Source organism: Streptomyces sp. F001, assembly GCF_004187715.1.
Taxonomy (GTDB): Bacteria; Actinomycetota; Actinomycetes; order Streptomycetales; family Streptomycetaceae; genus Streptomyces; species Streptomyces flavusporus.
In genome coordinates this window covers 57,672-106,568 of the sequence record NZ_QZWF01000020.1, presented here as the reverse complement: position 1 = coordinate 106,568, position 48,897 = coordinate 57,672, and the positions used below count along the sequence as shown (strand labels likewise).

At 71.3% G+C, this 48,897-nt stretch carries 41 protein-coding genes (1 of these 41 cut by a window edge); 21 read left to right on the top strand and 20 right to left on the bottom strand.

Annotated features, from left to right (window positions below; translation table 11 throughout):
• The 5 genes from StrepF001_RS36960 to StrepF001_RS36945 all read right to left on the bottom strand — a co-directional run.
• A partial coding sequence (locus tag StrepF001_RS36960) for a hypothetical protein (protein WP_129802544.1) occupies positions 1 to 262 on the bottom strand: 262 nt, incomplete at its 3' end.
• Positions 263 to 758: 496 nt separating this feature from the next.
• A complete protein-coding gene (locus StrepF001_RS36955; RefSeq protein ID WP_129802543.1) occupies positions 759 to 1,625 on the bottom strand; it encodes a tyrosinase family protein in 867 nt (288 codons plus the stop codon).
• Positions 1,609 to 2,112 (bottom strand): tyrosinase family oxidase copper chaperone, encoded by a 504-nt coding sequence (locus StrepF001_RS36950; protein ID WP_129802542.1) that lies wholly within the window; start codon positions 2,110 to 2,112, stop codon positions 1,609 to 1,611. The genes StrepF001_RS36955 and StrepF001_RS36950 overlap by 17 nt, the downstream gene beginning before the upstream one ends.
• A gap of 196 nt (positions 2,113 to 2,308) precedes the next feature.
• On the bottom strand, positions 2,309 to 2,431 hold the full coding sequence (locus StrepF001_RS49740) for a hypothetical protein (RefSeq protein ID WP_276322868.1): 123 nt from the start codon (positions 2,429 to 2,431) through the stop codon (positions 2,309 to 2,311).
• An 846-nt stretch (positions 2,432 to 3,277) separates the two neighbouring features.
• Entirely contained in the window at positions 3,278 to 4,003 is a 726-nt protein-coding gene (locus tag StrepF001_RS36945; RefSeq protein ID WP_129802541.1) for a hypothetical protein, read from the bottom strand.
• 319 nt (positions 4,004 to 4,322) lie between these two features.
• Between StrepF001_RS36945 and StrepF001_RS36940 the strand changes: the two genes are divergently transcribed.
• The 8 genes from StrepF001_RS36940 to StrepF001_RS36905 are packed head-to-tail and all read left to right on the top strand — an operon-like array spanning position 4,323 to position 13,718.
• Positions 4,323 to 5,387 (top strand): DUF3344 domain-containing protein, encoded by a 1,065-nt coding sequence (locus StrepF001_RS36940; RefSeq protein ID WP_129802540.1) that lies wholly within the window; start codon positions 4,323 to 4,325, stop codon positions 5,385 to 5,387.
• A 50-nt stretch (positions 5,388 to 5,437) separates the two neighbouring features.
• The gene (locus tag StrepF001_RS36935; RefSeq protein WP_129802539.1) at positions 5,438 to 6,727 is read left to right on the top strand and encodes a glycosyltransferase family 4 protein; all 1,290 of its coding nucleotides are present in this window, start codon (positions 5,438 to 5,440) and stop codon (positions 6,725 to 6,727) included.
• Positions 6,724 to 8,151 (top strand): exopolysaccharide biosynthesis polyprenyl glycosylphosphotransferase, encoded by a 1,428-nt coding sequence (locus tag StrepF001_RS36930; RefSeq protein ID WP_129802538.1) that lies wholly within the window; start codon positions 6,724 to 6,726, stop codon positions 8,149 to 8,151. Before StrepF001_RS36935 ends, StrepF001_RS36930 begins: the two co-directional genes overlap by 4 nt.
• Before the next feature lie 5 nt (positions 8,152 to 8,156).
• The gene (locus StrepF001_RS36925) at positions 8,157 to 9,500 is read left to right on the top strand and encodes an O-antigen ligase family protein (RefSeq protein WP_129802537.1); all 1,344 of its coding nucleotides are present in this window, start codon (positions 8,157 to 8,159) and stop codon (positions 9,498 to 9,500) included.
• A complete protein-coding gene (locus StrepF001_RS36920; RefSeq protein WP_129802536.1) occupies positions 9,497 to 11,167 on the top strand; it encodes a lipid II flippase MurJ in 1,671 nt (556 codons plus the stop codon). The genes StrepF001_RS36925 and StrepF001_RS36920 overlap by 4 nt, the downstream gene beginning before the upstream one ends.
• Positions 11,151 to 11,915 (top strand): polysaccharide deacetylase family protein, encoded by a 765-nt coding sequence (locus StrepF001_RS36915; RefSeq protein ID WP_129802535.1) that lies wholly within the window; start codon positions 11,151 to 11,153, stop codon positions 11,913 to 11,915. The genes StrepF001_RS36920 and StrepF001_RS36915 overlap by 17 nt, the downstream gene beginning before the upstream one ends.
• Before the next feature lies 1 nt (position 11,916).
• Positions 11,917 to 13,068, top strand: coding sequence for a glycosyltransferase (locus StrepF001_RS36910; protein ID WP_129802534.1), 1,152 nt, complete (start codon positions 11,917 to 11,919; stop codon positions 13,066 to 13,068).
• Positions 13,065 to 13,718: a lipopolysaccharide biosynthesis protein gene (locus tag StrepF001_RS36905; protein ID WP_129802533.1), complete on the top strand. Its 654-nt coding sequence runs from the start codon at positions 13,065 to 13,067 to the stop codon at positions 13,716 to 13,718. The genes StrepF001_RS36910 and StrepF001_RS36905 overlap by 4 nt, the downstream gene beginning before the upstream one ends.
• Before the next feature lie 35 nt (positions 13,719 to 13,753).
• Here the strand turns inward: StrepF001_RS36905 and StrepF001_RS36900 are convergent, their stop codons facing one another.
• The gene (locus StrepF001_RS36900) at positions 13,754 to 14,953 is read right to left on the bottom strand and encodes a glycosyl hydrolase (protein WP_129802532.1); all 1,200 of its coding nucleotides are present in this window, start codon (positions 14,951 to 14,953) and stop codon (positions 13,754 to 13,756) included.
• Between the two features lie 167 nt (positions 14,954 to 15,120).
• Between StrepF001_RS36900 and StrepF001_RS36895 the strand changes: the two genes are divergently transcribed.
• The gene (locus StrepF001_RS36895) at positions 15,121 to 16,374 is read left to right on the top strand and encodes an ATP-grasp domain-containing protein (RefSeq protein WP_129802531.1); all 1,254 of its coding nucleotides are present in this window, start codon (positions 15,121 to 15,123) and stop codon (positions 16,372 to 16,374) included.
• A gap of 2 nt (positions 16,375 to 16,376) precedes the next feature.
• The gene (locus StrepF001_RS36890; RefSeq protein WP_129802550.1) at positions 16,377 to 17,642 is read left to right on the top strand and encodes an NAD(P)-binding domain-containing protein; all 1,266 of its coding nucleotides are present in this window, start codon (positions 16,377 to 16,379) and stop codon (positions 17,640 to 17,642) included.
• An 83-nt stretch (positions 17,643 to 17,725) separates the two neighbouring features.
• Here StrepF001_RS36890 and StrepF001_RS36885 read toward each other — a convergent pair whose 3' ends face one another.
• From StrepF001_RS36885 to StrepF001_RS36875, 3 genes are all read right to left on the bottom strand, one after another.
• Positions 17,726 to 18,457, bottom strand: coding sequence for a chaplin (locus tag StrepF001_RS36885; RefSeq protein WP_129802530.1), 732 nt, complete (start codon positions 18,455 to 18,457; stop codon positions 17,726 to 17,728).
• Positions 18,458 to 18,771: 314 nt separating this feature from the next.
• Complete coding sequence (locus tag StrepF001_RS36880) at positions 18,772 to 19,635, bottom strand: ABC transporter permease (protein WP_129802529.1); 864 nt, start codon at positions 19,633 to 19,635, stop codon at positions 18,772 to 18,774.
• Positions 19,632 to 22,280 (bottom strand): CocE/NonD family hydrolase, encoded by a 2,649-nt coding sequence (locus StrepF001_RS36875; protein ID WP_165396482.1) that lies wholly within the window; start codon positions 22,278 to 22,280, stop codon positions 19,632 to 19,634. Before StrepF001_RS36875 ends, StrepF001_RS36880 begins: the two co-directional genes overlap by 4 nt.
• Before the next feature lie 259 nt (positions 22,281 to 22,539).
• Here StrepF001_RS36875 and StrepF001_RS36870 point away from each other — a divergent pair, with 259 nt between their 5' ends.
• Positions 22,540 to 23,958, top strand: coding sequence for a condensation domain-containing protein (locus StrepF001_RS36870; RefSeq protein ID WP_129802528.1), 1,419 nt, complete (start codon positions 22,540 to 22,542; stop codon positions 23,956 to 23,958).
• Between the two features lie 73 nt (positions 23,959 to 24,031).
• On the opposite strand, the gene mmsA is transcribed toward StrepF001_RS36870, so the two are convergent.
• From mmsA to iolC, 5 genes are read right to left on the bottom strand one after another with little or no spacing between them, the layout of a single operon-like run.
• Entirely contained in the window at positions 24,032 to 25,534 is a 1,503-nt protein-coding gene (gene mmsA, locus StrepF001_RS36865; RefSeq protein WP_129802527.1) for a CoA-acylating methylmalonate-semialdehyde dehydrogenase, read from the bottom strand.
• Positions 25,535 to 25,548: 14 nt separating this feature from the next.
• Positions 25,549 to 27,426 carry a 3D-(3,5/4)-trihydroxycyclohexane-1,2-dione acylhydrolase (decyclizing) gene (gene iolD / locus StrepF001_RS36860; RefSeq protein WP_129802526.1) on the bottom strand — a complete coding sequence of 626 codons (1,878 nt, stop codon included), beginning with the start codon at positions 27,424 to 27,426 and terminating at the stop codon, positions 25,549 to 25,551.
• Positions 27,423 to 28,244, bottom strand: a complete 822-nt coding sequence (gene iolB / locus StrepF001_RS36855; protein ID WP_129802525.1) for a 5-deoxy-glucuronate isomerase — start codon at positions 28,242 to 28,244, stop codon at positions 27,423 to 27,425. The genes iolD and iolB overlap by 4 nt, the downstream gene beginning before the upstream one ends.
• Positions 28,245 to 28,251: 7 nt before the next feature.
• Positions 28,252 to 29,133, bottom strand: coding sequence for a deoxyribose-phosphate aldolase (locus tag StrepF001_RS36850; protein ID WP_129802524.1), 882 nt, complete (start codon positions 29,131 to 29,133; stop codon positions 28,252 to 28,254).
• Entirely contained in the window at positions 29,130 to 30,098 is a 969-nt protein-coding gene (iolC, locus tag StrepF001_RS36845; protein WP_129802523.1) for a 5-dehydro-2-deoxygluconokinase, read from the bottom strand. The genes StrepF001_RS36850 and iolC overlap by 4 nt, the downstream gene beginning before the upstream one ends.
• Before the next feature lie 333 nt (positions 30,099 to 30,431).
• On the opposite strand from iolC, the gene StrepF001_RS36840 reads away from it, so the two are divergent.
• A complete protein-coding gene (locus tag StrepF001_RS36840) occupies positions 30,432 to 30,632 on the top strand; it encodes a MerR family transcriptional regulator (protein ID WP_053763086.1) in 201 nt (66 codons plus the stop codon).
• 19 nt (positions 30,633 to 30,651) lie between these two features.
• Here the strand turns inward: StrepF001_RS36840 and StrepF001_RS36835 are convergent, their stop codons facing one another.
• Positions 30,652 to 31,695, bottom strand: a complete 1,044-nt coding sequence (locus StrepF001_RS36835) for a zinc-dependent alcohol dehydrogenase family protein (RefSeq protein ID WP_129802522.1) — start codon at positions 31,693 to 31,695, stop codon at positions 30,652 to 30,654.
• Positions 31,696 to 31,845: 150 nt separating this feature from the next.
• On the opposite strand from StrepF001_RS36835, the gene StrepF001_RS36830 reads away from it, so the two are divergent.
• The gene (locus StrepF001_RS36830; protein ID WP_129802521.1) at positions 31,846 to 32,085 is read left to right on the top strand and encodes a heavy-metal-associated domain-containing protein; all 240 of its coding nucleotides are present in this window, start codon (positions 31,846 to 31,848) and stop codon (positions 32,083 to 32,085) included.
• A gap of 113 nt (positions 32,086 to 32,198) precedes the next feature.
• Positions 32,199 to 34,499: a heavy metal translocating P-type ATPase gene (locus StrepF001_RS36825; RefSeq protein WP_129802520.1), complete on the top strand. Its 2,301-nt coding sequence runs from the start codon at positions 32,199 to 32,201 to the stop codon at positions 34,497 to 34,499.
• A 626-nt stretch (positions 34,500 to 35,125) separates the two neighbouring features.
• Here StrepF001_RS36825 and StrepF001_RS36820 read toward each other — a convergent pair.
• Positions 35,126 to 36,415, bottom strand: coding sequence for a citrate synthase (locus tag StrepF001_RS36820; RefSeq protein ID WP_129802519.1), 1,290 nt, complete (start codon positions 36,413 to 36,415; stop codon positions 35,126 to 35,128).
• A 197-nt stretch (positions 36,416 to 36,612) separates the two neighbouring features.
• Positions 36,613 to 38,871: an ATP-dependent RecD-like DNA helicase gene (locus tag StrepF001_RS36815; RefSeq protein ID WP_129802518.1), complete on the bottom strand. Its 2,259-nt coding sequence runs from the start codon at positions 38,869 to 38,871 to the stop codon at positions 36,613 to 36,615.
• A gap of 178 nt (positions 38,872 to 39,049) precedes the next feature.
• Here StrepF001_RS36815 and StrepF001_RS36810 point away from each other — a divergent pair, with 178 nt between their 5' ends.
• The 6 genes from StrepF001_RS36810 to StrepF001_RS36785 all read left to right on the top strand — a co-directional run bounded on the left by StrepF001_RS36810 (position 39,050) and on the right by StrepF001_RS36785 (position 45,936).
• Positions 39,050 to 40,084: a LacI family DNA-binding transcriptional regulator gene (locus StrepF001_RS36810; protein WP_129802517.1), complete on the top strand. Its 1,035-nt coding sequence runs from the start codon at positions 39,050 to 39,052 to the stop codon at positions 40,082 to 40,084.
• Positions 40,081 to 41,601: a sugar ABC transporter ATP-binding protein gene (locus StrepF001_RS36805; protein ID WP_129802516.1), complete on the top strand. Its 1,521-nt coding sequence runs from the start codon at positions 40,081 to 40,083 to the stop codon at positions 41,599 to 41,601. Before StrepF001_RS36810 ends, StrepF001_RS36805 begins: the two co-directional genes overlap by 4 nt.
• On the top strand, positions 41,591 to 43,540 hold the full coding sequence (locus StrepF001_RS36800) for a substrate-binding domain-containing protein (RefSeq protein ID WP_129802515.1): 1,950 nt from the start codon (positions 41,591 to 41,593) through the stop codon (positions 43,538 to 43,540). Before StrepF001_RS36805 ends, StrepF001_RS36800 begins: the two co-directional genes overlap by 11 nt.
• Positions 43,541 to 43,609: 69 nt before the next feature.
• Positions 43,610 to 44,512, top strand: a complete 903-nt coding sequence (locus StrepF001_RS36795) for a ribokinase (RefSeq protein ID WP_129802514.1) — start codon at positions 43,610 to 43,612, stop codon at positions 44,510 to 44,512.
• Positions 44,509 to 44,898 carry a D-ribose pyranase gene (rbsD, locus tag StrepF001_RS36790; protein ID WP_129802513.1) on the top strand — a complete coding sequence of 130 codons (390 nt, stop codon included), beginning with the start codon at positions 44,509 to 44,511 and terminating at the stop codon, positions 44,896 to 44,898. The genes StrepF001_RS36795 and rbsD overlap by 4 nt, the downstream gene beginning before the upstream one ends.
• Positions 44,899 to 44,958: 60 nt before the next feature.
• Entirely contained in the window at positions 44,959 to 45,936 is a 978-nt protein-coding gene (locus StrepF001_RS36785; RefSeq protein ID WP_129802512.1) for a helix-turn-helix domain-containing protein, read from the top strand.
• A 197-nt stretch (positions 45,937 to 46,133) separates the two neighbouring features.
• Here StrepF001_RS36785 and StrepF001_RS36780 read toward each other — a convergent pair whose 3' ends face one another.
• On the bottom strand, positions 46,134 to 46,574 hold the full coding sequence (locus StrepF001_RS36780; protein ID WP_129802511.1) for a GNAT family N-acetyltransferase: 441 nt from the start codon (positions 46,572 to 46,574) through the stop codon (positions 46,134 to 46,136).
• A 65-nt stretch (positions 46,575 to 46,639) separates the two neighbouring features.
• Here StrepF001_RS36780 and StrepF001_RS36775 point away from each other — a divergent pair, with 65 nt between their 5' ends.
• Entirely contained in the window at positions 46,640 to 47,233 is a 594-nt protein-coding gene (locus StrepF001_RS36775) for a DinB family protein (protein WP_129802510.1), read from the top strand.
• A 60-nt stretch (positions 47,234 to 47,293) separates the two neighbouring features.
• On the opposite strand, the gene StrepF001_RS36770 is transcribed toward StrepF001_RS36775, so the two are convergent.
• Together StrepF001_RS36770 and StrepF001_RS36765 are read right to left on the bottom strand one after the other, a co-directional pair.
• Positions 47,294 to 48,091, bottom strand: coding sequence for a sugar phosphate isomerase/epimerase family protein (locus tag StrepF001_RS36770; protein WP_129802548.1), 798 nt, complete (start codon positions 48,089 to 48,091; stop codon positions 47,294 to 47,296).
• Positions 48,092 to 48,123: 32 nt separating this feature from the next.
• Positions 48,124 to 48,897, bottom strand: partial view of a dihydrodipicolinate synthase family protein gene (locus StrepF001_RS36765; protein ID WP_129802509.1) — the 3' portion only. It continues 396 nt past the right edge of the window; only the last 774 of its 1,170 coding nucleotides appear in the window; its start codon lies off the right edge, out of view; its stop codon occupies positions 48,124 to 48,126.

Genomic DNA, 48,897 nt, shown 5'->3' with positions numbered 1-48,897 from the left:
ATGTGAAGAGCTGAGCGCAGTTCACCGACGTGTCCGAGCTGCTGTCGATGAACTGGAGACCACCAGCGTTGGTGTTGGTGTTCACGTCGTCCGCCACCTGGGTGCCCGTGATCTTGACCTCGTCCGCCGAGCACTCCTGGACCTGCTTGTTGTCGAGCTTGACCTTCGGGTCCCCGTTCGCCGTGTGGCCGACGCCAGCACCCAGGAAGCTGACACTGCCGAGCATGGCCACGACGACTGCGGCCTTCTGGTACTTGCGCATTACTTCTCCAATTTCTCGCGTCGACACAGTCCGTGGTGGGCTGGTCACTGACAGGCTTCAACGTAGGGGACGATTCTCTCTTTTTCTACGCGAAACGCCCAAATATGTTCGCCTCCCGAGAAGTGCAAGTCGTGCCTACACCGGGTGGTCGAATCCGGTGGTCACGCCCAGTCAACTGCCGTTCGGACAGTCGCTGTCCGAATCGAGCATCGACCTCCTCTTTGGGCACCGACTGGCTCCTTCACGTGGCGCCACCGCACCTGGCCGAGACCCGAGCCACGGCGGGCGACCGCCCGACAGGAGACTCGGGCCGGTCCCTATGGCCCCCAACAACGCCTGGTTCGGGGGCGCGCAGCTCTGCCGGACGGCTGCGGTGACAGGAGGAGAAGACCGTCAGCGGGGCCGCTCTCGCGGCGGCGGCCACCAGCGCATCCGAGAGTCCCGGAACCTCCGCGCGCCGGCACTCTCCTCATGCTTTCGCTGAACCCGCGTCAGCTCACGAGTACCGGTAGATCTGGCCTACGTCTTCCAGCTCGTCCGGTGTCACGTCCCACGGCGGTAGCGGCTCGTGCCGGGCCACGATCCGGCCGTGCTGCTTGTCGTGGGGGCCCGGCGGTGTCGCGGGAAGGTAGCGGGCGCCGCGGTGCCGGTGCTGCCAGCGGTGCCACTGCAGGTCGACGAAGGCGTGGAGCAGCCAGAAGACAGGGTCGTTGACGGAGGCGGCGCCGAGCATGGTCCCGCCAACCCAGCGGTGCACGCGGTTGTGGTTGCGCCAGGAGGTGCTGCCCCGGCCGGTGCTCCACCCCTCCAGCTTGTTGCGGAACCCTCGCGTGACCGTCGAGTCCCAGGGCGACACGTCGTAAGCGGGGTCCTTCAGCGCCCACTCCAGATCCGTCTTCGTGGGCAGGTCGATCGGGGCGCGGGGGCGGCCGAAGTCCCGGGTGAGGAACGGGGCGTCGGTCACGCCCACCTTGATGGTCCAGTTGCCCTCCCGATAGGCGAACGGACCGGTCATCACCTGGTGGTCGGAGCGGCGCCCGTTGCCGCCGAGGAGGTCCGCCGTCCAGGGTGCGGAGGTGGTCGTGCGGTCGCGCGTCCAGTCCCAGTACGGCACCGTCACCGACGAGTCCACCCGGCGCAGCGCCTCCTCCAGATCGAGCAGAAAGCGGCGGTGCCAGGGCAGAAAGGAGGGCGCCATGTGCGCGGCGCGCAGTCCTTTTTCACCGTCGGAGGAGAAGTACGCGATGTGCATCCGCACGAACTCGTCGTACTCTCCCCGCCGTTTGAGCTCAAGCAGCGCGTTGACGAACCGGTGCTTCTCGGCCCTGGTGAGCGTGCCGGCGTCCTTACGCACGTACGCCATGCGGGTGCCCCATGTGCAGGTGTCCGCCGTCCGCCGGTCCCGGAGCCGGCGCGTGCAGCAGCCGACCGGGGCCGAGTTCGTCGACGGTGGCGCGGGCGGCCTCGAGCGGTGTCCGATACGAGCAGTAGTGGTCGACCATGCTCAGCCAGGTGCCGTCGGCGCGGCGCATCAGATGCAGGGGGCGGCCGTCCACGGTGACGTGCCACCGGCCGCCCTCGGCGGCGCTGCGCGCCGGGATCCACACACCGCGGATGCGGCGACCGCGGTAGGTCTGAGCGAAGACCGCGTCGCCCGGGGCGTTCCAGGGTCCGGCTCCGGGGCGCCAAGGCCGGAAGACGGCGACCGCCGAGGCCAGGGCGGCGGTGAGCGCGCAGGCGCGCAGGCCAAGCGCCAGGTCTCTCCGTGTTGTGCCCGACGGTCCGGGCCGCCCCGGGCCTGGTGTTCCGTCCGCGTCACCCACTGGTGCTCCACCGACGCTGACGACCATGGCTCACTCCTCGTCCGGTTCGGTTGATCCGTAGCGGTAACCGCCGAACGTCCCGCGCGGTCACCGCAGCGCGGCCAGGACAGTGGTCACCGGCCGCCGTTCCGGTGACATGGAGCGTCTTTTCCCATGGCCGTGCATACGGAAGGACGGCCCCCGAACACCACCGAGGGCCGACTCCGTACGGTGGGACTGAGCCCTACATCCACAGATTGCCGCGCAGCGGCTTGGCCTCGTTCAGTGCGGCCGCGGCCTCCTTCACCGTGGGGATCAGCGACTTGTCGCCCGTGGCGCTCGCCTCGAGGGGGATCTTGGTCTTCACGCCGCCGCTGAGATCGGTGGCCGCCAGGTCAGGGGCGCTCTGGGCGGCGGGAGCCTGCGGAGCGCTCTGAGCAGCCGGAGCCTGCGGAGCACTCTGGGCAGCGGGGGCCTGCGGAGCGCTCTGAGCCGCCGGAGCCTGCGGAGCACCCTGACCAGCCGGAGCCTGGTACGGAGCCGACTGCCCGGCAGGAGCCTGCGGAGCACCCTGACCAGCGGGGGCCTGGTACGGAGCCGCCGGAGCCTGCGGAGCACCCTGACCAGCCGGAGCCTGCGGAGCGCTCTGACCAGCCGGAGCCTGGTACGGAACCGGCTGACCGACCGGAGCCTGCGGAGCACCCTGACCAGCGGGGGCCTGGTACGGAGCCGCCGGAGCCTGCGGAGCGCTCTGACCAGCCGGAGCCTGGTACGGAACCGGCTGACCGACCGGAGCCTGCGGAGCACCCTGACCGGTGGGAGCCAGGTCGGGGGCGCTGTGGCCGGTGGGCGCCAGGCCGGGGGTGGTCTGGGCCGGGGCGTTGTGGGCGAACGCGGGTGTGGCGGAACCGGCAACGATCAAGGACCCGGCAACGACGGCGGCGGCCTTCAGAGACTTCATCGGTTTCCTTTCATCGGCAACGCAGGTCGCCGGTGGGGATTCTGTCGCCGTGCCTAACGAGCCCTGGCCTGGGCGGAAACCGGAGGTGCCGAAGATTGCCGATACCTCATATGAAATCTCTGAAAGACCTGACCCTTGATGGGGAGCCGGCCGGAAGAATGCCGGTACAGGGGCGGGAGGACAACAGTCGTGGTGCCGCGCCCTAAAGCCGGCACCACGATTGGACGGGCGAGAGGTCGTGTCGTACGGCGCTCACGGGGTCGTCAGAAGCACCTGCGTGGTCGCGGAGGACGTGACGGCCGGCGCCGCAGGCACCGACGTCGACGGCAATGTACTGGGCAGCGTCGACACAGCGGGCGGGTCCGTCTCCAGCAGGACCAGCTCGTCGATGAGGTCTTCGACCTCGGTCAGCAGGTCGTCGACCCGTGAAAGCACGTCGTCGAGCTCGTCCGAGTTCGCCTCCAGGAGGTCGTCGATGGCCTCCTCCATATCGTCCGGCTGGTCATCCGACTCCCCGCCCAACTCTGCGTCCAGCTCGTCATCCAGCAGGTCGTCCAAGTCGTCGTCCAGCTCGACCAGCTCGACCAGCTCGTCCCACTCGTCGTCCGCAAGGTCAGCGGCGCGCCGCTCGGGCACTCTCAGCTCGGTGTAGAGAGGGGCGGGAGCCCTGTCGGCCACTCTGTCCAGGGCGCGCTTCGCAGCCGCTCCCAGTTTCCTGGCCTCGGCGGCGGGCAGTCGGCCGTTGTCTGCCTCGAGCACGGCCTTCAGCAGGTCGGCGACCGGGGCGAGTTCCCCCCTGTTGTAGGCCCTGACCTGCGCGATACGCACGTCCGCACCGCGGAGTCGCGCATCGGGCGACGACGCACGGCGGTGCTCGCGGGTCGAGTCGGCCGCCAAGGCGGCGGGGCCGGTGATCCCGACCAGGAGGGCGGCACACAGTGCACTGGTCGCCATGCGCCGTGCGGGCAGAGCACCCATGGGAGTTCCTTTCGGCAGGGGTTGGATCTTGAACCCACACTGAGAGCGCCCGTGACGGTCTGCAACCGTTCATAGGCTTTTAGTGATTCGGCGTTCACCCTGCCGCCGCGCCCCGCCTGATCAGACGGGGCGCCGGCCGACTGCGCCAGGCCGCCCGGACTTCACCATTCCGACACACTTGTCAGATTTCATCGATATTCGACGTCTTTGTCCGTTTGGTGACTAGAGTTGCAAACTGCCTGACGCACCCTCAGGGCGGACACACCCCACTCGTTCCGCCGCTGCCACCGCCACCTGTTCCGAAAGGGCACCGACGGTCATGCGCCATTCCCTGGGTCCGCTGCTTCGCTGTGCGACCGTAGGTACCTTCGCTCTTGCCCTGACATGGGCGGCCGGCGGCTCCCTCGCTGCCGCACCGGAGGCGGAGAACATCGTGTTCGCCCAGCGCTACAGCGCACTCCAGCACGGCGGCCTCGTCCGCGCGGCGAACGTCTCCATCACCTGCCACACCTCACCTTCGTGCCCGACCGTCCAGCAGGGCGGAGCCGGCGTGAACGGCGACTTCGACATGTTCTACGTCGACGTCGACCGCGACCCGAACACCTACAACTCCTCCCGCGCGGAGGTCCGTCTGCCCAAGGACTCGCGGGTGACGTACGCGCGTCTTTACTGGGGCGGCAACCTGCGCGTGGGCGAACAGAAGCCGCCGGAGGACAACGAGCGGGTGCTGATCGCCGAACCCGGCGGGGAGTACCAGGAGCTCCGCGCGGACACGGTCGTAGGACACCGAGTGGCAGACGGCGCGGACGCCTTCCAGGCCTCGGCGGACGTCACACGGCTGGTGCGGGAGTCCGGGCCGGGCCTGTACACCGTGGCGCAGATCAACGTGGCCATGGGTAAGTCGGCGGCCGGGGCATGGGGCGGCTGGACGCTGGTGGTGGCGTACGAGAACTCGGCGGAGCCGCTGCGTCACCTCGCGGTCTGGGACGGCTTCGTGCCGCTGAACTCCGGCTCGGGACAAGAGATCCAGCTGCGCGATCTGCGCTTTGCGGCGGGCGCGGGGGGCCGCTCGGGCCTGGTGGCGTACAACGGCGACCGAGGCGCCACCGGCGACTCGCTCACCGTGACCAACGGGTCTGCCTCCATCGCCCTCAGCGACCCCGCCAACCCCCAGGACGACGTCCTGAACTCCACCATCAGCGAGCCCGGAGACGCTGCGTCGCGGGTGCCCGCGCACGCCAACACCCTCGGCTACGACTCCGACGTGTTCGACCTCGGCAGAGTCCTGCAGAACGCCGGTGACCAGTTGACCTTCCGGCTCCGGTCCCAGCAGGACGCGGTGTGGGCCGGTGTGCTCTTCGCCGCTGTCGACGCCCAGCAGTGAACCCGTTGCCGCCCGCCCCGAGCGCCTTCGTGAGCGAGGAAGCCGCGCACATGCATGTGTCACCCCCCAACACTCGGCCGCGGATCCTGCACCTGACCCAACCGGTGGACGGCGGGGTCGCCCGCGTGGTGACGGACCTGGCCCGGGCACAGCTGGCGGACGGCCTCGACGTCGCCGTGGCCTGCCCCGACAGCCCACTCACCGCCGAACTGCGGGCGCTCGGCGCGAACGTACGGCACTGGCACGCGACGCGGTCGCCGGGGCCGTCGCTCGTGCGGGAAGTACGGCGTCTGGCCCGGGTGATCGACGAGGTGCGGCCCGATCTCGTGCACGCGCACAGCGCGAAGGCCGGGCTCGCCGGGCGGCTCGTGGTGCGCGGGCGGATTCCGACCGTCTTCCAGCCGCACGCCTGGTCGTTCGAGGCGGTCGACGGGGGCACCGCGGCCCTGGCTCTCAAGTGGGAGCGATGGGCGGCGCGTTGGGCCGCGCGGGTGGTGTGTGTGAGCGAGGCGGAACGCGCGACCGGCGTGCGCTCGGGGATCACCGGCCGGTGGACCGTCGTCCCCAACGGCATCGATCCCGAGCGCTTCCACCCGGCCGACACCGGCACCGTGCGGGCCGGGCTCGCCCCGCTCGCCGGCATCAACCCGGCAACACCGCTCGCGGTCTGCGTGGGGCGGCTGTGCCGACAGAAGGGGCAGGACGTTCTGCTACGGGCGTGGGGCGCCGTCGTGCGCAGGGTGCCCGACGCCCGCCTCGTCCTGGTCGGCGACGGCCCGGACCACGACCTGCTGCGTGAACGCGCCCCGGAGTCCGTGCTGTTCGCGGGAGCCGTCGCCGACGCCTCCCCCTGGTACCAGGCCGCCGACCTCGTCGTTCTGCCGTCCCGCTGGGAGGGCATGGCGCTGGCCCCGCTGGAGGCGATGGCCTGCGCGCGGCCCGTGGTGGTCACGGACGTCGACGGCGCCCGCGAGAGCCTGCCGCCCTCCTTCGCCGCCCGGTGCCTGGTCCCGCCGGAGAAACCGGCGGCGCTGGCCGGGGCCGTCAGCGAGCTGCTGCTCGACCCGCTGCTGCGCGCGTCGCTCGGCGACCGCGGCCGCCGGCACGTACTCACCACCCACGACGTACGGCACACCACCGAGGCGCTCGCGGACGTCTACCGCGACCTGCTCGGCACCCGGCCCGCCGCCCGAAGCGCGCGCCCCTCCCACGCGGTCGAGCCCCCCGAGGCCCACGGCGCTGAGCACGGTCAGCCGCCCGGCACGGGCCGTGGCGCCGAGGTGAACCAGACGACACAGCGCGTCGAGCCCATCAAGTACAGGGAGTCCAGTCACTCGTGACCGCCGAACGTACCGTGCCCTCCCCCGGCCTTCCGCCACGGGACCACGGATTCTCACCAGTTTCGGTCCTGCCGCCGCGCGGCACCGCCACCGGTTTCCGGTTCCCCGTCCCGCGCCGCCCGGCCCGGACGGCCTCACCGGTCCCACTGCTCGTCGCGGACGGCGTCGCCGCCCTGTCGAGCACGCTGGCACTCACCGAGGCCCAGCGTCATCCGCTACTTGTCACCCTGCTGGTCGTCGCGTCGCTGCTGCTGCGCCCGCGCGACGGCCGGCCGCCGGTGCCGGTACTGCTGGAGGAACTGCCCGCCGTGTGCGGCCGTATCGCGGTGGCCTGGCTGGCACTCGCGGCGCTCTGGGCGGCGTACCGACCGGAACACGCGTTGTCCGTCGGCACCGTGCTGACGGGCCTGGCCCTGCAGGCGGCGGTCGGCTGTGCGCTGCGCGGAGCCGTGCACGGGCGGCGGCGCGCCGCGCTGCTGCGCCACCCGCACACCGCGCTCGTGATCGGCCCGGTGACGACCGCGCAGCGCGTGGCCGCCGCCGTGCTGCGCCACCCGCGGTGCGGTGTACGGCCGGTGGGGATCGTCGCCGAGCAGCCGGACGGCACCGAGGGCCTGCCCGTGCTGACGACCGGCGAGGAGGTCGAGCGTGCGGTCATCCAGAACGGGGTGCGGGCCGTGCTGGCCGTTCACCCCTCCGTACGCACCGAACAGGGGCCGCTGCTGCGGGCGCTGGCCGAGTCGGGCTGCGTGGTCTGGGAGGTCGACGCCGACTCCCCGTCGTACGCGACGAAGGAACGGCTGGCCGGGTTCTCCTGCCGGCGTCTGGACATGTCCCCGGTACGCCGCGGCGGTGTGGGCAAGCGGGCGCTCGACATTCTCGTGTCGGGAACGCTGTTGCTGCTGGTCAGCCCGCTGCTTCTGGCGTGCGCGGTGGCGCTGCGGATCAGCGACGGGCCGGGCGTGGTGTTCCGGCAGGAACGTATCGGGAAGAACGGAAAGCCGTTCACGCTGCTGAAGTTCCGTACCCACCGCCCGGTCGACGAGCACGAGTCGGCGACCCGGTGGAGCGTGGCGAACGAGATCGAGATGCGCTGGTTCTGCCGAACGCTGCGGCGCACCTCGCTCGACGAGCTGCTCCAGCTGTGGAACGTGCTCCGGGGCGACATGAGCCTGGTCGGGCCGCGGCCCGAACGTCCCTTCTTCGTCGCCCAGTTCAGCCAGGCCTACCCCGGTTACGCGGTCCGCCACCGTATGCGGACCGGCATCACCGGCCTCGCCCAGATCAACGGGCTGCGCGGCGACACCTCGATCGAGGACCGCTGCCGGTTCGACAACGCCTACATCGACGACTGGTCGCTGTGGCAGGACATCTGCATCCTGCTGCGCACCGCGGCCACGCTGGTGCGCCCGACGGGGGGCTGAGCGACGTGAGCCACGCCCTGACATCGCTCCCGGGCCGGGCCGGCGCGCTGACGCCGGTCCTGCCCGTGGTGGCCGTGCCCGCCCTGCTGGCCCTGCCGCTGACGCCGGACGGAGCGGGGCCCGCCGACGTGGCCTCCGGGCTGGCGGTGGTGTACTGCGTGGTCCGTCTCCTGCGCGAACGGCGGCGCCCGCTGTCGCCCGTCGCGGCCGTGGTGCTGGGCCTGCCGGTCGTGGGGCTCGCGTTCGCCGCCATGGGAGCGTCCTCGCCCCAGGCCGGGCTCACCGGCCTGGGGCGCTATCTGCAGATCTTCGTGCTCGTCCCGGCAGCCGTGCTGCTGCTGATCCGCGACCGGGCCCACTTCCGGCTGGTGGCCTGGTCGTTCGCGGGGCTCGCGCTGTGGCAGGGGGCCGTGGGCGTGCACCAGTACGTCACCCGGACCGGCGCCTCCTACCAGGGCGAGAACATCCGGGCCGTCGGCACCTTCGGGTCGCATGACGTGATGGGCATGGCCATGGTCGTCTCGCTCGGCCTGGTGTGCGCGGTCGGGATCGCGCTGGGCCCGGCGTCCGTACGGCAGCGGGCAGCCGCCGCCGGGTGCGCGCTGGCCCTGCTGCTGCCGCTCGCGCTCTCCTTCAGCCGGGGCGCCTGGATCGCGACCGCTCTGGCGTGTTCCGTGCAGCTGGCGCTGACCGGGCTGCGGCGCGCGCTGAAGGTGGCGGCGGCCGCGGTCGCCGCCGGCGTGATCCTGGTGGGCGGGTTCGGCGTCGGCACGGCGCTGCTGCAGCAGCGGATCGACAGCATCGCGCAGGTCACCGACGCCCCCGACCAGTCGGTCGTCGACCGGTACACGCTGTGGGCGTCCGCGACCGGCATGTGGCGCCAGCAGCCGCTGACCGGTGTCGGTATGAAGGGCTTTCCCGAGTACCGGGACAGGCACGCCACCCTGGCGCTGTCGTCGGGCAGCGAGATCGCGGGCGCGGGCACGGCGTACCAGCGGCAGCCGTTGCTGTCGCCGCACAACATGTACCTGCTGCTGCTGAGCGAACAGGGCCTGGTCGGGCTGCTCGCGCTCACCGGGAGCTGGCTGGCACTGCTGGTGTGCGGCCTGCGCCGGCTGCTGCGCGTGCGCGACCGGGGACCGGGACTCGACTGCGCACTGGTCGGCTGCGGGCTGCTGGTCTGGCTGCTGACCGACTTCGTGTACGGGGACATCGGCGGCCCCTCGACCGTCCTGACCGCCGTGGCCCTGGGGCTCGTGGCGTGGTGGGCGCTGGCCGGTGACCAGCGGGTGGACGGCGTGCCACGGGGCGGGGTTCGCGAGCGCGTCGAGGAGGCCGTGGCGCGATGACGGTGACGCCCTCGCAGAGCCGCGGCCCCGCAACCGACGGCGCGGCGACCGTACCCGCGGCGCGTGCCGCCACCACGGCCGGGGACGGCGCCGACCCGGCGTCGTCCTCCCGGAGGTTTCTCGCCCGGGCCGCGCTCGTCACGGCGTCCCTGTCCATCGCCGGCTCACTGCTCGGCCTGGTGCGCGACCAGTCACTGGCGCGGCTGTTCGGCGCCGGGAGCGACACGGACGCCTTCCTGGTCGCGTGGACCGTGCCGGAGTTCGCCGCCACGCTGCTCATCGAGGACGGGCTGGCGCTGGTGCTGATCCCGGCGTTCAGCATGGCGCTGGCCCGCCGTGCCCGGGGCGCCCCGGACGACCCCGTCCGCGCTCTGGTGGCCGCCACCCTGCCCCGCCTGTGCCTCGCACTCGCCGCCGTGGCCGCGCTGGTCGCAGGCGTTGCTCCCTACCTGGTCCAGGCCCTGGCACCCGGTCTGCCCGACCCCCGCCTCGCCGCCGACTGCACCCGGCTCACGGCGACCTGCGTGCTGGCCTTCGGGCTCGCCGGGTACTGCAGCGCCGCCCTGCGGGCACACCGCCGCTTCCTCGCGCCCGCGGCGATCTACGTCGCCTACAACTCCGGCATCATCGCCGCGATGTTCCTGCTCGGCGGACGCTGGGGCGTGCGCTCCGCGGCGATCGGCGTCGCGGCGGGCGGCCTTCTGATGGTGGCGGTGCAACTACCGTCGCTGTGGCGGCAGTTGGCGTCGCGCAAGCCGACCCCTGGCGGGGGCCGGGCTGAGGTCGAGGAACGGCCGATGCAACTCGCCCTGGTCGCCGCCGTACTGCTCTTCGCGCTGTGCCGCCAGTCGCAGGTCCTCGTCGAACGCTTCCTCGCCTCCTCCCTGCCCGCCGGGTCCATCTCGCACCTGAACTACGCGCAGAAGGTCGCCCAGCTCCCCATGACGCTGTCGCTGATGCTGTGCACCGTCACGTTCCCGGTGGTGGCGCGGGCGCTCGCGGACGGCGACACCGAACGGGCCCGCAGCCGCGTCGAGCGGGATCTGACGCTGGCCTCCTGTGTGGTGCTGCTGGGCATGTGCGCGGTGATCGCCTGTGCCCCGCAGATGATCGAACTGCTCTTCCAGCGGGGCGCGTTCACCGCGAGCGACACCGCGGCGACGGCGGACGTCATGCGCGTGTACGCCGTCGGGCTGCTCGGCCAGACCCTGGTCGGCGCCCTGGTCCGCTCGTACTTCTCGGCGGGCCGGCCAAGCTGGTACCCCGTCGCCGTGATGACCGTGGGCATCGCCGTGACGTCCTCGATCGGCGCTGCAACCGTGGGCCCCTGGGGCGTGGAGGGGATCGCCGCGGCCAACGCCATCGGCATCACCATCACCGCCGCCCTGCTCCTCGCCGGCCTGCGCACGGCCCGGCGCAGCAGCCCCCACTCCGTCTCGATCCGCCTCCCGAAGGTCCTGGCCGAGCTGAGCAGACCGGTGCTCGCCGCGGTCGTCGCCACCGCCGCCGGGGCGTTCGTCGCGAGCCGGCCCGAGTCCCCGGTGGCGGGTCTCGCGGCGGGCTGCCTGACCGTGACCGCCGTCTTCGTCCCGCTCACCTGCTTCGCATCCGCACTGCGCTCCGTACGCACCGTCACACGAAGGCTCACACATGGTCGCTTCCATTGATTCCCTCGACACCGGCAGAATCCCCGCCCCGCGCCCCGGCCCGGTCCCGTGGGTGGCGATGTACCACTCGGTGGGCGACTGCTCGGACGACCCCTACCGCATCACGGTCACGCCCGAACGGCTCGACAGACAGCTGGCCTGGCTGCACCGGCGCGGACTGCGCGGCGTGTCCGTGGCCGAGCTGCTCGCCGCCCGGTCCCGGGGCCGGCAGCGGGGACTGGTCGGGCTCACCTTCGACGACGGGTACGCCGACTTCGTCACCGACGCCCTGCCGCTGCTGCGCCGTTGGAACTGCGGCGCCACCCTCTTCGTCCTGCCCGGCCGGCTCGGCGGCGACAACGCCTGGGACCCGCTCGGCCCGCGCAAGCCACTGCTGACCGCGGACGGCATCCGGCGCGCGGCCGCCGAGGGCGTGGAGATCGGCTCGCACGGGCTGACCCACGTCGACCTCACCAAGGCGGACGACCTCGCTCTGAAGACCGAGGTGGTCGAAAGCCGCGCGCTGATCGCGGAGTTGACCGGCGCCCGGGTCGACGGCTTCTGCTACCCGTACGGCACGGTCGACGCCCGCGCCGTCGCGGCCGTACGGGAAGCGGGATACGCCTACGCCTGCGCCATCGACCCCGGCCCGCTGACCGGTCCGCACGCCCTGCCGCGGGTGCACGTCGGCCAGAACGACACGGGCTGGCGCCTGCACCTCAAGCACCGGCTGCACCGGCTGCGCCGCCGCCCGGTGGAGGGCCTGTGAGATGAAGGCTCTGCACATCATCACCGGCCTCGGCGTCGGCGGCGCCGAACAGCAACTGCGCCTGCTGCTGCGCCATCTGCCCGTCGACTGCGACGTCGTGACGCTCACCAACCCCGGTGCGGTCGCCGAAGGCCTCGCCGCCGACGGCGTCCGCGTCGTGCACATCGGTATGGACGGCAACCGCGACCTGACCGCCCTCCCGCGCCTGGCCCGGGTGATCCGCGCAGGCCGCTACGACCTGGTGCACACGCACCTGTACCGGGCCTGCGTCTACGGCCGGCCCGCCGCACGCCTCGCGGGGGTCCGCGCAGTCGTCGCCACCGAACACTCCCTGGGCGACTCGCAGATGGAGGGCCGCAGGCTGACGCCAGGCGTACGCGCGCTGTATCTCGCCAGCGAGCGGCTCGGCTCGGCGACGGTCGCCGTCTCCGCGACGGTGGCCGACCGCCTGAAGCGCTGGGGCGTGCCCGCGCCCCGCATCGAGGTCGTCCCGAACGGCATCGACGTGGACCGCTTCCGCTTCGATGCGGAGCGGCGCGAGCGCACCCGCCGACGCCTGGGCCTGCCGGAGGACGCGTACGTCACCGGCGGCGTCGGCCGGCTCGCCCGGGGGAAGCGGTTCGACGTCCTCGTCCACGCACTCACCCGGCTCCCGGAGGACCACTGGCTGCTGCTGGTGGGCGGCGGCCCCGACGAGCCCATCCTGCGCCGCACGGCCCACGAGGCCGGCGTGGCCCACCGCGTCCTGTTCACCGGCGAACGCCCCTACGTCCCCGACGGCTCCCCCGGCCCCGATCTGCCCTCGCTCACCTCCGCGATGGACCTGCTCGCCTCCCCGTCCATGGAGGAGTCCTTCGGCCTCGCGGCCGTGGAGGCACTGGCGTCCGGCCTGCCCGTGCTCTACGCCTCCTGCCCGGCGATCGAGGACCTGCCGCCGTCGGCCGCCGCCGGCGCCCGGCGGGTGCGCGGCGGCTCCGAGGCGTATGCCCGCGCGATCGCCGAGGTCCGCGCGGCGGGACCCCGGCCGCGTACGGCACCGGAGGTCACGCACCGCTACAGCATCACCCGCAGCGCAGCCCGCCTCATGGACGTGTATGCGGCCGCGCTCTCCAGTTCGTCGTCCCTCTCACCTCTGGGAGCCAGCCCGTCATGACCACCACTCCGATCCGTCAGCGCCTGTCCCCGGCCCGTCTCAGGAAGCTGCCGTCCTGGTCCGTGCTCGCGGCCGGCACCCTTCTCGGAGGCCTGCTCGGCGGCGCTTACGGCCTGGTCACACCCCCCGAGTACACGGCCACCAGCTATGTCATCGCCGTACCGACCGACAAGTCCGGCCCGGACTCCGCCCTCGGTTTCGCGCAGGCGTACGGCCGGGCCGCCACGCAGCTCGCGGTGCTCGGGGACGCACAGGTGTGGGCGCGCGTGCCGGTGCGGACGCTGCAGCACAGCGTCCGCACGGCGACCTCACCGGACGCACCGATGGTGGCCGTCTCGGCCACCTCCTCGCGCCGCGGCCTCGCCGTCGACATGGCCAACGCGGTCTCCCGCGCGCTGACCCGGCACGCGGACGACACCAGCGACAACACCCAGGTCCGGCTCGTGCAGTTCTCGCGCGCGGTGAAGCCGACCGAGCCGACGTCCACGTCGACGGCGGTGACCACTCTGGTGGGCGCGAGCTCGGGCGGGCTGCTGTGCGGACTGGCTCTGCTGGCGCGGCCGAGGCAGACCCGCCGGGACGACGATCCCCTCCCGGCCGCCTCGGTGCCGGGCCCGGCCGCCGCCGCCGATGTGCGCGGACAGCGGTGACGGCGGTGGACCCGATCGAACTCCCGGCGGGTGCCCTACCACCAGTCGAAGCGGAGGCAGAGCTTCCCACCGAGCCAGTGCTCCAGCCAGCTGCCCAGGTCCACCGGCGTGCACTCCTCCTGGGCCGGCGGTTCGGTGGGCGGGACCGGCTCCTGCGTGGGCGGCGTCGCCTCGTCGGTGCCGCCGAAGAAGGACCGGTAGAGGCCGGACGACCTCGGGTTGTCGTCCTCGCACTGCCACACACCGTGGGGGCAGTAGTCGGTCAGCGTGTTGTAGAGCGGCCGGTGCTCGGCGATCCACGCGAGCATGCGCCGCATGTACTCGGCATTGTCGCCGTTGCGGAAGAGTCCCCATTCGGGATACGAGGCGGGTTTTCCGTGGGCCTTCGCGAAATCGACATGGTCCTGAAGCCCGTACGGCTCGTTCACCTGCTGGTCGAACGACTTCCCGGCCGGCTGGTCGTAGGCATCCATGCCGATGATGTCGACGGTGTCGTCCCCCGGATAGCACTCCGTCCAGGGAATGGCGTCCCGGCCACGGCTCGGCGTGAATTCGAACCGGAAGTTCTGGCCCGGCACCGAACGCATGGTGGTGACGATCCTGTTCCAGTACTTCTTCCACGCCCGCGGGTCCGGACCGCAGCGATGGGTGTACGTGGTGCCGTTCATCTCCCAGCCGAGCACCAGGACCGTGTCCGGCACCTCCAGCCGGACCAGCCGCTCGGCGAGGGCACGGAAGTGATGATCGAACTCCCCGGCCGCGCCCCGCCGCAACAGCCGGCGGACCTCCGCGTCGGAGACGCCCTCCTCGTTGCGCTCCTGAAGCGGGACGTTGAGGACGAGCATCCGGTCGTCCTTCTGGTTGCGCCAGTTCGCCCACACGTTGAGGAAGCCGGGGGCGCCCTCGATGTCGCGCCACCTGTTGCCGGGCAGGTAGGTGTGGCCGACGCGGAGCTCGGCACCGCCCAGCCAGTGACTGAACTGCGTCATGCGGGCCACGCCACGGGCGTCGGAGCCGAGGAAGGCACCGAAGGTCAGAGCCTTACTGCCCGCCGAGGGCCCTGGGACCTCGGGTGCGGGAGCCGCCGGGACCGGCGCCGGAGGACGGGCATCGTCGTTCGGCACCACCCTCACCTCCACCGGGGAACCGGACACCAGGACGGCCGACGCGGCTGCGACCGCAACCGCGCCCGCGGCCAGCCAGCGGACCCGGATCCGCTTGTGGTGAGGGGCCATGCTGTTCCTTTCCTCGCTCTCGTCCGGCCTTCCGCCGCAGTCCTGCTTATTGACCAACCGTCACATGAAGTCAGGCACAGGAAACCAAATGGCGCCACTGCCATTGCGGCTTTCGAGTGCTGCACCCGCCCGTGCGGGTGAGCCGATCCGTTAGAAAGTGAGAACTCGTGCCGCTACTCGACCCCCGCGTCCCCGCCGTACTGCTACGAATCGACCGTAATCCTTTTCACCACGGAACACTGGGCGCCGTGCGTTCGCTCGGCAGGGCGGGAGTGGAGGTGCATGTCGTCGCCGATTCAGCGAAAAGTCCCGTCCATGTGTCGCGTTACGTGCGCCAGATGCATCCGCCGCCGCTCCCGGGAGCCACCCCGGACGACATCCTCGGCGTGCTGCGCCGCGTGGCCGACCGGATCGCGCGTCCGGCCGTCCTCGTCCCGATGGACGACGCGTGCGCGATCGCCGTGGCACGGATGCGGAAGGAACTCGCACCCTCCTATCTGCTGCCGACGATGCCGGACACGCTGCCCGAACGCGTGGCCGACAAGGCGGAACTGGCCACCGTGTGCGCGTCCGCGGGCGTCCCGCACCCGGTGACGCTGATCCCGGACAGTGCGGCGCGGGCTGCTGCCGACGCGCGGCGGCTCGGGCTGCCGCTGGTGGCGAAGTGGAGCCGGCCCTGGCTGTTGCCGTCAGGCAGCGGGCTGCGCAGCACGGTGCTGGTGCGCTCCGTGCAGCAGGCCCGGGAACTGTATCTGCGCACCGAGGAGGCGGGCAGTCGGCTGCTGCTGCAGTCGTACCTGCCGCCGGGACCGAACCGGGACTGGTTCTTCCACGGCTACGCCGACCACTCGGGCACGGTGCGCGCGGGCGGACCGGGCCGCAAACGCCTGGACCGGCCGCGGGGAGCGGGGCTGACCGCGGTGGGCTGCTGGACGCCCAACCCGCAGGTGCAGGCGCTGGCCGAGCGGCTCACCGGCGAGTTGGGCTACCGAGGCATCTTCGACCTCGACTTCCGCCGCTGCGGCACGACGGGCAGCTATCACCTGCTCGACTTCAACCCGCGCCCCGGCGCCCAGTTCCGGCTCTTCGCGGACAGCGCGGGACTGGACGTCGTCCGCGCCCTGCATATGGACCTGACGGGCCGTCCGCTGCCGGAGGGGGACCCCGTGGTCGGGCGGGCGTTCGTGGTGGAGAACTACGCGCCCCTCGCGGCGCTGCGTGCGGCGCCGGGCGGGCGCGAACTGGCCTGGTACGCCCGGGACGACCGCGCGCCCGGATGGGCGATGTGGGCCCTGTGGACCCGTCATGTGTCCCGCCGGCTGCGGGAGCGGCTGGGTGCGACGGCGGCGGCACCGGCACCGCGGCCCATCCCCCGGGCGTCCTCGCCCTCCCTGACCGATAACGAGAAAGCGAGCAGTTGATGATGTACGACCTACTGGTGGTGGGCGCAGGCCCGTACGGCCTGTCGATCGCGTCCCACGCCGCGGCCGCCGGGCTGAACCTGCGTGTGTTCGGCCGGCCCATGGCGTCCTGGCGGGACCACATGCCCCGCGGCATGTTCCTGAAGTCGGAGCCCTGGGCGTCCAACCTCTCCGATCCGGCCGGGCGTTGGCGCCTGGACGTCTACTGCGCCGAGCACGGCCTGGAGGCGCGTCACGCGCGGCCGATCCCGGTCGAGGCGTTCGCGTCGTACGGCCTGTGGTTCGCGCGCCATGCCGTACCGGAGGTGGACGAGCGCACGATCACCCGGGTGGCGTCCGGCCCCGGCGGTTTCACGGCGGTCACCGAGGACGGACAGGCGCTGCACGCGCGGGCGGTGGCCCTGGCGGTCGGTGTGATGCCGTTCGTCGAGGTCCCGCAGGCCCTGCGCGGACTGCACCCCTCACTGGTGACGCACAGCAGCCACCACAGCGATCTCGACCGCTTCCGCGGCAAGGACGTCACGGTCATCGGCGGCGGCCAGGCGGCCCTGGAGACCGCGGCGCTGCTCGCCGAACAGGGCACGTCCGTACGGGTGCTGGCGCGGGCCGACGGGCTGCGGTGGAACGACGTGCCGCCGCCCTGGGAGCGCCCCTGGTGGCAGTCGGTCCGCTCACCGCACAGCGGCCTCGGCCCCGGCTGGCGGAACTGGTTCTACTCCGAGCGCCCCGGCCTGTTCCGGCGCCTGCCGGAGTCGACCCGGGCCCGTATCGCGACCACGGCGCTGGGTCCGGCGGGCGCGTGGTGGGTGCGGGACCGGGTGGAAGGCGTGGTGGAGCTGCTGCCGGGTCATGAGGTCACCGCGGCCTGTGCGGTACCGGGCGGCCTACGGCTGGACATGGTGAGCCGGGCGGGCGTCCGGAGCGCCCTGGAGACCGAACATGTCATCGCCGCCACGGGGTTCCGGGCGCGCTGCGACCGGCTCGGACTGCTCTCGCCCGAGCTGCGCGGAACGCTGGCGGCCCTGCCCGACGGCTCCCCGGTGGTCGGGCGCGACTTCGAGTCCTCCCAGCCCGGACTGTTCCTCGCCGGCCTGGTGACCGCTCCCGGCTTCGGCCCGGCCATGCGCTTCGTCCAGGGCGCGTCCTTCACGGCGCAGACCCTCGTCCGCGGGGTACGCCGCCGGCTCAGGACGACCCCGACGGGCGGGACGGTCCCCGTACCGGGAGGCGGCCGCCTGACCGAGTCGCCGTCGCCGGTACGCCGCTGACGAAAGACTGCGAAGCCGCTCGGGGCCGCTGACGACGAGAGAGTCGTCAGCGGCCCCGAGCGGCGTTTCGTCCCCGGACGCGCCTACCGGTGGGAGGTGGCACGGGCGCGGCGGTACACCAGGACCCCGCCCGCGAGCAGTGCGGCACTGGCGGCCGAGGCCGCCATCAGCGCCCCACTGCCGGTCTCGGCCAGCTGGCCCGACTCGCCGAGCTCCACCTCGGCCGGCGGCGCCTGGCGGGCCCGCGGCGTCTCCTTGACCGACGGGGCAGACGGGGTGGGAGTGCTGCGCGTGGGCGTCTCACTCGGCTTCGGAGTGGTGACCTCGTCGGTGCCGTAGCCGTAGTCGCCGGACGAGCAGGAGGTGTCGACCGCCTGGCCGAGGGCCGCGAGCACATCACCGCTGATGCCACACCCGTTCACCGGCACCTCGACCGGCACCTCCAGGCTGTTCCCGGTCAGCACGCCGGAAGCGTCCTTGGCGACCTGTGTCGCGTATACGTCGGTGGTGTCGCCGGAGGCGCCGTACGTGGGCTCGGACGACTTGGCCTTCTTCTTGACCGCCTTGTTGTCCGAGGTGTTGCCGCAGACGTTGCCGAACGCGCCGTTGAGTGCCGCGACCGCATCGACGGTTTTGCCGCACAGGTCCAGCGGCACCTTGACCGGGACCTTCAAGCTGTTCCCGGTCAGCACGCCGGAAGAATCCTCGGCGGCTTCCGCCGCGTTGGTGCCGGCGAGAGCGGAGCTGCCGTACAGGGACAGAATGCCCGTGGCGGCGGCCGCCGCGAACACTCCCCTGCTCAGGGTCTGTCGCAATGTGGTTGTCTTTCCTGCTCGAAGAATTGGGAAAGCCGGCCCTGGAACGGAGATCGACGTCCAAGGCCGGCCTGCTGCCGATCGCCGGGTTCAGCGCAGTGATGAAGTCGACAGAAAAAGCGGCGGCCTCTGCGGCGACGACTGCCTCAACTGAGCACTGTGCTTTCCCCTCTCGTGGCGTCGCATGCCCTACGGCTTCATCAACCCGGCGCCCGGGAATTGGTTGCGCAGGTTCACCCGGTTGGACCGCACCGCATTCGGAAAGACCCGGACATCAGTGGGCGCGGCGCCCTGTGAATTCGCCGCCTGACCGGCTACGACACCACGTCCTTGCGGGCGAAACCCCGGAACGCCAAAGCGAAAAGCACGAGTGCGTATGTAATGGAAATCGCGGTGCCCTGGATCATGCCGGACCACTCAGGGCTGGGCTGGACGGCGTCCGCCCAGGCGAACTGCCAGTGCGCGGGCAGGAAGTGGCGCCAGTCGCCGAGGGCGGTCACCGCGTCGAGGACGTTGCCGACGATGGTCAGGCCGACCGCGCCACCGACCGCGCCCAGGGGGGCGTCGGTCCTGGTCGACAGCCAGAACGCCAGCCCTGCGGTGACCAGTTGCGACACGAAGATGAACGCCACGACCACCACGAGCCGCTGCGCCGCGGTGCCCGCCTCGAGCGCACCGCCGGTGGGTATCTGCAGCGGGCCCCAGCCGTAGGCGGCGCTGCCGACGGCCAGCGCGACGACGGGCAGCAGCACCATCGCGGCCAGGCTCAGGCCGAGCCCGACGACCAGCTTGGACAGAAGCAGCCGGGCCCGCGGCACGGGCGCCGCCAGCAGATAGCGCAGGGACGACCAGCTGGCCTCCGAGGCGACCGTGTCCCCGCAGAACAGGGCCACCGGGACTACCAGCAGGAAGCCCGCGGAGACGAAGAGGTTGACCGCGGCGAAGTTGGCGGCGGACGCGGTCGCCGAGTCCATCAGCGTGATCCGGTCGCCGCCGGCGTCCGGCTCGCCGCCGATCGCGAACGCGACGACCAGCACGAACGGCAGGGCGGCGAGGATGCCGAACATGACCAGCGTGCGGCGCCGTTTCAACTGGCGGACCAGCTCGACCCGGAGGGGCAGCGTACGGCCCGCCCGGTAACCGGAGGCGACCTCGGTGCGCTCGGTGAGCGTGCTCATGCGGAACCTCCGATCAGGGTGAGGAAGGCGTCTTCCAGGCGGCGGTGCGGGCCGACCGACGCGACGGGCACTTCGAGCCGTACGAGTTCGGCGACCAGGCGGACCGGGCTGCCGTCGGCGTCGAGGCGGACGAGGAGTCCGTCGTCGGTGAGGACGGCGGAGGCGACGCCCGGCAGGGCGGCGACCTTCTCGACGACCGGCTCCTCCACGGGCACGGCGGTGCCGACGAGGAGGGTGTCGCCGGAGCCGACGATCTCGCCGACCGGGCCCGCCTGCACGAGCCTGCCCCGGTCCATCACCACGAGATGCGTGCAGGACTGCTCGACCTCCGCGAGGAGGTGGCTGGAGACGATCACCGTACGGCCGGCCGCCGCGTACCGGATCATCACCTCGCGCATCTCGCGGATCTGGGGCGGGTCGAGGCCGTTGGTGGGTTCGTCGAGGATGAGCAGGTCCGGCAGGCCGAGCATGGCCTGCGCGATGGCCAGGCGCTGGCGCATGCCCTGGGAGTACGTGCGCACCGCGCGGGCCAGTGCGTCGCCGAGGCCGGCGATCTCCAACGCCTCGTCCAGGTGGGCGTCCTCGGCCGGGCGGCCGGTGGCCTGCCAGTACAGCTCCAGGTTCTCGCGGCCGGAGAGGTGCGGCAGAAAGCCCGCGCCCTCGACGAAGGCGCCCACCCGGGACAGCACCGGCGCGCCGGGGCGGATGGCGTGGCCGAAGACGCGGATCTCGCCGCCGTCCGGCTTGATCAGGCCCATCAGCATGCGCAGGGTCGTCGTCTTGCCGGCGCCGTTGGGGCCGAGCAGACCGAGCACCTGGCCCTTCTCCACGCGGAAGGACAGGTCCCTGACCGCGTACCGGTCCGCCGACTTCGCGTACCGCTTGCTCAGGTCGGTGATCTGGAGCGGGACGTCGGACAGGGCGGGGTCCGGGGCCGGCGTGGTGGTGCGGCGGCGGGCCGAGAGCAGCAGCGCCAGGGCGATCACGGCGCCGGTCAGCGGCAGCCACCACACCCAGGCCGGCAGCGGGGCGGCGGCGGTCGTGACGGCGGGGGCCGTCGGGATCGTCAGGTCGCTCTTCAGGGAGACGGTGTACGTCGCCGGGGCGGCCGGGGAGGCGTACGCGAGGTCGGTCGAGGCGAGGACCAGGCGCAGCCGGTGGCCCTTGTCGACCTCGTGGTCGATCGCCGGGAGGGTGATCGTCACGTCCTTGCCGGACCTGGTGCCCTCGACCCTGAGGGGGGTCACCAGCTGGGAGGGCAGCACCTGCTGGGTGCCGTCGGCGCCGACGTCGTACACCTTGGCGAACAGGACCGCGTCGTCGCTGCTGGACCGCACGTGGACGGTCACCGTCGGCGATCCGGTGATACGCAGGTCGTCGCCGACGGGCGCCGACTCGAAGCGGGCGTACTGGCCCGGAAAGTCGAGGGACACCCCTACGCCCAGCGAGGACAGCTGGGCGAGGCCGCCGGCGCCGCCGAGGCCGGGCAGGGCGGAGACGGCGGGCGGGCCGGCGCCGGGCGGGTTGTCGAAGGTCTGCTCGCGTCCGGTCAGTTCCACCGAGCGCTGTCCGCTCTCCAGGCCCGGATACGCGTCCGCGCTCGCGCCCCGCAGCAGAGCCTCGCCGTCGGTGGAGTCGACACCTCCGGTGCGGGTGACCCGGAAGGCAGGGCCGGTGTCGGCGCCCTTGTCGTCCTTGAGGTACCGGTCGAACCAGGACTGCACGCGCGCCTGGACGCGGCTCGTCTCCATGTCGCCGCCGTCATGGCCGCCGGCGATCCAGTCGACGTCCACGGGGGCGCCGTTCGCCTTGATGGCCCTGGCCGCCGCGTCGGCCTGGCCGAGCGGGAAGAGGGAGTCGGACTGCCCCTGCACCAGGAGGGTCGGCACCTTGATGCGGTCGCCGACCGCCGACGGCGAGCGGGCCTCGAGCATTTCCCGCGCCTCGGTGTCCGGGGTGCCGGACTCGGCGACCCGCTCGTACATCTCGCACAGCCGCGGCTCGAACTCGGCGCAGCCGCCGCCGGAGTTGACGAAGATCCCGGCCCACAGCTTCTTGAACACGCCGTTCGGGAAGAGGGCGTCCGCGAGGTTCCAGTACGTGACCGCCGGGGCGATGGCGTCCACCCGGTCGTCGTACCCGGCGCCGAGCAGGGAGATCGCACCGCCGTACGACGCTCCCGCCATGCCGACCCGCGGGTCGCCGCTCCTGTCGAGCTGTACCTGGGGCTGCTCGGCCAGCCAGTCGATCAGCCGGGAGACGTCGGCGACCTCGGCATCGGGACCGTTCAGCCCGATCTTCCCGGTCGAGTCGCCGAACCCGCGCGCCGACCAGGTCAGCACCGCGTACCCGTCTGACGCCAGGTTCTCCGCCTGCTGCCGTACGTCGTCCTTGCTGCCGCCGAAGCCGTGCGCCAGCAGGACGGCGGGCCGACGGCCGTCCGAGCCCGAGGTGAAGTACGAGGTGTCGAGGCGCACCCCGTCGCCCATGGCCATCACCCGGTCGGCGCGGCGCACCGCGGGCGCGTCGTCGTCGGCGACGGCCGTCCACGTACCAGCACCGGCGAGCACCACGACCGCGGCCGCGGCCGCGACGATCCGCCGCGGCCGCCGTAGCCCACGCCATGCGGGCAGTCGAAGATCCATGCGTCAACGGTACGGGGCGAACCTGTCGGCTGGTTATCGACCGGAGACCGAACCCCCACCCCTCCCACGGAGGTACGCGCCCTCTCCCACGTACTGCGGCGGTGGTACGCCCGCCCCACCGCCCACCGGGCCGGGCACTGGCGTTCGAGACACCATCCGTTCCGCTGAAAAGCCGCATGAAAAGCCGCAAAACAGCACGTTTCTGGCGTATCCGCATCTGATCCTTGAAGATCTGCCCCTCTGCGAACGGAGACGCCCTGTGCGCATCACAGACATCCAGCGGTGCGAGGTCCGGCCCGGACGCCTCGTCGAGTGGACGCTCAGTCCGGCGACCGTTCAGGCAGCGGCGGGCCTGCCGGACGACTCCCGACCACCGGCGTACATCCAGGAGTCACACATCCGCACCGCCCGCTCCGTGCGTGAGGACGGCCTGTTCGTGCCGACCTGGCTCGGCACGGCGTTCGACATCCCCGGCCGGATCGACCTGGACACGCTGGAGGACGCACTGCGCAGCTGGACCCTCCGCCACGAGACGCTGCGCAGCGGCTTCCGTCTGCGCGACGGCGAGATGCGCCGGTTCACGCTCGACACCGAGGCGGTGTCGCTGCATCGCGAGGTCGTCGGCGACTTCCCCGAAGCGGCGGAGCTGGTCCGGCACCTCCAGGACCGCTTCGACGTCGCGGCGGACGCGCTCGGCTGGCCGAACCTCATCTACACGGCGGTCGTCCGGGACGACTGCACCAGCGTGTACATGGCCTTCGACCACAGCAACGTCGACTCCTACTCCATCCAGCGCATCCCCGCCGAGGTCCATGAGCTCTATGCGGCGAACGTCGCGGGCCATGTCGTGGAGCGGACGCCGGCCGGCAGTTACATCGACTTCTGCGAGATCGAGCGGGCGGACGCGGACCGGATCGACGAGACCCATGAGATCGTCGCCCGCTGGCGGGAGTTCATCCACCGGTGCGACGGCATGCTGCCGAGCTTCCCCGTCGATCTCGGTCTGGTCCCCGGCGGCCGGCTGCCCGCCCAGAAGCTCATGTCCGAGATGCTGGTGGGCCCGGCCGACGCCGCCGCCTTCGAGGCGTACTGCCGGCCCTACGGCGGAAGCCTGGTCGGCGTCCTGGCCGCCACGAGCATCATCGTCCGGGAGATCGGCGAGCAGTCCGTGTACCGCACGGTCGTGCCGTTCCACACCAGGGTGAAGTCCCAGTGGTCGGACTCGGTCGGCTGGTACGTCGGCGGCGCGCCGATCGAGGTTCCCCTGGTGCCGGCCGCCGACTTCCCGACCCTCCTGAAGACCGTGCGCAGCCAGCTGCAGACCAGCAGGCCGCTGGCCCGGATGCCCCTCGCCCGGGTGCTGCACCTGCTCGGCTCCGACTTCCGCCCGACGTCGCCCGACCTGTACTCGATCGTCTCGTTCGTCGACGCCCGGGGCATCCCCGGTTCCGGGCGCTGGTCCGAGCTGGCGGCGTACGGACTGATCCGGGTGTCGTACGGCGACCAGGTGTGCGTGTGGCTCAACCGGCTCCACGAGGGCCTGTGGTTCGCGTACCGCTACCCGGACACCGACATCGCGTACAAGAACATGCGGCTGTACGCCGAGCGGTTGCGCGACCTCATCGTCCTGGTGGCCCGCGGTTCGGCACCGCTGACCGCAGGGACGAACGCCCGGTGACCTCTCCGACGGTGAAGAAGGCCGCCGAGCAGCGCGCTCGGCGGCCGTACGGCCTTGAGTGGCCGCTGCTTCCTCAGTGGTTGCGCGGGAAGCCCAGGTCGACGCCGGCCGGGGCGTCCGCCGGGTCCGGCCAGCGGGTGGTGACGACCTTGCCGCGCGTGTAGAAGTGCGTGCCGTCGTTGCCGTAGATGTGGTGGTCGCCGAAGAGGGAGTCCTTCCAGCCGCCGAAGGAGTGGTAGCCGACGGGGACCGGGATCGGGACGTTCACGCCGACCATGCCGGCCTCGATCTCCAGCTGGAAGCGGCGGGCGGCGCCGCCGTCCCGGGTGAAGATCGCGGTGCCGTTGCCGAACGGCGAGTTGTTGATGAGGGCCACGCCGTCCTCGTACGTGTCCACGCGCAGCACGCACAGCACCGGGCCGAAGATCTCGTCCTGGTACGCCTTCGCGCTGGTCGGCACCTTGTCGAGCAGCGAGATGCCGATCCAGTGACCGTCCTCGAAGCCGTCGACCGTGTAACCGGTGCCGTCCAGGACGACCTCGGCGCCCTCCGCCGCCGCGCCCTCGACGTACGACGCCACCTTGTCGCGGTGGGCCGCGGTGATCAGCGGGCCCATCTCGGAGGCCGGGTCGTTGCCCGGGCCGATCTTGATCTTCTCGGCACGCTCGCGGATCTTCTCCACCAGTTCGTCGCCGATCGCGCCGACCGCGACGACCGCGGAGATGGCCATGCAGCGCTCGCCCGCCGAGCCGTAGGCGGCGGACACGGCCGCGTCGGCCGCCGCGTCGAGGTCGGCGTCCGGCAGGACCAGCATGTGGTTCTTGGCGCCGCCGAGGGCCTGGACGCGCTTGTGGTTGGCGGAGGCGGTGGTGTGGATGTAGCGGGCGATCGGGGTGGAGCCGACGAAGGACACCGCCTTGACGTCCGGGTGCTCCAGGAGGCGGTCCACGGCCACCTTGTCGCCGTGCACGACGTTGAAGACGCCGTCCGGCAGACCGGCCTCGGCCAGCAGCTCGGCGAGCCTGACCGACGCCGACGGGTCCTTCTCGCTCGGCTTCAGCACGAACGTGTTGCCGCACGCGATGGCCAGCGGGAACATCCACATCGGCACCATCGCCGGGAAGTTGAACGGCGTGATGCCGGCCACCACACCCAGCGGCTGCCGGATCGCGGCCACGTCCACCCGGTTCGCCACCTGCGTGGACAGCTCGCCCTTGAGCTGCACGCTGATACCGCAGGCCAGGTCGACGATCTCCAGGCCGCGCGCCACCTCACCGAGGGCGTCGGAGTGCACCTTGCCGTGCTCGGCGGTGATCAGCTCGGCGATCTCGTCACGGTGCTCGTCCAACAGCGCCCGGAACCTGAACAGGATGGACGTGCGCTGGGCCAGCGAGGACTGACCCCAGGTCACGAAGGCCTCCTTCGCCGCCGCGACCGCCGCGTCCACCTCGTCGACGGACGCGAACGCCACCTTCGTGGTGACCGCGCCGGTCGCCGGGTCCGTGACCGGACCGTACGTGCCCGACGCGCCTTCGACGGTCTTGCCGCCGATCCAGTGGTTGACGATCTTCGTCATGCCCAGTTGCTCCTTCACAGATGGCGGCGTCGGCTCGAGACGTGCCGTTCGTACAGCTCACGGGCCTTGACCGCGGACGCTCGGGTCGCGGTCTCGGCCACGGGTACATCCCACCAGGCCTGCGCTTCAGGCGCGCCCGACACTGTGTCTGCCGTTTCGGTCTCCACGTAGACACATGTGGGAGTGTCGGCGGCCCGCGCCTCGGCGAGCGCCGCCCGCAGGTCGCGTACGGTCTTCGCCCGCAGCACCCGCATGCCCAGGCTGGCCGCGTTGGCGGCCAGGTCGACGGGGAGCGGGGCGCCGGAGAACGTCCCGTCGCCCGTGCGATAGCGGTAGGCGGTGCCGAAGCGCTCGCCGCCCGTCTCCTCCGACAGGCCCCCGATGGACGCGTACCCGTGGTTCTGCACCAGCAGTACCTTGATCGCGATGCCCTCCTGCACGGCGGTCACGATCTCCGTCGGCATCATCAGGTAGGTGCCGTCGCCGACCAGCGCCCACACCGGCCGGTCCGGGGCGGCGAGCTTCACACCGATCGCGGCCGGGATCTCGTAGCCCATGCAGGAGTAGCCGTACTCCAGGTGGTACTGGTCGTACGACCGCGCCCGCCACAGCTTGTGCAGGTCGCCGGGGAGCGAACCGGCCGCGTTGATGATCACGTCCGACTCGTCGACGACCGCGTCCAGCGCGCCGAGCACCTGCGGCTGCGTCGGCCGTAGGTCCGGCTCGCCGGCCTCGTAGCAGGCGTCGACACGCTGCTCCCAGCGCTCCTTGCCCTCCGCGTACTCGGTGACGTACGAGGGCGCCACCCTGTGGTCGTGCATCTCCAGCGCCTCGGTCAGCTCCTCCAGACCGCTGCGGGCGTCCGCGATCAGAGGCATTCCGGCGAGCTTGTGGCCGTCGTACGCGGCGATGTTGAGGTTGAGGAAGCGGACGTCCGGGCCCGCGAAGAGCGTGCCGGAAGCGGTGGTGAAGTCGGTGTACCGCGTGCCGACGCCGATCACCAGGTCGGCCGTGCGGGCCAGTTCATCGGCGGTGGCCGTGCCGGTGTGGCCGATGCCGCCGACGTCCTGGGGGTGGTCGTAGGGCAGGGAGCCCTTGCCGGCCTGGGTGGAGGCGACAGGGATGCCGGTGGTCTCGGCGAACTCGGCGAGAGCGCCCTCGGCACGGCTGTGGTGGACGCCGCCGCCGGCGATCAGCAGCGGTCGCCGGGCCTGCCTGATGGTCCGTACGGCCTCGGCGAGTTCGGTCGGATCGGCGCCCGGACGGCGTACGACCCAGGTGCGCTCGGCGAAGAAGTCCTCCGGCCAGTCGTACGCCTCGGCCTGCACGTCCTGGGGCAGCGCGAGCGTGACCGCTCCCGTCTCGACCGGGTCGGTGAGCACGCGCATGGCCTGCAGCGCGGCCGGGATCAGGGCTTCCGGCCGGGTGATCCGGTCGAAGTACTTCGACACCGGGCGCAGGGAGTCGTTGACCGACACGTCGCCCGCGTACGGCACTTCGAGCTGCTGGAGGACCGGGTCGGCGGGGCGGGTGGCGAAGATGTCGCCGGGGAGGAGCAGGACCGGCAGGTGATTGATGGTCGCGAGGGCGGCACCGGTGACCAGGTTGGTGGCGCCCGGGCCGATCGACGTCGTCACCGCGTGCGTGGACAGGCGGCCCGACTGCCGTGCGTAGCCGACCGCCGCGTGCACCATCGCCTGTTCGTTGCGGCCCTGGTGGTACGGCATGACGTCCGCGTACTCGACGAGCGCCTGGCCGATCCCGGCGACGTTGCCGTGGCCGAAGATGCCCCAGGTGGCACCGATGAGCCGCTGCCGTACGCCGTCCCGCTCCGTGTACTGGGCGGCGAGGAAGCGGACGAGCGCCTGTGCGACCGTGAGCCTGGTGGTCATCGGTATCCCCCTGTGCTGTCGACGTGGGACGGGTGGAAGCAGATCCGCCACTCCCGGGTCTCACCCGGTCCCGCCATGACGTTCAGGTAGTACATGTCGTGGCCGGGCTGGGCGATGGACGGGCCGTGCCAGCCGTCGGGGACGAGGACGGCGTCGCCGGAGCGGACCTCGGCGAGGACGTCGGATCCGCCGTCGCGCGAGGGGAACACGCGCTGATAGCCGAAACCGTCCGGGCCGTCGATCTCGAAGTAGTAGATCTCCTCCAGCTGCGACTCCTCGCCCGGCCGGTGCTCGTCGTGCTTGTGCGGCGGGTACGAGGACCAGTTGCCGCCGGGCGTGATCACCTCGACGGCGATGAGCTTGTCGCAGTCGAAGGCGTCGGCGGAGGCGAAGTTGCGCACCTGGCGGGTGCAACTGCCGCTGCCGCGCTGCTCGACGGGGACCTCCGGCGCGGGGCCGTAGCGGGCGGGGAGTCGTCGCTCGCACTTCGCTCCTGCCAGGGCGAAGCGGCCTCCCGCGCCGGAGGAGATCTGTGCCTGGGCGTCGCGAGGCACGTAGGCGAAGTCGGTGACCGAGGCGAACACGCTGTCCCGTCCCAGGAGGCGGAACACCTCGTCCATGACCTGCACCGTACAACCGCCCTGCAGGGGCAGCACGATCCACTCGCTGTCCCCGGTCGTGAAGGTATGGGTGCCGCCCGGCTCCAACTCGACGATCCGCAGGCTGCTGTGCGTCCAGCCGGCCAACTTCGGGTCGATGTCGAGCGTGTGGTACGCGTCGGCGGTGGTGCCCTTCGGGACGTACAACTCGTTGCTCATGCGGCCCTCACAGCAGTCCTACGGCGGTGTCCACGGCGGCGGCCACATCGCCGTCCGCCGGGTACAGCAGCGAACGGCCGACCACCAGGCCCCGCACGGTGGGCAGTTGCAGCGCGCCGCGCCACTTCTCGTACGCGCCGTCCTGATCGTCCCCGACATCGCCGCCGAGGAGCACGGCGGGCAACGTCGTCGTCTCCATGACCCGCGCCATGTCGTCGGGGTTGTCGGTGACCGGCACCTTCAGCCAGGTGTACGCCGAACTGCCGCCGAGGCCCGAGGCGATGGCGATGGACCGGGTGACGGCGTCGGCGGACAGGTCGTTGCGCAGCCGTCCGTCGGCGTCGCGGCGGGAGATGAACGGCTCGACGAAGACAGGGAGTCTGCGGGCCGCCATCTCGTCGATGGCACGGGCGGTGGACTCCAGGGTGTTCAGGGAGCCCGGGTCGTCGTAGTCGATCCGCAGCAACAGCTTGCCGGCGTCGAAGCCGAGGCGCTGCAGATCCTCGGGGCGGTGGCCGGTGAAGCGGTCGTCGAGTTCGAAACGGGCGCCCTGGAGTCCGCCGCGGTTCATCGAGCCCATGACGACCTTGTGGTCGAGGGCGCCGAGCAGCAGCAGGTCGTCGAGTATGTCGGCGGTGGCGAGGACGCCGTCGACACCGGGTCTGCCGAGCGCGAGGCAGAGGCGTTCGAGGAGGCCGGCGCGGTTGGCCATGGCCAGTTTGCGGTCACCGACCCCGAGGGCACCGCGGGCGGGGTGGTCGGCGGCGACGATCATCAGGCGACCGCTCGTGTTCAGCAGCGGGCGCCGGACGCGGCGGGCGGCGGCCTCGGCGATCGCCTCGGGGTGGTGGGTGCGGGTGCGGACGAGATCCGCGACGTCGACGGTCACTGTCCGGCCCCCGGGGTGCCCACGGCTCCTGCCGCGAGGGCCGCTGCCACCTCGTCCGGGGTCGGCATCGCGGAGGAACACTCCAGGCGGGAGGCGACGATGGCGCCGGCCGCGTTGGCGTGGCGCATGATCTTCTCCAGCTCCCAGCCGGCGAGGAGGCCGTGGCAGAGGGAGCCGCCGAAGGCGTCGCCTGCGCCGAGGCCGTTGAGGACGGTGACCGGGAGCGGGGGGACCTCGGCGGACTCGCCGTTCTGGTGTACGGCGAGGACTCCCTTGGGCCCCTGCTTCACGACCGCGAGCTCGACACCGGCGTCGAGGAGGGCGCGGGCGGCGGCGTGCGGTTCGCGGATGCCGGTGGCGACCTCCACCTCGTCGAGGTTGCCGACCGCGACGGTGGTGTGGCGCAGGGCCTCGGCGTAGAAGGGGCGGGCTTCGGCCTCGTCCTTCCAGAACATCGGGCGCCAGTCCAGGTCGAAGACCGTCGTGCCCGCCTTCGCCCGGTGGGCGAGGGCCGCGAGGGTCGCCGTACGGCTGGGCTCCTCGCTCAGGCCGGTACCGGTGACCCAGAAGATGCCCGCCTCGCGGAGGGCGTCGAGATCGAGGTCATGGGCGTCAATCTCCAGGTCGGGGGCCTTGGGCTGCCGGTAGAAGTACAGCGGGAAGTCGTCCGGCGGGAACACCTCGCAGAAGGTGACCGGCGTGGGCAGTCCGGGCACGGGGGTGACCCAGCGGTCGTCGACGCCGAAGTCGCGCAGTGCTTCGTGCAGGTAGGTGCCGAAGGGGTCGTCGCCGGTGCGGGTGATCACCGCCGTACGGCGGCCCAGGCGGGCGGCGGCGACCGCGACGTTGGTCGCCGATCCGCCGAGGAACTTGCCGAAGGACGACACCTGCGGGAGCGGGACACCCGTCTGCAGCGGATAGAGGTCCACGCCGATCCGCCCCATGGTGATCAGGTCGTACGCCATCGAGATCCCTTCGCGTTCCCGTCGCGCCGTCGTCGGCGGGTTCTCCCCCGGTTTCTAGTCTCCGCACGGAAGCCTGTCAATAGTTTGTCCAGACATACGGACCAGTGAAGGCACCTCGTATACGCCTTTGCTGCACCCGTGTCACAAAAGCCACTCCCTTGTCACACATGTCGCGGGTACGCGGGCGCTGGGTCACACCTGACCCACAGGCGCTTCCCCGTGCTCACTCTGCGTCGTTGACCGGACACAGGCTTGGTGATCGCCAGTGCACTGCCCGGCTCCCCCGACGGCCGTTCCCGGCCGGCGCCGCGGCAGTGCAGGGAGGTGCAGCTCATGACCGACCGAAGGCTCTGGTCGTACAAGGAGATCGCGGCGCACATCCGGGTGCAGCCGGACACCGTGCGGTCGTACCGCAAGCACGGGCTGCTGCCTCCGCCCGACCACGTCGAGGGCGGCAAGCCCTACTGGTACGCGGACACCGTTCGCGCCTGGGTCGCCTCCCGGCCGGGCAACCGCGGCCGCAGAACGGAGTGACCGCGCGAGCCTTTCGAGGTCAGCTCCACGGTTCGACGACCGTCACTCCCGAGCCGGGCGCGGTACCCAGGGCCGCCAGCGCCTGCGGGGCCGCGTCCAGGGGGATGGTGGAGGTCACGAGGAGATCGGGACAGAGAACGCCCGCGCCCACCAGCTCCAGCATCGGCGGGTAGGTGTGGGCGGCCATGCCATGACTGCCGAGGAGTTCGAGCTCCAGGGCGATGACGCGGGCCATGGGGACGGGAGTCGTGCCCGTGGACGAGGGGAGCAGGCCCACCTGGACGTGGCGGCCGCGGCGGCGCAGGCCGTCCACGGAGGCGGCGCAGGTGGCGGGGGAGCCGAGGGCGTCCAGCGAGAGATGGGCGCCGCCGCCCGTCAGGTCACGGATCGCCTCCGCCGTGTCCTGCGTCCGGCCCGCGTCGACGCACTCCGTCGCCCCGAACCTCCGCGCCAGGTCCAGGGCCTGCGGCGACACGTCCACGGCGATGACCCGCGCGCCGGACGCCGCCGCGATCATCACCGCCGACAGGCCCACTCCCCCGCAGCCGTGCACCGCCACCCACTCCCCCGCCGCCACCCGGCCCTGCTGCACGACCGCACGGAACGCCGTGGCGAAGCGGCAGCCGAGCGAGGCGGCCGTCGCGAAGGCCATGCCGTCCGGGATGCCGACGAGGTTCACGTCCGCGTGGTCCAGCGCCACGTACTGGGCGAACGAGCCCCAGTGCGTGAACCCGGGCTGCGTCTGCCGCTCGCACACCTGCTGATCGCCGGCCGCACAGGACGGGCAGGTGCCGCAGGCGCACACGAACGGCACGGTGACCCGGTCGCCGGGCCGCCGGCCGGTCACCCGGGCGCCGACGGCCTCGACGACACCGGCGAGTTCATGACCGGGGACATGCGGCAGCGTGATGTCCGGGTCGTGACCCTGCCAGCCGTGCCAGTCGCTGCGGCACAGCCCGGTGGCCTCGACCCGCACCACGACACCGTGCTCGGCGGGCTGCGGGTCGGCCACCTCCCGCACCTCGGCCGGCTCCCCGAAACGCTCGAACACCACAGCCCGCATCCGCTGCCCCTCTCCTGGTCGATCGCACCCCGGCAACCCCACGATCACCACTCCGGTCTTGGATTTATACCCCCTAGGGGTATAGTGTGAGGTATACGGGCGCCCCCGTGGGCCCCGTCAACCCCCTACACCTCGACGAGGAGTAACGACATGACCGCCCAGACCGACACCCCGGGTTCCGTCACCGCCGTCTACAAGGTGAGCGGGATGAGCTGCGGACACTGTGAGGGCGCCGTCTCCGGCGAGATCTCCGAGATCCCCGGCGTCAGCTCGGTGCAGGCCGTCGCCGCCACCGGCGAGGTCACCGTCGTCTCCGAGTCACCGCTGGACGAGGAAGCCGTGCGCGCCGCCGTCGACGAGGCCGGCTTCGAGCTGGCCGGGCGCGCCTGAAACCCACTTTCCCGGCACCGGACCGTACCGGCCGGCGGTCGTACTCCGAACCCCGCCCCGACCCCGGCCCGTACGGTCCGGTCCGCCGTCTGGACGTCGTCTGGAGTCCGCATATGACCAGCACCGCAGAGATCCCCGCCCAGCCCGCCATATCCGCCCCCGCACCGGACGTCTCCCAGGTGGAGCTGCTCATCGGGGGGATGACCTGCGCCTCCTGCGCGGCCCGCGTGGAGAAGAAACTCAACCGGCTGGACGGCGTCACCGCCACGGTGAACTACGCGACGGAGAAGGCGCGGATCAGCTACCCCGCCGGAACCGAGGTCGCCGATCTGATAGCCACCGTGGTGCAGACGGGCTACACCGCCGAGGAGCCCCCGCCCCCGCAGCCCGTACGCGAGCAGGAGACCCCGCCCGCCTCTGACGCGGACCCCGAAGCGGCGACCCTGCGCCACCGTCTGATCGTCTCCGTGCTGCTCGCCCTCCCCGTCGTCCTTCTCGCGATGGTCCCGTCCCTGCAGTTCGACAACTGGCAGTGGTTGTCCCTCACTCTTGCCGCCCCCGTCGTGGTCTGGGGCGGTGCGCCGTTCCACCGGGCCGCATGGACGAACGCCCGGCACGCCGCGGCCACCATGGACACGCTGGTGTCGATCGGCACGCTGGCCGCGTTCGGCTGGTCGCTGTGGGCGCTGTTCTTCGGCGACGCGGGCATGCCGGGCATGCGGCACGGCTTCGACCTCACCGTCTCGCGCGCCGACGGCACCTCGACGATCTACCTCGAAGTCGCCGCCGGAGTCACCGCGTTCATCCTCCTCGGCCGCTATCTGGAGGTCCGCTCCAAGCGCCGCGCCGGCGCCGCCCTGCGGGCGCTGATGGAGCTCGGCGCGAAGGATGTGGCGGTGCTCCGCCACGGGCGCGAGATCCGCATTCCCGTCACCGACCTGGCCGTCGGCGACCGGTTCGTCGTACGCCCCGGAGAGAAGATCGCCACCGACGGAACCGTCGTCGAGGGCGCCTCCGCCGTCGATGCGTCGATGCTGACCGGCGAGTCCGTGCCGGTGGACGTGACCGCCGGGGACGCGGTGACCGGCGCGACCGTGAACGCCGGGGGCCGCATCGTCGTCGAGGCCACCCGGGTCGGCGCCGACACCCAGCTCGCGCGGATGGCGCGGCTCGTCGAGGAGGCGCAGACCGGCAAGGCTCAGGTGCAGCGGCTCGCCGACCGGATCTCCGGTGTCTTCGTACCCGTCGTCCTGGTGATCGCCACGGCCACCTTCGGGGCGTGGCTCGGCGCGACCGGCGACGCCGTCGCCGCCTTCACCGCGGCCGTCGCGGTGCTGATCATCGCCTGCCCGTGCGCGTTGGGCCTGGCCACCCCGACCGCGCTCATGGTGGGCACCGGGCGCGGGGCGCAGCTCGGCATCCTCATCAAGGGGCCCGAGGTGCTGGAGTCCACGCGCCGCGTCGACACCGTCGTCCTGGACAAGACCGGCACGGTGACCACCGGCCGCATGACCCTCCAGGAGGTGTACGTCGCCGAGGGCGCCGACGAGCGGCAGGTGCTGCGGCTCGCGGGCGCCTTGGAGCACGCCTCCGAGCATCCCGTCGCCCGGGCGGTGGCCGCGGGTGCCGAGATGGGGGTCCCCCCGCTCGAGCGAAGCCGAGAGTGGGGGAGGGTCGGGGAGCTGCCGGGGGTGGAGCGGTTCGAGAACGTGCCCGGGCGGGGCGTACGCGGGTACGTGGCCGGCCACGAGGTGGCCGTGGGGCGCCTGTTCGACGAGCTTCCGCAGGAGTTGGCCCGCGCCAAGGAAGAGGCCGAGAGGAGCGGCCGTACGGCCGTCGTCGTCGGCTGGGACGGGGTGGCGCGCGGGGTGCTCGCCGTCGCGGACGCCGTGAAGGGGACCAGCGCCGAGGCGGTGCGGGAACTGCGCGCGCTGGGGCTCACGCCCGTGCTGCTGACCGGGGACAACCGGGCCGTCGCGGAGACGGTGGCGGACGCCGTCGGGATCGACGAGGTGATCGCCGAGGTGCTGCCCGAGGACAAGGTGGACGTGGTCAGGCGGCTGCAGGCCGAGGGGCGCACCGTCGCCATGGTCGGCGACGGCGTCAACGACGCGGCCGCGCTCGCCACCGCCGACCTCGGGCTCGCGATGGGCACCGGCACCGATGCGGCGATCGAGGCGGGCGGCCTGACCCTGGTGCGCGGGGATCTGCGGGTGGCGGCGGACGCGATCCGGCTGTCCCGCCGGACCCTGGCCACGATCAAGGGCAACCTCGTCTGGGCCTTCGGCTACAACGTGGCCGCGCTGCCGCTGGCCGCGGCCGGGCTGCTCAACCCGATGATCGCCGGGGCGACGATGGCCTTCTCGTCGGTCTTCGTGGTGACGAACAGCCTCCGGCTGCGGACCTTCCGCTGAAGCCGGAGGGGAACAAAACCGAAGCAGGGCCCCCTGGAGTCCGAGACGAGCCTCACATAAGCTCTTCACAAGGCTCGCGCATCTTCCTTACGCTTGAGACCCGTTCGCCATACTGGGCCTCTTGCGCATCTAATGGGACATATGCAAGAGACGCAGATCACAGTGATGTGAACGTAACCATCGAAGGGGTTCAAAGGTCTAAGTTGGCGATGTCAGAGGGCGTCTTGGGGGGCGCCACCTGGCATCTGGGGATGTCTTGGGGGACTTCCTCAGAGATGCGTTGCCGGGACACGTACACCGGGGAGCTTTGAGCGGCCCTCCCAGAGTGCGCTGTCCCGGCAGGCCGCAGCAGCCGTACAGTTCGCACCACCCGAGCGCGAAGAGTTTTGCTCATTGTGCTCACAGCGATTCAGGCGCTGGTCTCACAGGCGCCCGGCCGGATCCCGTGGGGGGAATCCGCACCGGGACACGGGAAGGCGCCCTGGTCGTCGGCCCGTGGGGGGACCGACGCCAGGGCGCCTTCTGTACGTTTTGAGGCTCGGTTCGCCTCCGGGGCGCAAAAGCCCCTTCGGCTCACTCGCCGGGCCGGCTGCAGTGACCGGCCAGCGGGCCCGGCGAGTAAAAGCTCAGCGCTCCTCGACCGGGGTGAAGTCCCGCTCGACGACACCCGTGTAGATCTGGCGCGGGCGCCCGATGCGGGAACCCGGCTCCTTGATCATCTCGTGCCACTGGGCGATCCAGCCCGGCAGCCGGCCGAGGGCGAACAGGACCGTGAACATCTCGGTCGGGAAGCCCATGGCCCGGTAGATCAGGCCGGTGTAGAAGTCGACGTTCGGGTACAGCTTGCGCTCGGTGAAGTAGTCGTCGGAGAGCGCGTGCTCCTCCAGCTTCAGCGCGATGTCCAGCAGTTCGTCGGACTTGCCGAGGGCCGACAGGACATCGTGCGCGGCAGCCTTGATGATCTTGGCGCGCGGGTCGAAGTTCTTGTAGACCCGGTGGCCGAAGCCCATCAGGCGAACGCCGTCCTCCTTGTTCTTCACCTTGCGGATGAAGGAGTCGACATCGCCGCCGGAGGCCTGGATGCCCTCGAGCATCTCCAGCACCGACTGGTTGGCGCCACCGTGCAGCGGGCCCCACAGGGCGGAGATGCCCGCGGAGATCGAGGCGAACATGTTCGCCTGCGAGGAACCGACCAGACGCACGGTCGAGGTCGAACAGTTCTGCTCGTGGTCCGCGTGCAGGATCAGCAGCTTGTCGAGCGCGGCCACGACGACCGGGTCGAGCTCGTACTCCTGAGCCGGCACCGAGAAGGTCATACGCAGGAAGTTCTCGACGTAACCGAGGTCGTTGCGCGGGTAGACGAACGGGTGGCCGATCGACTTCTTGTACGCGTACGCCGCGATCGTCGGGAGCTTGGCGAGCAGCCGGATCGTGGAGAGGTTGCGCTGCGTCTCGTCGAACGGGTTGTGGCTGTCCTGGTAGAAGGTGGACAGCGCCGAGACGACCGACGACAGCATGGCCATCGGGTGGGCGTCGCGCGGGAAGCCCTTGTAGAAGTTCTTGACGTCCTCGTGCAGCAGGGTGTGCTGCGTGATCTCGTCCCGGAACCGGGTGAGCTCGTCGACCGTCGGCAGCTCACCGTTGATCAGCAGGTAGGCCACCTCCAGGAAGGTGGAGCGTTCGGCCAGCTGCTCGATCGGGTAGCCGCGGTACCGGAGGATGCCCTGCTCGCCGTCGAGGTAGGTGATGGCGGATTTATAGGCGGCCGTGTTGCCATAGCCGCTGTCCAGGGTCACCAGACCGGTCTGGGCGCGGAGCTTGCCGATGTCGAAGCCCTTGTCGCCGACGGTGCTGTCGATCACCGGGTAGGTGTACTCGCCGTCGCCGTACCGCAGTACTACAGAGTTGTCGCTCACGTCTTCCCTCACCGACGTAGTGCCTCATCTTCGAGGTGCCCTGACTGTCTCTACCATCCCCCATTTGGCTCAGGAGAGTGCACTCGGGGTCGACCATTGGGCTTATCGGCGGCACTCAGTGCCGCCAACCTGCTCATCCTGCCCCCTCGATTCCCCATCCGGAAGTACTGTGTGACGTTTGCGACTCGTTTGATCGATCATTTTCTGCGGAGGGGATCCGCGAGTCTGAAGTCGAGGGCTGTGCAACGCCGTCCCGCCGACACCGTGCGCACCGCCTGGCCGATCGCCTTGCGTGAACCGACCAGGACGACCAGCTTCTTGGCGCGGGTGACCGCCGTGTAGAGCAGGTTGCGCTGCAGCATCATCCAGGCGCCCGTGGTCACCGGAATGACAACCGCCGGGTACTCGCTTCCCTGCGAGCGGTGGATGGTCACCGCGTAGGCATGTGCCAGTTCGTCCAGTTCGTCGAATTCGTACGGAACCTCCTCGTCCTCGTCCGTCAGCACCGTGAGGCGCTGGTCGACCGGGTCGAGCGAGGTGACCACGCCCACGGTGCCGTTGAAGACACCGTTGTTCCCTTTCTCGTAATTGTTGCGAACCTGGGTGACCTTGTCGCCGACGCGGAACACCCGGCCGCCGAACCGCTTCTCGGGCAGGTCCGGGCGGCCCGGCGTGATGGCCTGCTGGAGCAGTCCGTTGAGGGTGCCGGCGCCCGCCGGGCCCCGGTGCATGGGCGCCAGGACCTGCACGTCCCGGCGCGGGTCCAGGCCGAATCTGGCCGGGATACGACGGGCGGCCACATCCACCGTGAGCCGGCCGGCCTCCTCCGTGTCGTCCTCGACGAAGAGGAAGAAGTCCTTCATGCCGTCGGTGAGCGGGTGCTGTCCCGCGTTGATCCGGTGGGCGTTCGTCACCACCCCCGACTGCTGGGCCTGGCGGAAGACGCGGGTGAGGCGGACGGCGGGGACGGGACTGCCGTCGGCCAGGAGGTCTCTGAGGACCTCCCCCGCGCCGACGCTGGGGAGCTGGTCGACGTCGCCGACGAAGAGGAGGTGCCCGCCGGGCGGTACGGCCTTGACGAGCTTGTTGGCGAGGAGGAGGTCCAGCATGGAGGCCTCGTCCACGACCACGAGGTCGGCGTCGAGGGGGCGGTCCTTGTCGTACGCCGCGTCACCGCCGGGCTTGAGTTCCAGCAGGCGGTGGACGGTGGAGGCCTCGGCGCCGGTCAGTTCTGCCAGGCGCTTGGCGGCCCGGCCGGTGGGGGCGGCGAGGACGACCTTCGCCTTCTTGGCGCGGGCCAGCTCCACGATCGAGCGCACCGTGAACGACTTGCCACAGCCCGGGCCGCCGGTGAGGACGGCGACCTTCTTCGTCAACGCCAGCTTGACGGCGGCCTCCTGCTCGGGGGCGAGGTCGGCGCCCGTACGGCCCTTCAGCCAGGTCAGCGCCTTGTCCCAGGCGACCTCCCGGAAGGACGGCATCCGGTCGTCCTCGGTACGCAGGAGGCGCAGCAGCTGGGCGGAGAGGGAGAGTTCGGCGCGGTGGAAGGGGACGAGGTAGACGGCGGTGACGGGCTCTTCTCCGTCCGGCCCCGGCACCTTCTCCCGTACGACACCGGGCTCTTCGCCGTCCTCAGGGGGCGCCGCCAGCTCGGCGAGGCACTCGATGACCAGGCCCGTGTCCACCTGGAGGAGCTTGACCGCGTCGGCGATCAGGCGCTCCTCGGGGAGGTAGCAGTGCCCCTGGTCGGCGGACTGCGAAAGGGCGTACTGCAGGCCCGCCTTGACCCTTTCCGGGCTGTCGTGCGGGATGCCGACGGACTGGGCGATCTTGTCGGCGGTCAGGAAGCCGATGCCCCAGACGTCGGCGGCGAGGCGGTAGGGCTGGTTCTTCACGACGGAGATCGAGGCGTCACCGTACTTCTTGTAGATGCGCACGGCGATGGAGGTGGACACCTCGACGGTCTGGAGGAAGAGCATGACCTCCTTGATCGCCTTCTGCTCCTCCCAGGCGTCGGCGATCTTCTTCGTCCGCTTGGGGCCGAGGCCGGGCACCTCGATGAGCCGCTTCGGCTCCTCCTCGATGATCTTCAGGGTGTCCAGGCCGAAGTGCTGGGTGATGCGGTCGGCGAAGACGGGTCCGATGCCCTTGACCAGTCCTGAGCCCAGGTAGCGGCGGATGCCCTGGACGGTGGCCGGGAGGACGGTCGTGTAGTTCTCGACGGTGAACTGCTTGCCGTACTGGGGGTGGCTGCCCCAGCGGCCCTCCATGCGCAGGGACTCCCCGACCTGGGCGCCGAGCAGCGCGCCGACGACCGTCAGCAGGTCGCCGCCGCCTCTGCCGGTGTCGACACGGGCGACCGTGTAGCCGTTCTCCTCGTTGGCGTACGTGATCCGCTCCAGCACGCCTTCGAGTACGGCCGCTCGTCGCTCCCCGTTCCCCGCCTGGTTGGACATGATCCGACGGTACAGCGCGGGTCCGACACGGCGCCCGGACACCGGCCGACGGACCCTGGGGCCCGCGAGCGCTCATCCGAGCGCGACCATCACGATCCGGTCTCGGGCTCTTGCCAACCCGCGTGTAATCGATTCCAATCCTCCGTGTAATCGATTCCACGAGGAGGTGGAAGCGGCGATGGCGAGTATCAAGGACGTTGCCGCCGAGGCGGGGGTATCCGTCGCCACGGTGTCGCGCGTCCTGAACGATCATCCGTCGGTGAGCGCGGACGCACGCACGCGTGTGCTGGCCGCCGTCGAGGCGCTGGGGTATCGGCCGAACGCCGTCGCCCGTTCGCTGCGCACCGATCAGACCCGGACCCTCGGGCTGGTCATCAGCGACGTACTGAACCCGTACTTCACGGAACTGGCCCGCTCCGTCGAGGAGGAGGCCCGCGCCCTCGGGTACAGCGTCATCATCGGCAACGCCGACGAACGGCCCGAGTTGCAGGACCATCACGTACGGACCCTGCTCGACCGCCGGATCGACGGACTGCTCGTCTCCCCCACCGACGGCGGCTCCCCGCTCATGCTGGACGCCGTGCGCGCCGGGACGCCCATGGTGTTCGTGGACCGGTGGATCCCGGGGGTCGACGTGCCCGTCGTCCGGGCGGACGGACGGGCCGCCGTACGGGATCTCGTCGCGCATCTGCACGGGCTGGGGCACCGGCGGCTCGCCATCATCGCGGGACCCGCGGCCACCACCACCGGCAGCGAGCGCGTCGAGGCCTTCCGGGACGCCATGGCCGAGTGCGGGCTTCCCCTCCCCGACGCCTACATAGGGCAGGGCGACTTCCAGGCCGACAGCGGACGCCGGGTCACCGAGGGGTTTCTGGAGCTGGCCGAGCCGCCCGAGGTCGTCTTCGCCGCCGACAACCTGATGGCGCTCGGCGCGCTGGACGCCGTACGCGCGCGCGGGCTGCGGATTCCCGACGACATCGCGCTCGCCGCGTTCGACGACATCCGCTGGTTCGTGCACACCGATCCGCCGATCACCGCGATCGCCCAGCCGACCGGTGAGCTGGGGCGGGCCGCCGTCCGTGCGCTGGTCGACCGGATCGAGGGCCGACCCCCGCAGTCCGTCACCCTCCCCGCCCGACTCGTCGTACGCCGCTCGTGCGGCGAGTCCGCTCCCCAAGAGCCGTCCCCCGCAACGAACAGGAGGCAGCCGTGAGCAACCCGGACGAGCTGCTGCGCATCGAAGGCATACGCAAGACATTCCCCGGAGTGGTCGCGCTCGACGGCGTCGACTTCGATCTGCGCCGGGGCGAGGTGCATGTGCTGCTCGGCGAGAACGGCGCGGGCAAGAGCACGCTCATCAAGATGCTGTCCGGTGCCTACACGCCCGACTCCGGGCGGATCCTGGTCGGTGGTGAGCAGGTGCGCATCCATGGCGCACAGGACTCCGAGCGGCTCGGGATCGCCACCATCTACCAGGAGTTCAATCTCGTTCCCGACCTGACCGTCGCCGAGAACATCTTCCTCGGGCGGCAGCCGCGCCGGTTCGGGATGATCGACCGCAGGCGGATGGAGGCCGAGGCCGCCGAACTGCTGAAGCGGGTCGGCGTCAACGTGTCCCCGCGCGCGCAGGTGCGTGAACTCGGCATCGCACGCCTGCAGATGGTCGAGATCGCCAAGGCGCTCAGTCTGAACGCCCGGGTGCTGATCATGGACGAGCCGACCGCCGTACTCACCTCCGAGGAGGTCGAGAAGCTCTTCTCCATCGTGCGCGCGTTGCGTGCGGACGGGGTCGGGATCGTCTTCATCACCCATCACCTGGAGGAGATCGCCGCCCTCGGCGACCGGGTCACCGTCATCCGCGACGGCAGGAGCGTCGGGCAGGTCCCCGCCGCCACGCCCGAGGACGAACTCGTACGCCTCATGGTGGGACGGTCGATCGAGCAGCAGTACCCGCGGGAGCGCACCGACGCCGGGGAGGCCCTCCTCAAGGTGGAGGGGCTGACCAGGGACGGCGTCTTCCACGACGTGAGCTTCGAGGTGCGCGCCGGTGAAGTCGTCGGCATCGCGGGCCTCGTGGGCGCCGGCCGTACCGAGGTCGTACGGGCCGTGTTCGGGGCCGACCCCTACGACAAGGGGGCCGTGAAGGTCGCGGGCTCGCAACTCAGGCGCCATGACGTGGGCGCCGCCATGTCCGCCGGGATCGGGCTCGTCCCCGAGGACCGCAAGGGGCAGGGGCTGGTGCTGGACGCCTCCGTCGAGGAGAACCTCGGCCTGGTGACGCTCCGTTCGGCCACCCGCGGCGGGCTCGTCGACCTCAAGGGCCAGCGTGCGGCCGCCGCCCGGATCGCCGAGCAGCTCGGGGTGCGCATGGCGGGCCTCGGCCAGCAGGTGCGCACCCTCTCCGGCGGCAACCAGCAGAAGGTCGTCATCGGCAAGTGGCTGCTCGCCGACACGAAGGTGCTCATTCTCGACGAGCCGACGCGCGGTATCGACGTCGGCGCCAAGGTCGAGATCTACCAGCTCATCAACGAACTGACGGCCGCCGGCGCCGCCGTCCTGATGATCTCCAGCGATCTGCCCGAGGTGCTCGGTATGAGCGACCGGGTGCTGGTGATGGCGCAGGGCCGGATCGCGGGCGAACTCCCCGCCGACCGGGCGACCCAGGACGCCGTGATGGCGCTTGCCGTCAGCACTCCTACGACTGAAACGGAGGCCTCCCGTGGCCACTGACACGCTCAAGAGCACGGCGGGCGCGGGTGGCGCCTCCGGCGGACTGCGCCGGCTGCTGCTCGACAACGGGGCGCTCACCGCGCTCATCGTCCTGGTCGTCGCGCTGTCGGCGCTGTCCGGCGACTTCCTGACGACGGACAACCTGCTCAACATCGGCGTCCAGGCCGCCGTCACCGCGATCCTCGCCTTCGGCGTCACCTTCGTGATCGTCTCGGCGGGCATCGACCTCTCGGTCGGTTCGGTGGCCGCCCTCTCCGCCACCGTGCTCGCCTGGAGCGCCACCAACGAGGGCGTCCCGGTCGTGCTGGCGGTACTGCTGGCGATCGGGACCGGCATCGCGGCCGGCCTGGTCAACGGCTTCCTGATCTCGTACGGAAAGCTGCCGCCGTTCATCGCGACGCTGGCCATGCTGTCGGTGGCCCGTGGTCTGTCGCTGGTCATCTCGCAGGGCTCGCCGATCGCCTTCCCGGACTCGGTGTCGCACCTCGGTGACACGCTCGGCGGCTGGCTTCCGGTGCCGGTGCTCGTGATGATCGTCATTTGGCTGCTCACGGCCTTCGTGCTGCGCCGGACGTACATCGGGCGCTCCATGTACGCGATCGGCGGCAACGAGGAGGCGGCCCGGCTGTCGGGTCTGCGGGTGAAGAAGCAGAAGCTCGCGATCTACGCGTTCTCCGGGCTGTTCGCCGCGGCCGCGGGCATCGTGCTCGCCTCCCGGCTGTCCTCCGCGCAGCCGCAGGCCGCGCAGGGCTACGAGCTGGACGCGATCGCCGCGGTCGTCATCGGCGGTGCCTCGCTCGCGGGCGGTACCGGCAAGGCGTCCGGGACGCTGATCGGTGCGCTGATCCTGGCGGTGCTGCGGAACGGCCTCAACCTCCTGTCCGTCTCCGCCTTCTGGCAGCAGGTCGTCATCGGTGTCGTGATCGCGCTGGCGGTTCTGGTCGACACGGTGCGGCGCAAGGCGGGGGCCACTGCGGCACCGGCCGGGACCGGTGGCGGCAACAAGGGCAAGCAGGCGCTGACGTACGTACTGGCCGCCGTGGTCGCCGCGGCGATCGTGGGCGCGACCTCGCTGCTGCACAGTGGCTCCTCGTCGACGACGCAGAAGGTCGGGCTGTCGCTGTCCACGCTCAACAACCCGTTCTTCGTGCAGATCCGGGCGGGTGCGGAGGCGGAGGCGAAGAAGCTCGGCGTGGACCTCACCGTCACCGACGCGCAGAACGACGCCTCGCAGCAGGCCAACCAGCTGCAGAACTTCACCAGCGAGGGCCTGTCCTCGATCATCGTGAACCCGGTGGACTCGGACGCGGCCAGTCCGGCCGTACGGGCCGCCAACAAGGCGGACATCCCCGTCGTCGGCGTCGACCGAGGCGTCAACAAGGCGGACACGGCGGCCCTGGTGGCCTCCGACAACGTCGAGGGCGGCGAACTGGGCGCCAAGGCGCTCGCCGAGAAGCTCGGCGGCAACGGCACGATCGTGATCCTGCAGGGCCAGGCCGGCACCTCCGCCAGCCGGGAGCGCGGCGCCGGCTTCGCCGAGGGCCTGAAGGCCTACCCGGGCATCAAGGTGGTCGCCAAGCAGCCCGCCGACTTCGACCGCACCAAGGGCCTCGACGTGATGACGAACCTGCTCCAGGCCCACCCGGACATCGACGGCGTCTTCGCGGAGAACGACGAGATGGCGCTCGGCGCGATCAAGGCGCTGGGGTCGAAGGCCGGAAAGTCGGTCCAGGTCGTCGGTTTCGACGGCACGCCGGACGGGCTGAAGGCGGTCGAGGCGGGCACGCTGTACGCGTCGGTGGCGCAGCAGCCGAAGGAACTGGGCCGGATCGCGGTGGACAACGCGCTGCGGGCCGCCGACGGCGAGAAGGTCAGCGAGATGGTGAAGGTGCCGGTGAAGGTGGTCACGAAGGAGAACGTGGCCGGCTTCGGCGGCTGACACCGGGCAACAGGCGGGCGCCCTCACTGGGGGCGCCCGCCTCAGGTCACCTACCAGGGGAGACATGTGATGTACGACTACGACCTGCTGGTCGTGGGGTCGGCCAACGCCGACCTGGTGATCGGGGTCGAGCGGCGGCCGGCGGCCGGTGAGACGGTGCTCGGCTCCGACCTGGCCGTCCACCCGGGCGGCAAGGGCGCGAACCAGGCGGTCGCGGCCGCCCGTCTCGGTGCCCGTACGGCCCTGCTGGCCCGGGTCGGCGACGACGCCCACGGCCGGCTGCTGCTCGACTCGCAGCGGGCGGCCGGCGTCGACACGGTGGGCGTCCTGGTGGGCGGCGCGCCGACCGGCGTCGCACTGATCACCGTGGACCCGTCCGGCGACAACAGCATCGTGGTGTCGCCCGGGGCCAACGGGAAGCTCACGCCCGAGGACGTGCGGGCGGCGGGCAGCCTCTTCCACGCCTCGCGGGTGGTGTCGGCGCAGCTGGAGATCCCGCTGGAGACGGTCGTGGAGGCGGTACGGAGCATGGGGCCCGACAGCCGGTTCGTGCTGAACCCGTCCCCGCCGCGGCCGCTGCCGCAGGAGGTGCTGGCGGCCTGCGATCCGCTGATCCTGAACGAGCACGAGGCGAAGGTGATCCTGGGCGACGCCCTGGTCGGCGACGACCCCGCGGACTGGGCGCGGATCCTGCTGGCGCGCGGCCCGCGTTCGGTGGTCGTGACGCTGGGGGCGGAGGGGTCGCTGGTGGCCTCCGCTGAGGGCGTGACGCGGGTGCCGTCCATGAAGGTGGACGCCGTGGACACCACCGGCGCCGGCGACGCCTTCACCGCGGCGCTGGCCTGGAAACTGGGCGCGGGCGCGTCCCTGGCCGAGGCGGCGGCGTACGCGGCCCGCGTCGGGGCGGCGGCCGTCACGAAGCAGGGCGCGCAGGAGTCCTTCCCGACCGCGGAAGAGGTCGCAGCGCTGTGAAGAAGGCCGGAATCCTGAACCGTCATCTCTCCGGCGCACTGGCCGAACTGGGCCACGGCGACGGGGTACTGGTGTGCGACGCCGGTATGCCGATACCCGGCGGGCCGCGCGTCGTCGACCTGGCCTTCCGGGCCGGAGTCCCGTCCTTCGCCGAGGTCCTCGACGGCCTGCTGGCCGAGCTGGTGATCGAGGGCGCGACGGCCGCGACCGAGGTGCGGGAAGCCAACCCGGCGGCATCAGCGCTGCTGGACGGCCACTTCCCCGAGCTGACGCTGGTCTCCCACGAGAAGCTCAAGGAGCTGTCGGCGGGCACGCGGCTGGTCGTACGGACCGGGGAGGCCCGGCCGTACGCGAATGTGCTGCTGCGGTGCGGAGTGTTCTTCTGACGCCCACGGCTTCGCATTCTCTCCAGGTTTATTCCGGCCCCGCCTCCTTACCCTGTTCTCATGCTGGTGCAGGAGTTCCGGACCGAGGTCGTGCCGGCCGGCGAGCGGTGGGACCTGTGGCAGGACATCGCCGGGCGGACCCACCTGCCCAACCTGCAGCGCAGCGAGCGGGAGGACGACTTCCTGGCCACGATGCGGGTACTGCCGCTCGGCGACGTACAGATCGCCGAACTGCGCTTCCCGCAGCTGGAGACAGTGCGCACGGCCCGGGTCATCCGGCGGTCCGACCCGGAGGTCTTCCAGGTCAACTGCCAGTTCAGGGGCGAGGGATGCGCCGCGCAGGACGGACGCGAGAGCGCGTTCCGCAGAGGTGACCTCGTCCTCGTCGACAGCAGCCTGCCGTACGAGGCACGGCTCACCGGGATGTCCGCCCCCCTGTCGTGCGTGATCGTCACGCTCCCCCACGCTCTGCTGCCGCTGCCGCCGAGAACGATCCGCCGGGTGCTGGCCGCGCCGGTCCCGCTCGACCACGGCATGGGCGGAGCCCTGTACCGCTGGCTGGCCGATGTCGCCACCCGCGCCGACGAGTTCACGTCGGCCGACGCCCCGGCGCTGGCGTCGGTGACCACGGACCTGCTCGCCACCGTGCTCGGCCGCTGCCTGGACGCCGAGGACGCGATGACCCCGGAGTCACGCCGGCGTGCCCTGCATGTCCGCATCCGGGACTTCATCGACCAGAACCTCGGCGATCCGTCCCTGTCCCCCGCCACCGTCGCGGCCGCCCACGGCATCTCGGTGCGCCACCTCCACCAGCTGTTCGCGGAGGAGGGCGCGACACCGGCGGCCTGGATCCGGCACCGCCGCCTGGAACGCTGCCGCCGCGACCTCACCGACCCGCGCCTGCACGGCCGTTCCATCCAGGCCGTGGCCGCCCGCTGGGGCTTCGTCGACCCCGCGACCTTCAGCCGGCTCTTCCGCCGCGCCTACGGGACGACACCCAGGGACTACCGGCACCACGACCAGCGCCGACACGCATGACGATATGCAGGAATTGTCAAGATCCGTGCACGCGCGGCCAAGGAATCAAGGGCCTGTCCTTGTCATCCTTGCGCTTGTGCACAGATGGACGGCGTGCACGGCGGGGAAGCACCGGGGGGACCGGCGTGCGGTACCGATGCCGTCGTATCGGCGTCGACGATCGGCACCGCACGTCGGGCTGCCGCCGGACATGACCATCAGTCCAGGTGGCGCACCATGAACACATCCACCGGATCCTCGGTCTCGACCGTGAACCCGTGCCGCTCGTACAGCTGTTGGGCCCGACTGCCCTGCAGCACGTTCAACCGGACGAGGACACCGCGGCGGTCACACCGCTCCAGCAGCTCGCGCAGCACGCCCGAACCGATACCGCTGCCCTGAAGATGCGGGGCCAGGTAGAAGTGCTCCAGCCAGTGGGCGTCCTCGGCCGGTCGCAGCGCCACGCAGCCGGCGAACGTACCGCCCACCTCGATCACCCAGGTGTGGGCCGGGTCGAATCCGTCCCGCAGCCGCTGCCGCACCCGCTGCTCGTCGTACCGCCCGAGCCGTTCCAGATCCGCCCGCAGCACCACGGCACGCAACTCGGCCACCGCCTCGACGTCCGACGCCGACGCCTGCCGAACATCCCAGTCAGCCATGATCGCCACGCTACCGGGCAGGCAAAGGCAGTGGACAAGGATCGCGCGAGCGGCAGACTGGCCTCATGACCGCATCGGATCCCAAGGCAGACCTCCACTTCTACCTGCAGTCCGCCCGCGATGCCCTGCTCTGGAAGCTCGAAGGACTCTCGGAGTACGACATCCGCCGCCCGCGGACGCCGACCGGCACGAACCTGCTGGGCCTGGTGAAACACGTGGCCACCGTGGAACTGGGCTACCTCGGCGACACCTTCGGACGGCCGTCCGGCGAGCCACTGCCCTGGCTCGAGGACGCGGCTCGGACCAACGGCGACATGTGGGCCACCGCCGACGAGTCACGCGAGTACATCGTGCAGCTCTACCGCCGGGCGTGGGCGCACGCGGACGCGACGATCGACGCGCTGCCGCTGAACACGGTCGGCAAGGTGCCGTGGTGGCCGGCCGACAGAAACGAAGTGACGTTGCATCATGCCGTGGTGCGCGTCATCGCTGACACGCACCGGCACGCCGGGCAGGCCGACATCGTCCGGGAACTCACGGACGGTGCCGTCGGGATGAACAAGGGCAACGACAGCATGCCGCCGGGCGACGCAGCATGGTGGGAGAACTATCGAGGCCAACTGGAGCGCGCAGCCCAGGAAGCCGACCGGCGCGAGTGACGTCGGCGGCCGACCCCCGGGTGGCCCGCATTCCGCTATGGGCGGGCCACCCGGTCATCCCTATGCGGTGTGCTCCACGAACCGCCGGGCCGTCTCCGCCAGCACCTCCCGTCCGTCCCGGGCCCACAGCTTCTCGTTGAACAGCTCGACCTCGATGGGACCGGTGTACCCGGCCTCCTCCACGTACCTCTTCCACTCCCGCATGTCGATCGCACCGTCGCCGATCTGACCGCGGCCGTTGAGGACGCCCTCCGGCAACGGGGTGGTCCAGTCGGCGAGTTGGAAGGTGTGGATACGGCCGCCGGCACCCGCGCGGGCGATCTGCGCGGGGGCGTTGTCGTCCCACCAGATGTGGTACGTGTCCACCGTGACGCCGACCTGGTGCGCGGGGAAGCGTTCCGCGAGGTCCAGGGCCTGGGTGAGGGTGGAGACGACGCAGCGGTCGGCTGCGTACATCGGGTGCAGCGGCTCGATGGCGAGGCGTACGCCGTGCGATCCGGCGTATGGGCCCAACTCCGCGAGCGCGTCCGCGATGCGCTCCCGGGCGCCGTGCAGGTCCTTGGAGCCGTCCGGCAGGCCGCCCGAGACCAGGACCAGCGTGTCGGTGCCGAGGGTGGCGGCCTCGTCGATGGCGCGGCGGTTGTCGGCCAGGGCATGGGCGCGCTCCTCCGGGTCGATCGCCGTGAAGAAGCCGCCCCGGCACAACGTCGTCACCGTCAGGCCCGCGTCCCGGACCAGTTTCGCCGTCACCTCCACGCCGTACGACTGGACGGGTTCGCGCCACAGGCCCACGCCGGGGACCTCCAACTCGACGCATGCGTCGACCAGTTCCGGCATCGACAGCTGCTTCACCGTCATCTGGTTGATGGAGAAGCGGGAGAGGTCACTGGTCACTGGGGCACCCCGTACAGTGCGAGCAGGTTCTTCATCCGGTCCTCCGCCAGCTTCGGGTCCGGGAACAGGCCCAGGCCGTCGGCGAGTTCGTAGGCGCGGGCGAAGTGCGGGAGGGAGCGGGCCGACTGCAGGCCGCCGACCATCGTGAAGTGGGACTGGTGGCCGGCCAGCCAGGCCAGGAAGACCACGCCCGTCTTGTAGAAGCGGGTAGGCGCCTGGAACAGGTGCCGGGACAGCTCGACCGTCGGGTCCAACAGCCCCCGGAACCCGGCCACGTCCCCCGTGTCCAGCACCCGGACCGCCTCCGCCGCCAACGGCCCCAGCGGGTCGAAGATGCCGAGCAGGGCGTGGCTGAAGCTCTGGTCGTCACCGGCGATCAGCTCGGGATAGTTGAAGTCGTCGCCGGTGTAGCAGCGGACGCCCTGCGGGAGGCGGCGGCGGATGTCGATCTCGCGCTGGGCGTCCAGCAGGGAGACCTTGATGCCGTCGACCTTGTCCGGGTGGGCGGCGATGACCTCCAGGAAGGTGCTGGTGGCGGGGTCCAGGTCGGTGGCGCCCCAGTAGCCCTCCAGAGCCAGGTCGAACATGGGGCCGAGCCAGTGCAGGATGACGGGCTCGGACGCCTGGCGGAGCAGGTGGCCGTAGACCTCCAGGTAGTCCTCGGGGCTCTTGGCGACGGCCGCGAGCGCCCGGGAGGCCATCAGGATCGCCTGGGCGCCCGACTCCTCCACGACCGCGAGCTGTTCCTCGTACGCGGCGCGGATCTCCTG

Bases quoted from the DNA above. Each gene is read 5' to 3' on its own strand.
- StrepF001_RS36945 (WP_129802541.1), bottom strand. From the start codon at position 4,003: ATGGGTGCTCTGCCCGCACGGCGCATGGCGACCAGTGCACTGTGTGCC.
- StrepF001_RS36770 (WP_129802548.1), bottom strand. From the start codon at position 48,091: ATGACGGTGAAGCAGCTGTCGATGCCGGAACTGGTCGACGCATGCGTC.
- StrepF001_RS36890 (WP_129802550.1), top strand. From the start codon at position 16,377: ATGTACGACCTACTGGTGGTGGGCGCAGGCCCGTACGGCCTGTCGATC.
- StrepF001_RS36955 (WP_129802543.1), bottom strand. From the start codon at position 1,625: ATGGCGTACGTGCGTAAGGACGCCGGCACGCTCACCAGGGCCGAGAAG.
- StrepF001_RS36815 (WP_129802518.1), bottom strand. From the start codon at position 38,871: ATGTCCAACCAGGCGGGGAACGGGGAGCGACGAGCGGCCGTACTCGAA.
- mmsA (WP_129802527.1), bottom strand. From the start codon at position 25,534: ATGACGAAGATCGTCAACCACTGGATCGGCGGCAAGACCGTCGAAGGC.
- StrepF001_RS36935 (WP_129802539.1), top strand. From the start codon at position 5,438: ATGCATGTGTCACCCCCCAACACTCGGCCGCGGATCCTGCACCTGACC.
- iolB (WP_129802525.1), bottom strand. From the start codon at position 28,244: ATGAGCAACGAGTTGTACGTCCCGAAGGGCACCACCGCCGACGCGTAC.
- StrepF001_RS36905 (WP_129802533.1), top strand. From the start codon at position 13,065: ATGACCACCACTCCGATCCGTCAGCGCCTGTCCCCGGCCCGTCTCAGG.
- StrepF001_RS36915 (WP_129802535.1), top strand. From the start codon at position 11,151: ATGGTCGCTTCCATTGATTCCCTCGACACCGGCAGAATCCCCGCCCCG.
- StrepF001_RS36825 (WP_129802520.1), top strand. From the start codon at position 32,199: ATGACCAGCACCGCAGAGATCCCCGCCCAGCCCGCCATATCCGCCCCC.
- StrepF001_RS36830 (WP_129802521.1), top strand. From the start codon at position 31,846: ATGACCGCCCAGACCGACACCCCGGGTTCCGTCACCGCCGTCTACAAG.
- StrepF001_RS36920 (WP_129802536.1), top strand. From the start codon at position 9,497: ATGACGGTGACGCCCTCGCAGAGCCGCGGCCCCGCAACCGACGGCGCG.
- StrepF001_RS36840 (WP_053763086.1), top strand. From the start codon at position 30,432: ATGACCGACCGAAGGCTCTGGTCGTACAAGGAGATCGCGGCGCACATC.
- StrepF001_RS36775 (WP_129802510.1), top strand. From the start codon at position 46,640: ATGACCGCATCGGATCCCAAGGCAGACCTCCACTTCTACCTGCAGTCC.
- StrepF001_RS36950 (WP_129802542.1), bottom strand. From the start codon at position 2,112: ATGGTCGTCAGCGTCGGTGGAGCACCAGTGGGTGACGCGGACGGAACA.
- StrepF001_RS36900 (WP_129802532.1), bottom strand. From the start codon at position 14,953: ATGGCCCCTCACCACAAGCGGATCCGGGTCCGCTGGCTGGCCGCGGGC.
- StrepF001_RS36875 (WP_165396482.1), bottom strand. From the start codon at position 22,280: ATGGATCTTCGACTGCCCGCATGGCGTGGGCTACGGCGGCCGCGGCGG.
- iolD (WP_129802526.1), bottom strand. From the start codon at position 27,426: ATGACCACCAGGCTCACGGTCGCACAGGCGCTCGTCCGCTTCCTCGCC.
- StrepF001_RS36795 (WP_129802514.1), top strand. From the start codon at position 43,610: ATGTACGACTACGACCTGCTGGTCGTGGGGTCGGCCAACGCCGACCTG.
- iolC (WP_129802523.1), bottom strand. From the start codon at position 30,098: ATGGCGTACGACCTGATCACCATGGGGCGGATCGGCGTGGACCTCTAT.
- StrepF001_RS36780 (WP_129802511.1), bottom strand. From the start codon at position 46,574: ATGGCTGACTGGGATGTTCGGCAGGCGTCGGCGTCGGACGTCGAGGCG.
- StrepF001_RS36810 (WP_129802517.1), top strand. From the start codon at position 39,050: ATGGCGAGTATCAAGGACGTTGCCGCCGAGGCGGGGGTATCCGTCGCC.
- StrepF001_RS36835 (WP_129802522.1), bottom strand. From the start codon at position 31,695: ATGCGGGCTGTGGTGTTCGAGCGTTTCGGGGAGCCGGCCGAGGTGCGG.
- StrepF001_RS36910 (WP_129802534.1), top strand. From the start codon at position 11,917: ATGAAGGCTCTGCACATCATCACCGGCCTCGGCGTCGGCGGCGCCGAA.
- StrepF001_RS36785 (WP_129802512.1), top strand. From the start codon at position 44,959: ATGCTGGTGCAGGAGTTCCGGACCGAGGTCGTGCCGGCCGGCGAGCGG.
- StrepF001_RS36940 (WP_129802540.1), top strand. From the start codon at position 4,323: ATGCGCCATTCCCTGGGTCCGCTGCTTCGCTGTGCGACCGTAGGTACC.
- StrepF001_RS36880 (WP_129802529.1), bottom strand. From the start codon at position 19,635: ATGAGCACGCTCACCGAGCGCACCGAGGTCGCCTCCGGTTACCGGGCG.